Source organism: Mycobacterium sp. PS03-16 (assembly GCF_004570325.1).
In the GTDB taxonomy this organism is placed as follows: Bacteria; Actinomycetota; Actinomycetes; order Mycobacteriales; family Mycobacteriaceae; genus Mycobacterium.
Genome location: NZ_SPQO01000013.1, coordinates 1 through 57,671 on the forward strand (window position 1 = coordinate 1; position 57,671 = coordinate 57,671).

General features: G+C 69.8%; 49 protein-coding genes (1 of these 49 running past the window's edge). 27 read left to right on the forward strand and 22 right to left on the reverse strand.

Features of this window, described 5'->3' with window-relative positions; translation table 11 throughout:
- The 7 genes from E4P42_RS13025 to E4P42_RS13055 all read left to right on the forward strand — a co-directional run.
- Positions 1–2,033 (forward strand): beta-ketoacyl reductase (locus E4P42_RS13025; RefSeq protein WP_135126489.1); only part of this gene is annotated, 2,033 nt, incomplete at its 5' end.
- Complete coding sequence (locus tag E4P42_RS13030) at positions 2,030–6,439, forward strand: type I polyketide synthase (RefSeq protein WP_135126490.1); 4,410 nt, start codon at positions 2,030–2,032, stop codon at positions 6,437–6,439. The genes E4P42_RS13025 and E4P42_RS13030, both read left to right, overlap by 4 nt.
- A 55-nt stretch (positions 6,440–6,494) precedes the next feature.
- On the forward strand, positions 6,495–7,577 hold the full coding sequence (locus tag E4P42_RS13035) for an ATP-binding cassette domain-containing protein (protein WP_167759482.1): 1,083 nt from the start codon (positions 6,495–6,497) through the stop codon (positions 7,575–7,577).
- Positions 7,574–8,383, forward strand: a complete 810-nt coding sequence (locus E4P42_RS13040) for an ABC transporter permease (protein WP_135126492.1) — start codon at positions 7,574–7,576, stop codon at positions 8,381–8,383. The genes E4P42_RS13035 and E4P42_RS13040 overlap by 4 nt, the downstream gene beginning before the upstream one ends.
- Complete coding sequence (locus tag E4P42_RS13045) at positions 8,384–9,247, forward strand: ABC transporter permease (RefSeq protein ID WP_135126493.1); 864 nt, start codon at positions 8,384–8,386, stop codon at positions 9,245–9,247.
- Positions 9,248–9,314: 67 nt separating this feature from the next.
- Complete coding sequence (locus tag E4P42_RS13050; protein WP_135126595.1) at positions 9,315–10,553, forward strand: acyltransferase; 1,239 nt, start codon at positions 9,315–9,317, stop codon at positions 10,551–10,553.
- Positions 10,554–10,555: 2 nt separating this feature from the next.
- Positions 10,556–11,440 carry a class I SAM-dependent methyltransferase gene (locus E4P42_RS13055; RefSeq protein WP_135126494.1) on the forward strand — a complete coding sequence of 295 codons (885 nt, stop codon included), beginning with the start codon at positions 10,556–10,558 and terminating at the stop codon, positions 11,438–11,440.
- A gap of 35 nt (positions 11,441–11,475) precedes the next feature.
- Here E4P42_RS13055 and E4P42_RS13060 read toward each other — a convergent pair whose 3' ends face one another.
- Complete coding sequence (locus E4P42_RS13060) at positions 11,476–12,954, reverse strand: NAD(P)/FAD-dependent oxidoreductase (RefSeq protein WP_135126495.1); 1,479 nt, start codon at positions 12,952–12,954, stop codon at positions 11,476–11,478.
- Positions 12,955–13,521: 567 nt separating this feature from the next.
- On the opposite strand from E4P42_RS13060, the gene E4P42_RS13065 reads away from it, so the two are divergent.
- Both E4P42_RS13065 and E4P42_RS13070 read left to right on the forward strand, forming a co-directional pair.
- Positions 13,522–15,147, forward strand: coding sequence for a PE-PPE domain-containing protein (locus E4P42_RS13065; protein ID WP_245234006.1), 1,626 nt, complete (start codon positions 13,522–13,524; stop codon positions 15,145–15,147).
- Positions 15,148–15,260: 113 nt separating this feature from the next.
- On the forward strand, positions 15,261–15,677 hold the full coding sequence (locus tag E4P42_RS13070; protein ID WP_135126496.1) for a DoxX family protein: 417 nt from the start codon (positions 15,261–15,263) through the stop codon (positions 15,675–15,677).
- Here E4P42_RS13070 and E4P42_RS13075 read toward each other — a convergent pair.
- Positions 15,622–16,053, reverse strand: coding sequence for an SRPBCC family protein (locus E4P42_RS13075; RefSeq protein ID WP_135126497.1), 432 nt, complete (start codon positions 16,051–16,053; stop codon positions 15,622–15,624). The two genes, E4P42_RS13070 and E4P42_RS13075, sit on opposite strands and share 56 nt — an antisense overlap.
- An 89-nt stretch (positions 16,054–16,142) precedes the next feature.
- On the opposite strand from E4P42_RS13075, the gene E4P42_RS13080 reads away from it, so the two are divergent.
- A complete protein-coding gene (locus E4P42_RS13080) occupies positions 16,143–16,649 on the forward strand; it encodes a DUF2505 domain-containing protein (protein ID WP_135126498.1) in 507 nt (168 codons plus the stop codon).
- Here the strand turns inward: E4P42_RS13080 and E4P42_RS13085 are convergent, their stop codons facing one another.
- A complete protein-coding gene (locus tag E4P42_RS13085) occupies positions 16,650–18,491 on the reverse strand; it encodes a CocE/NonD family hydrolase (protein ID WP_135126499.1) in 1,842 nt (613 codons plus the stop codon).
- 224 nt (positions 18,492–18,715) lie between these two features.
- Here E4P42_RS13085 and E4P42_RS13090 point away from each other — a divergent pair, with 224 nt between their 5' ends.
- A complete protein-coding gene (locus E4P42_RS13090) occupies positions 18,716–19,522 on the forward strand; it encodes an SDR family NAD(P)-dependent oxidoreductase (RefSeq protein WP_135126500.1) in 807 nt (268 codons plus the stop codon).
- On the opposite strand, the gene E4P42_RS13095 is transcribed toward E4P42_RS13090, so the two are convergent.
- The 10 genes from E4P42_RS13095 to E4P42_RS13140 all read right to left on the reverse strand — a co-directional run bounded on the left by E4P42_RS13095 (position 19,507) and on the right by E4P42_RS13140 (position 33,452).
- Positions 19,507–20,826 (reverse strand): hypothetical protein, encoded by a 1,320-nt coding sequence (locus E4P42_RS13095; RefSeq protein ID WP_135126501.1) that lies wholly within the window; start codon positions 20,824–20,826, stop codon positions 19,507–19,509. The genes E4P42_RS13090 and E4P42_RS13095 overlap by 16 nt on opposite strands.
- A gap of 124 nt (positions 20,827–20,950) precedes the next feature.
- Positions 20,951–23,086: a substrate-binding domain-containing protein gene (locus E4P42_RS13100; protein ID WP_135126502.1), complete on the reverse strand. Its 2,136-nt coding sequence runs from the start codon at positions 23,084–23,086 to the stop codon at positions 20,951–20,953.
- A gap of 95 nt (positions 23,087–23,181) precedes the next feature.
- Positions 23,182–25,374 (reverse strand): malate synthase G, encoded by a 2,193-nt coding sequence (locus tag E4P42_RS13105; RefSeq protein ID WP_135126503.1) that lies wholly within the window; start codon positions 25,372–25,374, stop codon positions 23,182–23,184.
- 59 nt (positions 25,375–25,433) lie between these two features.
- The gene (locus tag E4P42_RS13110; protein WP_209305766.1) at positions 25,434–26,357 is read right to left on the reverse strand and encodes a 3-methyladenine DNA glycosylase; all 924 of its coding nucleotides are present in this window, start codon (positions 26,355–26,357) and stop codon (positions 25,434–25,436) included.
- A complete protein-coding gene (locus tag E4P42_RS13115) occupies positions 26,354–27,406 on the reverse strand; it encodes a hemolysin family protein (RefSeq protein WP_135126504.1) in 1,053 nt (350 codons plus the stop codon). The genes E4P42_RS13110 and E4P42_RS13115 overlap by 4 nt, the downstream gene beginning before the upstream one ends.
- Positions 27,403–28,779, reverse strand: coding sequence for a hemolysin family protein (locus tag E4P42_RS13120; protein WP_135126505.1), 1,377 nt, complete (start codon positions 28,777–28,779; stop codon positions 27,403–27,405). Before E4P42_RS13120 ends, E4P42_RS13115 begins: the two co-directional genes overlap by 4 nt.
- Before the next feature lie 226 nt (positions 28,780–29,005).
- Complete coding sequence (locus E4P42_RS13125; RefSeq protein ID WP_135126506.1) at positions 29,006–30,442, reverse strand: GuaB1 family IMP dehydrogenase-related protein; 1,437 nt, start codon at positions 30,440–30,442, stop codon at positions 29,006–29,008.
- A gap of 110 nt (positions 30,443–30,552) precedes the next feature.
- Positions 30,553–32,013: an NADP-dependent phosphogluconate dehydrogenase gene (gndA, locus tag E4P42_RS13130; RefSeq protein ID WP_135126507.1), complete on the reverse strand. Its 1,461-nt coding sequence runs from the start codon at positions 32,011–32,013 to the stop codon at positions 30,553–30,555.
- Between the two features lie 51 nt (positions 32,014–32,064).
- Positions 32,065–33,021 carry a M56 family metallopeptidase gene (locus E4P42_RS13135; RefSeq protein ID WP_135126508.1) on the reverse strand — a complete coding sequence of 319 codons (957 nt, stop codon included), beginning with the start codon at positions 33,019–33,021 and terminating at the stop codon, positions 32,065–32,067.
- A 14-nt stretch (positions 33,022–33,035) separates the two neighbouring features.
- Positions 33,036–33,452 (reverse strand): BlaI/MecI/CopY family transcriptional regulator, encoded by a 417-nt coding sequence (locus E4P42_RS13140; RefSeq protein ID WP_135126509.1) that lies wholly within the window; start codon positions 33,450–33,452, stop codon positions 33,036–33,038.
- Between the two features lie 205 nt (positions 33,453–33,657).
- Between E4P42_RS13140 and E4P42_RS13145 the strand changes: the two genes are divergently transcribed.
- The 8 genes from E4P42_RS13145 (at position 33,658) to E4P42_RS13180 (ending at position 39,440) form a co-directional block, all read left to right on the forward strand.
- Positions 33,658–34,419 carry an iron reductase gene (locus E4P42_RS13145; RefSeq protein WP_135126510.1) on the forward strand — a complete coding sequence of 254 codons (762 nt, stop codon included), beginning with the start codon at positions 33,658–33,660 and terminating at the stop codon, positions 34,417–34,419.
- Positions 34,420–34,652: 233 nt separating this feature from the next.
- The gene (locus E4P42_RS13150) at positions 34,653–35,045 is read left to right on the forward strand and encodes a PaaI family thioesterase (protein WP_135126598.1); all 393 of its coding nucleotides are present in this window, start codon (positions 34,653–34,655) and stop codon (positions 35,043–35,045) included.
- Positions 35,046–35,091: 46 nt separating this feature from the next.
- Positions 35,092–35,394 (forward strand): urease subunit gamma, encoded by a 303-nt coding sequence (locus E4P42_RS13155; RefSeq protein WP_135126511.1) that lies wholly within the window; start codon positions 35,092–35,094, stop codon positions 35,392–35,394.
- A gap of 8 nt (positions 35,395–35,402) precedes the next feature.
- On the forward strand, positions 35,403–35,720 hold the full coding sequence (locus tag E4P42_RS13160; protein ID WP_135126599.1) for an urease subunit beta: 318 nt from the start codon (positions 35,403–35,405) through the stop codon (positions 35,718–35,720).
- Positions 35,721–35,745: 25 nt separating this feature from the next.
- A complete protein-coding gene (locus tag E4P42_RS13165; RefSeq protein WP_135126512.1) occupies positions 35,746–37,467 on the forward strand; it encodes an urease subunit alpha in 1,722 nt (573 codons plus the stop codon).
- A gap of 1 nt (position 37,468) precedes the next feature.
- Positions 37,469–38,104 carry an urease accessory protein UreF gene (locus E4P42_RS13170; protein WP_135126513.1) on the forward strand — a complete coding sequence of 212 codons (636 nt, stop codon included), beginning with the start codon at positions 37,469–37,471 and terminating at the stop codon, positions 38,102–38,104.
- 11 nt (positions 38,105–38,115) lie between these two features.
- A complete protein-coding gene (gene ureG / locus E4P42_RS13175) occupies positions 38,116–38,796 on the forward strand; it encodes an urease accessory protein UreG (RefSeq protein ID WP_135126514.1) in 681 nt (226 codons plus the stop codon).
- The gene (locus tag E4P42_RS13180) at positions 38,796–39,440 is read left to right on the forward strand and encodes an urease accessory protein UreD (RefSeq protein WP_135126515.1); all 645 of its coding nucleotides are present in this window, start codon (positions 38,796–38,798) and stop codon (positions 39,438–39,440) included. Before ureG ends, E4P42_RS13180 begins: the two co-directional genes overlap by 1 nt.
- On the opposite strand, the gene E4P42_RS13185 is transcribed toward E4P42_RS13180, so the two are convergent.
- From E4P42_RS13185 to E4P42_RS13195, 3 genes are all read right to left on the reverse strand, one after another.
- On the reverse strand, positions 39,433–40,818 hold the full coding sequence (locus E4P42_RS13185) for an NAD(P)/FAD-dependent oxidoreductase (RefSeq protein ID WP_135126516.1): 1,386 nt from the start codon (positions 40,816–40,818) through the stop codon (positions 39,433–39,435). The two genes, E4P42_RS13180 and E4P42_RS13185, sit on opposite strands and share 8 nt — an antisense overlap.
- 109 nt (positions 40,819–40,927) lie before the next feature.
- Positions 40,928–41,857: an LLM class F420-dependent oxidoreductase gene (locus E4P42_RS13190; protein WP_135126517.1), complete on the reverse strand. Its 930-nt coding sequence runs from the start codon at positions 41,855–41,857 to the stop codon at positions 40,928–40,930.
- A 21-nt stretch (positions 41,858–41,878) separates the two neighbouring features.
- Positions 41,879–42,550 (reverse strand): SDR family oxidoreductase, encoded by a 672-nt coding sequence (locus E4P42_RS13195; RefSeq protein WP_135126600.1) that lies wholly within the window; start codon positions 42,548–42,550, stop codon positions 41,879–41,881.
- Between the two features lie 142 nt (positions 42,551–42,692).
- On the opposite strand from E4P42_RS13195, the gene E4P42_RS13200 reads away from it, so the two are divergent.
- The 3 genes from E4P42_RS13200 to E4P42_RS13210 all read left to right on the forward strand — a co-directional run bounded on the left by E4P42_RS13200 (position 42,693) and on the right by E4P42_RS13210 (position 45,781).
- The gene (locus tag E4P42_RS13200; RefSeq protein ID WP_135126518.1) at positions 42,693–43,511 is read left to right on the forward strand and encodes an ABC transporter permease; all 819 of its coding nucleotides are present in this window, start codon (positions 42,693–42,695) and stop codon (positions 43,509–43,511) included.
- Positions 43,508–44,614 (forward strand): sulfate/molybdate ABC transporter ATP-binding protein, encoded by a 1,107-nt coding sequence (locus E4P42_RS27700; RefSeq protein ID WP_135126519.1) that lies wholly within the window; start codon positions 43,508–43,510, stop codon positions 44,612–44,614. Before E4P42_RS13200 ends, E4P42_RS27700 begins: the two co-directional genes overlap by 4 nt.
- 198 nt (positions 44,615–44,812) lie before the next feature.
- Positions 44,813–45,781, forward strand: coding sequence for an APA family fibronectin-binding glycoprotein (locus tag E4P42_RS13210; protein ID WP_135126520.1), 969 nt, complete (start codon positions 44,813–44,815; stop codon positions 45,779–45,781).
- 132 nt (positions 45,782–45,913) lie between these two features.
- Here the strand turns inward: E4P42_RS13210 and E4P42_RS13215 are convergent, their stop codons facing one another.
- The gene (locus tag E4P42_RS13215) at positions 45,914–46,207 is read right to left on the reverse strand and encodes a hypothetical protein (protein WP_135126521.1); all 294 of its coding nucleotides are present in this window, start codon (positions 46,205–46,207) and stop codon (positions 45,914–45,916) included.
- Positions 46,208–46,311: 104 nt separating this feature from the next.
- Positions 46,312–46,785 carry a hypothetical protein gene (locus E4P42_RS13220; protein WP_135126522.1) on the reverse strand — a complete coding sequence of 158 codons (474 nt, stop codon included), beginning with the start codon at positions 46,783–46,785 and terminating at the stop codon, positions 46,312–46,314.
- Between the two features lie 108 nt (positions 46,786–46,893).
- Here E4P42_RS13220 and E4P42_RS13225 point away from each other — a divergent pair, with 108 nt between their 5' ends.
- Positions 46,894–47,463 (forward strand): CGNR zinc finger domain-containing protein, encoded by a 570-nt coding sequence (locus E4P42_RS13225; RefSeq protein WP_245234007.1) that lies wholly within the window; start codon positions 46,894–46,896, stop codon positions 47,461–47,463.
- A gap of 14 nt (positions 47,464–47,477) precedes the next feature.
- Here the strand turns inward: E4P42_RS13225 and E4P42_RS13230 are convergent, their stop codons facing one another.
- Entirely contained in the window at positions 47,478–48,209 is a 732-nt protein-coding gene (locus E4P42_RS13230; RefSeq protein ID WP_135126523.1) for a CPBP family intramembrane glutamic endopeptidase, read from the reverse strand.
- Between the two features lie 54 nt (positions 48,210–48,263).
- Positions 48,264–50,723, reverse strand: a complete 2,460-nt coding sequence (locus tag E4P42_RS13235) for a phosphoketolase (protein ID WP_371287031.1) — start codon at positions 50,721–50,723, stop codon at positions 48,264–48,266.
- 119 nt (positions 50,724–50,842) lie between these two features.
- Between E4P42_RS13235 and E4P42_RS13240 the strand changes: the two genes are divergently transcribed.
- Together E4P42_RS13240 and E4P42_RS13245 are read left to right on the forward strand one after the other, a co-directional pair.
- On the forward strand, positions 50,843–53,173 hold the full coding sequence (locus E4P42_RS13240) for a CoA transferase (protein WP_135126524.1): 2,331 nt from the start codon (positions 50,843–50,845) through the stop codon (positions 53,171–53,173).
- Positions 53,174–53,254: 81 nt separating this feature from the next.
- Positions 53,255–54,730 (forward strand): acetyl-CoA acetyltransferase, encoded by a 1,476-nt coding sequence (locus E4P42_RS13245; RefSeq protein ID WP_135126525.1) that lies wholly within the window; start codon positions 53,255–53,257, stop codon positions 54,728–54,730.
- A gap of 9 nt (positions 54,731–54,739) precedes the next feature.
- On the opposite strand, the gene E4P42_RS13250 is transcribed toward E4P42_RS13245, so the two are convergent.
- The gene (locus E4P42_RS13250) at positions 54,740–55,513 is read right to left on the reverse strand and encodes a GolD/DthD family dehydrogenase (RefSeq protein WP_135126526.1); all 774 of its coding nucleotides are present in this window, start codon (positions 55,511–55,513) and stop codon (positions 54,740–54,742) included.
- Positions 55,514–55,560: 47 nt separating this feature from the next.
- Complete coding sequence (locus E4P42_RS13255) at positions 55,561–56,481, reverse strand: sugar-binding transcriptional regulator (RefSeq protein WP_135126527.1); 921 nt, start codon at positions 56,479–56,481, stop codon at positions 55,561–55,563.
- A gap of 137 nt (positions 56,482–56,618) precedes the next feature.
- On the opposite strand from E4P42_RS13255, the gene E4P42_RS13260 reads away from it, so the two are divergent.
- Complete coding sequence (locus E4P42_RS13260; protein WP_245234008.1) at positions 56,619–57,311, forward strand: SIS domain-containing protein; 693 nt, start codon at positions 56,619–56,621, stop codon at positions 57,309–57,311.
- A protein-coding gene (locus tag E4P42_RS13265; RefSeq protein WP_135126528.1) for an FGGY family carbohydrate kinase crosses the window boundary here: on the forward strand, positions 57,308–57,671 show its 5' end (the start). It continues 1,124 nt past the right edge of the window; 364 of the gene's 1,488 nt are visible here — the first part of the coding sequence; the start codon lies at positions 57,308–57,310; the stop codon falls past the right edge of the window. The genes E4P42_RS13260 and E4P42_RS13265 overlap by 4 nt, the downstream gene beginning before the upstream one ends.

Consider the following 57,671-nt stretch of genomic DNA (forward strand, 5'->3'; position numbering starts at 1 on the left):
CGGTGGGCACGTTGGCTCGTGACACCGACGACACCCTGACCTTCCACACCAACCTCAACACCACCCACACCACCCATCCGCCGCAGACGCCGCACCCGCCGGAGCCGCATCCGCAGTTGCCCACCACGCCGTGGCACCACACCCGTCATTGGATCGAGTTTGCGCCGCGGTCTGCGGCGCAGATCGCGACGCATCGTGACTCGGCCGCCCAGGCCGGTGGCGTGATCCCCGCCGAATGGAACTGCGAACTCACCTGGATGCCGTCCACGACGGGCGATCCAGTGGCCGATCTCGACGCCAGCTGGCTGGTCATCGGCGACCGGGCCCTCGGTGACGAGATCGGGCGGCTGATGGCGGCGGGCCACCGGGTGATGGTGATACCGCCGTCGATGCTCCTCGGCGAATCCGGCCGACGGACTCTCGGTGCCGAGATCAGCACCGCGACCCGCGTCATCTACGCCCCCGAGGTGCCATCCGATCCATCCGACCCCGCCGCGGCACGTCACGTCTTCGAGGCGGCACGGACCTTGGTCACACACCTCGCGGCGTCGGCGACCCCGGCGCAGCTCTTCCTGCTGACCCGCAACGCCCAGCCGATCGCGGTGGGGGATCGGGCCAACCCGGCGCATGCGGTGCTGTGGGGGCTGGGCCGCACCCTCGCGCTCGAACACCCGGATATCTGGGGCAAGGTCATCGACATCGACGAGTCGGTCCCCGACCAACGGGCGGCGCGCTACCTCCTGGCCGAGGCTGATCCGTCCGACGACGACGACCAGGTCGTCTACCGCGCCGGGACACGGCACGTGCCGCGACTGCGGCCACCTGCTGACGCACAGACCAAGGCGGCCGGGCGGCTGGATGCCGATGTCGCGCATCTGGTGGTCGGGGCGACCGGCAACATCGGGCCGCATCTGGTGCAGCAGTTGGCCGATATGGGCGCCAGGACCGTGGTCGCGGTGTCCCGTAATCCGGGTGGTCGGCTCGATCGGCTCACCGCGTCATTGGCGGAGCGGGGAGTCACGGTGGTGACCGTTGCCGCCGATGCCGCCGATGAGACCGCTATGGCGGTGCTGTTCGACCGGTTCGGTGCCGATCTGCCGCCGCTGGGTGGAATCTACCTCGCGGCCTTCGGTGGCGGTCCGGTGATGCTGACCGAGATGACCGACGACGACGTCACCACCATGTTCCGGCCCAAGATCGACGCCGCCATTGTCCTGCACCGCCTCTCGGTGCGCCAGCCGGTGCAGCAGTTCGTCCTGTTCACCTCGATCTCCGGGATCATCGGGTCGCGGTGGCTCGCGCACTACACCGCGACCACCACGTTCCTCGACACCCTCGCCTACGCCCGCCGTGCCGCCGGGCTACCGGCCACCGCCATCAACTGGGGGTTCTGGAAGTCGTTGGCCGACAACCAGTCCGAGGAGTACCGGCAGGTCACCCTCGACTCGGGCCTCGAGCCGATGCCCGACGAGGTCGCGATTCAGGCGCTGTGGTCGGTCACCGGCCCCGACGCGCCCACCCGCGCCACCGTCGTCGCCGCCGACTGGACCCGGCTGGGCACCGCCTACCGCACCCGCACCGCCCTGCACATCATCGACGACCTCGTCACCGCCGACGCCGACGACACCGACACCGACGACGACTGGCACGGTATCGCCGGCATCACCGAGATGGATGCCGCCGCGGCGCGGCAGATCGTCTCCGACCGGCTGCTGGCACGGTTGGCCGGCGTCCTCGGCTACACCGACCACTCCGCGCTGAACGTCACCGCGCCACTGATCGAGTTCGGAATGGATTCGCTGATGGCCGTGCGGATCCGGCAGGCGATGAAGAAGGACTTCGGCGTCGAGCCGCCGGTCGGCATGCTGCTGCAGGGCGGCACCCTGACCGACGTCATCGACGACGTGATGACCCAACTCGGTGTCGACGAGCCGGGTCCGACCGTCGTGGACGCCTTCCGCGCGAAGACCAATCAACGTGCGGCGGCACGCCGAGACGCCTCCCTGAGGCGGAGGAAAGGACAACTGCTGTGAGTGACACCGCATTCCCGGAGGAGATCCCGGCCAATGCCGTCGCCGTCGTCGGGATGGCCGCGCGGCTGCCCGGAGCCCGCACCGTCACCGCGTTCTGGGACAACCTGCGCCGCGGTGAGGAGTCGATCGTCGATCTCACCGACAACGACCTGCTCGCCGCCGGAGTGACCGAGGAGACCATCGGCAACCCGCTGTATGTGCGACGGGCGCCGCTGGTCGAGGGCATCGACGAATTCGACGCGGAATTCTTCGGCTTCCCGCCGCAGACGGCGCGCATGATGGATCCTCAGCACCGCATGTTCCTCCAGTGCGCTTGGCACGCCATGGAAGACGCCGGCGTTGACCCGGCCGACCACGACGGATCGATCGGCGTCTTCGCCACCAGCGGCTCGAGCATCTATCTGATGCACAACCTGCTGTCGCATCACGACCCGAACACCATGCTGGGTCAGGGCGCCACATTCGACCTGATCAACCTCTCGCTGCTCAACGACAAGGACTACCTCGCGACGCGGGTCTCCCATCAGTTCAATCTGCGCGGACCCAGCATGACGGTGCAGACGGCGTGCTCGTCGTCGATGGTGGCGATCCACTCGGCCTGCCAGAGCCTGCTCAGCGGCGAATGCGACATGGTGCTGGCCGGTGGCGTCTCGCTACGCGTCCCGCACCGGGTCGGGTACTGGCACGAACCTGGTTCGATGGTGTCGCCGTTCGGACACTGCCGGCCGTTCGACTCCCGCGCCGACGGCACGGTGTTCGGCAGCGGTGCCGCCGTCGTCGTCCTCAAACCGCTGCAGAAGGCGATCGACGACGGCGACCGCATCCACGCCGTGATCCGGGGTTCGGCCATCAACAACGACGGCTCGATGAAGATGACCTATGCCGCTCCCAACGGGGCGGCCCAGGCCGACGTCATCGCCGAAGCCCACGCGGTCGCCGACATCGACGCGTCGACGATCAGCTACGTCGAGGCCCACGGCACGGGCACGCCGCTCGGCGACCCCATCGAGATCGGCGGACTGCGCAAGGCGTTCAGCCTGTCGACGGCGGCCCGCCCCGGCCCCTGTGCGGTCGGTTCGGTCAAATCCAACATCGGTCACCTGGCCGAGGTGTCGGGGATCGCGGGTCTGATCAAGACGATCCTCTGCCTGAAGAACCGCGCCATTCCCGCGACGCTGCATTACGCCGAGCCCAACCCGGCGCTGGATCTCGACCGCGGCCCGTTCTACATCCCCAACGAGTACACGCCGTGGGAGTGGGACGGCGTCCGTCGAGCCGGGGTGAGTTCGTTCGGGGTTGGCGGCACCAACGTCCACCTCGTGGTCGAGGAGGCGCCGCAGGCTCCGGCGGCACCCGGCGCCCCCGGACCTCGGGTGCTGCGGCTGTCCGCCCGCAGTTCCGAGTCGATCAGCATCTACCGCGACACCCTCGCCGAGGAACTCGCGCGACCGGACACCGTCGACCTCGATGACGTCGCCTACACGCTGGATTGCCGTCGCCGCGAACCGGTCCGGTTGGCTGCGCTGGTGCGCGACCAGGCCGACGCCGTGGCCGTGCTGCGGGCCACCGACAGCGACGACGTCGCAGCCGGTGAGCGGGTCGACGGCGCCGATGCCGGTGTGGTGGTGATGTTCCCCGGTCAGGGCGCCCAGCACGCGGACATGGCGCACGGCCTCTACGACAACGAGCCGGTGTTCGCCGCCGCATTCGATGAATGCGTGGCCGGCTTCGACGCCGAACTCGGCATCGACCTGCGCGGCGAGATCTTCGGCGCGCAGCCCGATCTGGAGCGGACCGACCGCGCCCAGCCCGCCCTGTTCACGGTCGAGTACGCGCTCGGCCGGCTGCTCGAGGCCTACGGCGTGCGGGCGGCGGCCTATGCCGGCCACTCCATCGGCGAATACGCGGCGGCGACGCTGGCCGGTGTCTTCGACCTGCCCACCGCGATCGCCGTCGTGGCCCAGCGGGCTCGCCTGATGCACGCCTCGCCTCCCGGATCGATGGTGGCGGTCAGCGGTTCGCCCGCCGACATCGCCGACCTCCTCGGCGGGGGACTCGACGTCGCCGCGATCAACGATGCGGGCGGATTCGTGGTGTCGGGGTCGCAGGAGGACATCAAGAAGCTGCAGAACGACCTGCGGTGGCGCCAGATCCTCACCCGGCGGGTCCGCACCGCGCATGCCTTCCACTCCCGCCTGATGGATGCGGTGGTACCGCAGTTCGCGGATTTCCTGTCACGCGTGGAACTGCGGGCGCCGCGAATCCCGCTGCTGTCCAACGTGACCGGGACCTGGCTGACCGACGCCGAGGCCACCGATCCCCAGTTCTGGGCCAGCCAGATCCGCGCGACGGTCCGGTTCGCCGACGAACTCGGTGAGGTGCTCGCCGGTCCGCACCGGGTACTGGTGGAGGCCGGGCCGGGAGGCACCCTGTCCGGGTCGGCCATCCGCCACCCCCGGTGGACCGACGGGCACCGCGCGATCCGCCTGATGCGCCACCAGGTGCAGAACCGCGCCGACCACGACACCTTCCTGCTCGCCCTCGGCCAGCTGTGGATCGCCGGTGTCGACGTCGACTGGGCGCCGAAGTCGGACCGCCGGCCGCGGCGGCTCACGCTGCCGGGCTACCCGTTCGCCCGTCAGCGGCACTGGATCGAACCCAACCGCGACCTCGGCTGGTCGGCCGGCGGCGCCGCGGCGGACGGTTCGGCACGGCACGACTCACCGACCGCCGACCGCGCCTCCGGTGACGCCGAGCAGTCGATCGAGCAGAAGCTGCAGGCCGTCTGGCGCGAGTGCCTCGGCGTCGGCGCCGTTGATCCGGCCGCGAACTTCTTCGAGATCGGCGGGGACTCGCTCATCGCGATCGGCGTGGCGATGAACGCGACCAACCGTGGCATCGATCTGACCCCACAGGACCTGTACGAGTACCCGACGGTCGCCGCGCTCGCGACCGCGATCACCGCCCGCTACGCCGCGGGCGGACTCACCGACGCGGCGAACCTCGCCGAGGTGGACCCGCCCGTGCCCGCCACGGTCGCCCACGCCGTCGAACACGGCGTGCGCGATGCGGGCCGGTGGCGTATCCCGTTGGTGCTGCGCATCACCCCGGAGGTGACCGTGGCGGATGTGCAGGCGGTGCTGACCGCGGTGACCAACCATCATGACGCGCTCCGCGTCGGCATCGTCGAGCGCGCCGGTGGCACAGAACAGCGCATCGCAGCGCCCGTCGACTCGGTGGAGCTGGCGGAACTGTCGCTGCCCACTCCGACGGAAACCGGGCACGATACGGACCTGACCTCGGTGATCGAGCTGCTGGTCCGCCAACCGTCCGACGGGAGTTCGTCCGCCCCGCCGATTCGGGCGGCCTACCTCCGCGACGGAGAGGGCAACGGCCGGTTCGTGGTCATCGACCTGCTCGCCACGTTGATCGACGCCGCCTCCCGCGACATCGTGCTCGCCGACCTCGCGACAGCCTTCGGGAAGCGCCTGACCGACCAGGAGATCATCCTGACCCCGGTCAGCGCGACCTGGCGGGAATGGTCACACCGCTGCACCGGGCTGGTCACCCACCCGGCCGTACTCGACTCCCGCGACTACTGGCTGGAGACCATCACCAGGACGACCATGCACCTGGCCGACCATCAGGTGACCGACCCACCGCGCACCCACGACATGGTCCGGTTGGGGACGACGCTGTCCGAGGTGGATACCGAGGACCTCGACCGCGCCCGCCGGATGTTCCAGTACACGGTGCAGGAGCTGCTGCTCGCCGCACTCAGCCGCGCGGTGGGCGACACCGTCGGCGAGGGTGTCCTGCAGGTCAGCCTGGAGGGCGACGGCCGATCGGTGCTCAAACCGGAGGTCGATGCCCGCCGGACCGTCGGCGCGTTCACCGCGCTGTACCCGGCCGCGTTGACCTGCGTGCGCTCGGAGACCTCACGTGCGGATCAGCTGCTCGACGAGATCCATCAGCAGGTGCAGTCCGTTCCGCACCAGGGGATCAGCCATGGCTTGCTGCGCTACCTCTACGGGCCCACCGCCCGCGCCTTCAGTGCCGTGCCGCCCCCGGATCTGTACCTCTCGGACGCGGGTGTGGCACCGGAGTTCGACCTCGCGGACAGCCCGGTGCGCCTCGACGCCGATGCCGCGATGCCTCTGCGCGACACCGTATCCGGGACCGGCCATGCGATCGAGCTGCGGCTGTTCCGGTCCGCGGGCCGGCTGCACCTCGACTGGTGGTACGACACCCGCCGGGTGGCGCAGGGCACCGTGGAGGGCCTCGCCGCCCGACTGCCTGTCGCACTGCGCCAACTGATCGCCGAAGCCACGGTGCCTGGCGGCGACAGCACCGAACTGGCCGGACCCATGGAAGAACTCGGCCTGGTCGACATCACCGCGGAATGAACCGGCTCCGACACCCACTCACCGACCGAATGGAACAGCGATGCGAAACACACGAATGACCGCGGCCGACAAGAGCATCGTCGTCAGCGGCATCAGCAAGTCGTTCGGTGAGGTCCACGCCGTACGAGACGTCAGCTTCGACGTGGGCGCCGGTGAGGTCGTCGCCCTGCTGGGACCCAACGGCGCCGGGAAGACCACGACGGTGGACATCCTGTCGACGCTCACCAAGCCGAGCAGCGGTACCGCCACGGTCGCCGGCTTCGACGTGGTCACCGAGGCCTCCAGCGTGCGGCGGTCGATCATGCTGACCGGCCAGCAGGTCGCGCTCGACGACATGCTGACCGGCCGGGAGAACCTCGTGCTGTTCGGCCGGTTGCAGGGCCTGGCGAAGAAGGCCGCACGCGCCCGCGCCGAGGAGCTGCTCGTCGCCTTCGACCTCGTCTACGCCGCCGACCGGCGCCTGGGCACCTACTCCGGTGGCATGCGCCGGCGCATCGACATCGCCTGCGGCCTGGTGGTGCGCCCGGAGGTCGTGTTCCTCGACGAGCCGACGACCGGCCTGGATCCCCGCAGCAGGCAGACCATCTGGGATCTGGTGTCCGGCTTCAAAGACGTCGGTATCGCCACCCTCCTGACGACGCAGTACCTGGAAGAGGCGGATGCGCTCAGCGACCGGATCATCGTGATCGACCACGGCGGGATCGTCGCCGAGGGCACCGCCGATCAGCTCAAGGAGCGGACCGGGGGCAGCTACTGTGAGATCGTCCCCCGAGATCTCAACGACCTGCCCGCCGTCGTCGACGCGCTCGGTTCGCTGCTGCCCGAACAGAATCGGGCGGCGCTCAGCGCCACCGCAGACCGCATCGCGATGCCGGCCCCCGACGGTCCGGCCACGCTCGTCGAGGCGCTGGAACGGCTCAACGTCGCCAAGATCCCGCTGACCGACATCGCGCTGCGGCGGCCGTCCCTCGACGACGTCTTCCTGGCTCTGACGGCCGACAACGCCGCCGCACCTGAGGTGACGCAGGCCGCGGAGCGGGACGATCCGGACATGCTCGTCGGCGCATCGAGTGGCGGCGGGGGACGGCACCGCCGCAACGGCCGCGCCCTGGTGACGAAGCCGGACGTCGCGTCATGACCGCAGCCCTGGCCGCGCCCCGGCCGCATCCGTCACCGGTCGGGCAGTGGTGGGTGCTGACCAACCGCCTGGTGTCGCCCACCCTGCGCAACGGCGAGGTGGCCACCGCGCTGGTCGCCTCCGTCGTGTTCACCGTGGGCTGGTACATCCCGCTCAACAACATCCTCGGACCGCGCTCGGGCATGAGCAGCTACGCGCAATTCCTCATGCCGCTGGTGGCTCTGCAGGGCATATCGTTCGCCGCCATCACCGGCGCGCTGCGGGCGGCGACGGACTCCGTCAAGGGCATCAACCGCCGGTTCGACTCGATGCCGATACCGACGTTCACGCCGGTGGCGGCGCGGATGTCGGCGGGACTGTACCGGTGTGCGGTCGGTACCGCCGCGGCGCTGATCAGCGGTCACCTCATCGGATTCCGATTCCACGCCGGTGTGCTCAACGCGATCGGGTTCTGCGTGCTGCTGCTGATGATCGGTCTGGTCCTGTCGTTCCTGGCCGACCTGCTGGGCAGCAGCTCGAAGAACCCGGAGGCGACGTCGCAGTGGCTGATGTTGCCGCAGTTGATCTTCGGGCTGATCTCCGTCGGCATCCAACCGGCGGAGCACTTCCCGGACTGGATCGAGCCGATCGTCCGCAACCAACCGATATCCCAGTTCATCTACGCACTGCGCGCGCTGGGCGGTGACACCACACCCGGCGCCGGTGAGGTCACCTGGGCGGTCGTCGGGCCGTCGGTGCTGTGGCTCGTCGGAGTGATGGCCGTCATGGTGCCGCTATCCGTGGTCCTGCTCAGGAGGAGGTCTTAGATGACACTCACCCACAACGGGTCCCGGCCCACCGACTCGGCTGTGTTGCGGGAGAGCGACTTTCCCGAGGTCGACCGACTGCGGCGGGAGAATTCGCCGCGATTGCTGGTGCCACACGCCTGGGTGCAGACCAAACGGCTGCTCACCCGGTTCCTGCGGGACCCGATGACGTTCTTCTTCGGCGTCGTCTTTCCGATCTTCATGCTGCTGGTGCTCGACATCGTGCTCGGCGATGCCATCCAGGCCGCCACCGGGAGCAGCGCGGTCTACGGGAGCGTGCCGCTGATGACGGTCATCGGGGCGATGAACGGGGCCTCGGTGGGAGCGGTCGGCATCATCGCCGAGCAGAACGAGGGGATGCTCGCCCGGCTGTGGGTGACGCCGGTGCATCGCGCATCCGGCCTGCTGGCCCGCATCGCCGCCGAAGCGCTTCGGGTCACGGTCAACTCGGCGGTGCTGCTCGGCGTGGGTTTCGCACTGGGGCTGCGGTTCGAGGCCGGCCTGCCGGCGGCCGCGCTGTGGTTGTGCGTACCGGTGCTGTTCGGCGTGGTGTTCGCCATGCTCGTGTTGACGGTGGCCCTGTACTGGCCGAGCCCGACGATGGTCAACGCCATCGTGTTGGTCAACTCGCTGTGCCTCTTCTTCTCCAGCGGATTCGTGCCACTCGACCAGTACCCCAGCTGGATCCAGCCGGTCGTCGAGCATCAGCCGGTCTCGTACGCCATCGAGACGATGCGCGGACTGTCGCTGGGCGGGCCGGTGGCCGAACCCGGCGCGGGAATCCTGCTGTGGTCGGCTGGTCTGCTCCTGGCCTGCCTGATTCCGATGGTGATCGGTTACCGGAAAGCGAGCATGCGGGGATGAGAGTTCAGGCCGGAGTGCGTTCGCATCACCGCATTCGGCGGTGGCCGACCGCCGAGGGGAGATCCTGATGGTGTATCCGACATCGGTCATCCGCAGACTCGCACCGAGCGAGAAGTTCTTCGCCGAGACACAGACGTTCACCTCGATCACCGTGTGCCTGCAGGGCGCGATCGACGTCGATGCGATGGCCGAGGCCTTCGACGCCCTGCTCGAAACGTACCCGGTCTACGCCGGACACCTGGCCCAGGGCGCCGATGGCGGCTATCAACTGGTCGCCGACGATTTGATGCATCCGGGCATCTGGGTGCAATTCGACGGCGGTCCGGCTCCGACCGATCAACTCGACCAGGCCGTCGCGCTGATCTACCTGCTGGTCCGGCCGATTGCCGCGCCCGAGGTGACGCTGTTCATCCACCACAGCCTGGCCGACGGAACGCTGATGGGCGCCCTGCTGTTCGAGTTGTTCTCCCGCTACACCGATGTGGTCACCAGCGGCGACGCCGGACCGGTGAGCGCTCAGCCCGCACCCGAATCGGTCGAGGCTGTGCTGGAGGAGCGAGGCATCCGCAAGCAGCAGCGTTCCGGGCTGGATCGGTTCATCCCGGCCATGTTCGCCTACGACCTGCCGCCCAAACGTCATACCGAGAGCAGCATGCTGGGCCGGCCGGCTATGGTGCCGACGACGCGGTGCCGGTTGAGCAAGGCCGAGACGTCGGAGCTGGTGCGGTTCGGTCGCCGCAATCGGCTGTTCGTCAACAACCTGGTTTCCGCGGCCATCCTGCTCGCCGAGTGGCAGGTGCGGCAGACGCCGCACATCCCGATCCCGTACGTGTACAACGTCAATCTACGGGCGCTGGTGGAACCCCCGGTGAGCGCGACGGGCTGCACGCTCGCCATCGGAGTGGCCACCTACCTGGCGCACATCACTCCCGAGACCACGATGGTCGATCTCGCCCGGGGCATCGCGGACATGTTCCAGGCCGACCTGGCCGACGGTGTGGTGCAGCAGTCGCTCCTGCACTTCAACATGCAGTACGAAGGGGCGATTCCGGGGCTGCCGGATGTGGTGCTGTCGACGAATCTGGGCAATGCGGCGGCGATGCGCACGCCGCCCGGCCTGGACGTGACCGGTGTGCAGTCGCAGTTCTATCGCGCGTCCTCAGCAGTCATCGACGTGTACTCCTTCGGGATCGTCGGAGGTGAGCTGCTTCTCGAACACCACGTCGACGCCGCGGAGAACACCGTCGACCTCATCGGTGCGCTGCTGCGGGCGGCCGCCTCCGAACCCCTACCAGAGAGAAGCTGACCATGACCTCGATGAGTTGGAAGACCCGGCGTCTCAGCGATCAGGTGCCGACCGCGGCGGCCGGGGCCGTGGAGGTCGACCTGACCGGCCCGCCGCAGACCATGCTGGACATGGTGTTCGCCAAGGCGCTCGATGCCGCCTCACCGCATCCGGTGCTCGGTGACACCTACGCGTTGGACCTGATCAGCCGGGTTCACTACGACACGCGCCGCAACCCGATCATCCGGCAGCGCCGGCGTCAGGTGTCGTCGATCACTGTGCGCGCCGCGCAGTTCGACATGTGGGTCCGGGAATTCCTCGCCGCGCATGACAGCGCCGTCGTGCTGCACCTGGGCTGCGGTCTGGACAGCCGGGCGTTTCGCGTCGACCCCGGCCCCGGGGTCGAGTGGTACGACGTCGATTTCCCGGACGTCATCGCACTGCGCGAACGGTTCTACCCGACCCGGGACAATTACCACCTGATCGCCTCCTCGGCCACCGACGCCTCCTGGCTCACCGAAATCCCCGCCGACCGGCCGGTGTTGATGCTCGCCGAGGGTGTGAGCATGTACCTCACTGAAGACGACGGCGTCGCACTTCTGCGCCGAGTGGTCGAACGTTTCCCGGCGGGGGAGTTGCATCTGGACTTCTGGAGCCGGTTCGGCACCAAGGCGCAGCGCAAGAACAACACCGTGGTGCGGTGGTCCGGTTCCGAGCTGGGGTGGTCGGTCGACCACCCCGACGAGATCCTGGCCGCGGTGCCGGGAACGCGGATCCTTGAGGCGATCTCGTTGTTCGACGCGGACACCGTCGAGCGGCTGCCGAAGGGGTTGCGCCGATTCAGCAGGGTGGCGTCACGGACTCCGGTGCTTCGCCGGATCGTGCAGCTGCACCGTTACGCGTTCTGAAGGATCTGAGCCGGCGCGAGCGTTCCCGCGCCGGCTCACCCCAGGGCGTAGTCGCTGATCGGGAACCGCGACGCCTCGCGCAGTGCCCGCCCCCGTGAGCTGGGCCGGACGATGGTGGCGTCCCCGCGGAAGTGGTACGACCGGGATCCGGCGCAGTTGCCGCGGAAGTAGACCATGTCGCCCAGTCGCTTCGACATCCGCTCGAAATAGCGGGTGTTCGCCTCGTCGGTGACTTCGAATGTCGTCGACCCGCGGCGTCGCACCTCGGACAAGAGGCGATCGATGTGCCGCATCTGGCACTCCATCATCGTGAAGAACGATGCCCCGGTGAACGCATACGGGCTGGCCAAGTTGAAGTAATTCGGGAAGAACGGCACCGAAATTCCCTCATAGGTCTGGAACTTGTTCTCGCGCCACCACTTGCCGAGGTTGCGGCCGTCGCGGCCGACCACCTCGATCGCCGGGAAATTCGCCTCCCACAGGTCGAATCCGGTCGCGAGGACCAGCGTGTCGAGCGGAATCTTGCGGCCGTCGGCGGTCACGATGCCGTCCGACTCGATGTGGTCGATGCCCACCGTTTCCAGATCGACGTTGGACCGGCCGAAGACGCGGTAGTAGTCGTTGTTGAAGGTGGTGCGCTTGCAACCGAACTCGTAGGCCGGCGTGAGCTTGCGCCGTACCGAGCGGTCCCGCACCGACGCGAACAGGTGCGCCTTCGACAATGCGGCCGCCGCGACGTTGAGGATCCTGGTCTGGCGGTAATGCACCACCGCGGTGGACACATTCAGCTCGGCGAAGGCGTCGGTGATCAATCGAAGCATCCGCTGGGTGAGCGGGAACCTCGCGAACATGCGCTGCACCGTGGACGGGATCGGGAAGTCGACCTTCGGGATCACCCAGATGGGGGTGCGCTGGAAGACCGTGAGCTGCGCCGCCTGTGCGGCGAGTTCGGGAATCAACTGCGCAGCGGTCACACCGGTTCCGATGATGCCGACTCGGCGATCCGTGACCGGCGTCGACGGATCCCAGCTCGCGGTGTGCATCAGTGATCCGCCGAACGAGCCGACCCCGGGGATATCGGGAAGTCTCGGCTGAGAGAGATATCCGGTCGCCGTGATGAGGATCCGCGCCGACAACGACTCACCGCCGGCGAGCGAGACGTGCCACAGCTGGGTGTCCTCATCCCAGCGGGCGCCTTCGACTGTCGTGTTGAACCGCATGTAGCGGCGCAGGTCGTACTTGTCGGCGACGTATTCCGCGTACTGCTTGAGCTCGGTCCCCGGCGCGTGCAACCGCGACCAGTAGGGGTTCGGCTCGAACCAGTACGAGTACGTGGTGGACGGGATGTCCACGGCCAGACCGGGATAGTGGTTGACCTTCCACGTGCCGCCGAGGTCGTCTTCCCGGTCGAGGATCGCGATGTCGTTGTATCCCAGACGATTGAGCTGGATCGCGGCGCCCATACCGCCGAAACCGGCGCCGACGATGATCACGTCCAGATGGTCCGCACTCATGGTCACACCGTAGCCGGGGACGCCGCGATCCGCGCGTTTTCAGCCGCGAAAAACTGTTTGCTGAGAGAACCAACGCGCCGATATGGGGCGGCGCCGGGGCCACGTGTGCGTCCAGCTACACGGCAAACTTATTCTGCAGTCAACTAAGTGGATCTCCGCACACAGTCTGTGGACTCCTGAGGCGGCGTTGCCGGCATGGGGCGGGTGAGTGGACTCCTCGATAGCTGTGGGTGCGGGTAACAGATTGGGAGGGCCTCGTTTGCAGCGTATTTCGCTCAACCGAGACGAATCGGATGGTCGCGGACATGTCGTCGTGTGAAGTGTATGGCAGCTTGCCGACTTGTCCCAGAAGCAAACATCATCCCGACGCCGGATCAACCAATTTCGGGGAACGGAAAGAACACAGCGAAACACTGACGACGTCGGGCGAAGCATGGGTTACGCTGCTCCGCACGGGGGATAACGAATTAGCCCTCTTCGAGACATCCGGGGTGGAGGACCAGCGTGGGGAACCATCGAGCCAAGGCTCAGAAGAACACGAGAATCGCGTCATACGTGACGACGGGGGTGGCGCTCGAACTCGTCACGTTGTTCGGTATCGCGTACGCGACCGACAGTCACCTTCCGGGCATCAGCCCGATGGCCGCGGTGTCGATCTTCATTGATGGAACGAAGGACATCCTTCCCACGAACGACAGCCAGGCGCCCGATCGGATGAAGGGGGCGCTGAACGGCGACTTCGACCAGGGCAAGCTCTACAAGTCCGAACCGGGTTATGGCGGCAACGTCTTCATCGACTACCCGCGTGAATTCGGGGTCATGACCGGACTGGGCAGTCACACCTACGAAGAGTCCCGAGGCATTGCGGCCGACAAGACCGAGGCCGCGATCAGGGATGCGATCAAGCAGAATCCGAACGACCCGGTGTACGTCGTCGGGTTCTCCCAAGGCGCCAACGCGGCCTCCGATGTGCTCGCCAAGCTCGAAAAGGAGAACATCGACACCTCGAACGTCACCTTCGTCCTGCTGGGTAACGGGGCGCGAAACGACGGCGGTCTGTGGGCCAGGCTCCCCGCGGGTGTGTACGTACCGCTGATCGGCCTGCGGTTCGGCGCCTCCACGAATCCCAGTGCCAAGCCGGCAGATCAGGCCGCGAAGGTCATCCAGATCAGCAAGCAGTACGACGGCGCCTCCGATGTGCCGAAGTACGTGCTCAATCCGCTGGCATGGGCGAACGTCGCACTCGGCTTCATGTCCGTCCACAACGGCTACTACAACGAAGTCGACATGGATCTCAGCGGGCCGAATGATGTGCCCGACGGGAAGATTGACGAGTACGACGTCGAGGCTGCGGAGGCGAATCCGGACAAGTACATCGTCACCAAGAACGGCAACATCACCGATATCGTGATCAAGGCGCCGGTGGGCGAGCTTCCGCTCACCAAGCCACTTCTCGACCTCGGTGTGCCCCGGGCGGTTGTCGAGGCCTTGGATCCGTTGCTACGCGCCATCATCGAGACCTCTTACGACCGCCCGACCGACGGCAAGTACGCGGCAACTCCAGTTCACCTCCGATTGCTGCCCGGTCCGGATCAGTGGATCGAGGACTTCCATGCAATCGCCGAGGGCTGGAAGCAGACCGAGGAGAAACTGGCGGACCTCGAACACGAGGACCTCGCGCCCACGCCGCCGGCGCCTGCGACGACGATGATGGCCGAGCCGGAGGTGGAGGCCGAGCACATCACGCCGCCTGCGCCGGAGGAGTCCAGGTTCCAGAGCAACGGTGCCTCGATCACCTCTGTCAGCGTTCCCGTGACGCAGGCGCCGTTGCCCGCGCCCCTGCCCGCTCCCGCGCCGCCAGTCGCTCCGGCACCGGTTCCTCCTCCTCCGCCGGCCGCGCCGGTGGTGCAGGACGGAGCGCCGAGCGGCGCGGAGATCCTGTTCCCGGAGTCCGGCACGACGAAGCCGCAGATCGGCGTCAACAAGACACTGCAGCAGATCAACAAGGCGATCACCGGGACTGTCAAGACGGTGGTCGGCGCACTGACCCCGAAGCGCAGTACCGGCACCACAACGACATCGGAGCCCGATCCGCCGGCCTCCGATCCCGCGCCCTCGGACCCGTCGCCGTCGACCGACGGTGGCGGCAACGAGACCAGCGGCACCTCAGGCAGCGAGTCACCCGCCGCCTGACCCGCGGAATTCGGTGTCCCGAACGCGGTGCTGGGCCGTCCGCGGCGGCCCAGCATCCCGCGTTGTCAGGCGCCCGGCCGAGCGTACGTCACGTCCAGCACTGAGAGGAACCCATGGAAATCGCAATCATCGTCGTCTCAGTCGGGCTGGCCATCTTCATGGCGGTGGCCGGCTTTCTCAACGTGTTCTTCGTCGGCGATGCGCGGAAGAACCAGGTTCACCTGAAGATTTCGCCCGGCCTGACCCGATTCATCGGGTGGTGTCAGTGGGCGTCGGTGGTGGGTCTCATCGGTGGGCTGTTCTGGCGTCCGTTGGCCATCGCCGCGGCGATCGGCCTGCTGCTGCTCCTCATCGGGGCGGTCCTTGCGCACCGGCGCGTCAACGATCCGCTCAGCGAGATGGTGCTGGCCATAGCGGTATTCGTGCTCACCGCTTTCGTGCTGGCGGGGCACCTCTCGAAGGCCGACGCCCCGCCTACCTTGGCAAGCGTGTCTCTGCAAGGTGACCGATATACCCAGTCACCGCTGTGAATGTCCGCTCGAGCTGACGCCGGAGCACACGGTGCGCCACGCCGGCGAAGGGACCGGTCATCACCACCCGCTCGGTCAGCACGGTGCCGGAGCCCTGCGGTTCGATGGTGTGTTCGTAGGTGAGCGTGAGGCCGGCGAACCTGGTCTCCGACGTCCAGATCGACGGCGCTTCGACCCGAGTGAGAGTGGAGTACGTTTTGACGCCGCCCTTGACCTTTACGCCGACCCGGGCGCCGACCACGAAGTCACCGTCCACACTGCCGAATTCGATGACGTCACCCGGCCAGGACGAGGGATCGGTCCACACCTGCCACACCGCCTCGGCGGACGCCGCACACGGCGAGGAGCCTGCGACGGAACGGATTTTGTTGCCCATCAGCCGATGATCTCACCGGTGTGCCCGCGACGGGGCGCATCGACGAACTCAGACGTGAGAAGTTCTCTGCGCGAACAGGAGTGCTGACCATGCCGCGTACCTTCGAGATATCCGTCGACTCACCGGCCACGGTGGTTCAGATCCTGTCCGCCTTCTCCGACGAACGCTACTGGGCGGACCGCCTCGACGAGTTCACCGGTGGCTCGGCCACCGTGGTCTCCTTGAGCACCGACTCGACCGGCACCGTGAACGTGACCATCGCCCTCGGTCTCCTGCGCGATCGGCTGCCGAAGATGGTCAGCCAATTCCACTCCGGCGACCTCGAGATGATCCGCGAGGAGACATGGTGCTGGATCGCCGACGGGCGCGTGCGCGGAGCCGTCGGCGTGTCGGTGACCGGTGCGCCCGTGTCGGCGGTCGGCCGGGGGCTGCTGCGCACCTCCGACACCGGCTCCCGGATGACCTACGCGGGCAGCGTCGCCGTCAACGTCCCGCTGCTCGGCGGGCGGATCGAGACCTTCATGGGGCGACAGACCGTCGAGGAGATCGTCCGGTTGCAGCGGTTCACCAATGACTGGATCGCCGGACACTATTGATCAGGGGGACGCCGGAACCACCGGTAACTCGATTCGCGAGGCACAGTGGCGGTTCCGGTGCACCGCGAAAGTCGGTGCACACCGTGGGACGATCGCGAAGTGGCTCGCGTCGACGCCCGCCAGGGCCACCCGGATGCGGTGACCACGCCCGAACAGATAGGACGTCGGGATGAGGTCGAAGGTCAGCTCCGCTACCTCGCCCGGCACCAGCGCCCGCGCATCGTCGCGCGCGAACGTTCGGTAGGGGACCGCTTGCCGGTACGGCGCCGGAGCGTCGCTCAGCCGCCGATGCAGGGCACGCAACTGTCCTTCGGTGACGATCGCGACGCGACCCCGGTCGTCGATGTCCTCGAGATAGACGAACAGGGTGGCGTCGCGGCCGGTGGCGGCGAGGTAGACGGTGACGACCGGGTGTCCGGTCACCTCCATCGGCGCATCGAGTGGTGCGGAGGTGTAGGTGAGCAACCGGGCGTCCACGGCGGCGCGGTCCGGGTAACGGACCGCCTCGCCGACCGCCACCTGTGTGCGCCAGCGAGAGTGCTCGCCGGTGCCGACGGTCGGGTCGATTCTGTACTCGTCGGCACCGCTGTCGGTCGAGGGCGGCGACGGGTCCAGCGTGCGCTGCGCGGAGAGGAAGTACGTCGAGGCCACCGCGCGCGGCGGCCACGACGGGGAGGTCTTCCAACGGCCCTCGCCCATCGTGAAATACCGGATGCGGTCGTGCGGGCCGAGTCCGCTGTCCCGCGAACGGAGGTGGTGGTCGAAGAAGCGCAGCAGGTCGCCTTCATGGTCGAACCCGGACTTCACCGGGTCGCGGTGCGGTTCGATCCGCCACTGTCCACCGTGACTCCACGGGCCGAGGATCAATCTGTTGTCCGCACCGCCGAGGGTCAGGAATCGTTTGACTGCGGCGTGCGGATACGCACCGTCGAACCAGCCGCCGTAGCTGTAGACCGCCGCCCCGGACTTCTCGACGTCATGCCAGTAGTTGTGCGGGCTGAAGAGGTTGATGCTGCCGGACTCGTCGATCGGATCCCCGATCAGGTCCAGCTCGGCGCCGCCCTCGCCGTGATAGGGATCCGATGGCGCGACATCATCGCGGTATGTCAATGTCCGTGCCTGGCTGTCGATGTCGTAGTTGGACCGATGGTCGGCCAGTGCCGATCGGCGCAGGCGGCGGTGACGGTCGCCGTCGACGGGCTGAACCCCGGTCACCAGTAACCGAACCCACCAGCCGGCTACCTCGTGAGGGGCGTTCCGGTCGAGTGCGGCGTTGTACCGTCCCCAGGTCTCGGTGAACCACGCGGCGTGAATCCCGCCCGGGAACGCGATGTCGGTGTAGGTGTCGAATGGGGAGAACCGCGGGGCCACCGCCCGGACGGCGGGATGCCCCGCGACGAGCAGCAGCTCGGCCGAGGCACCGCTGTACGAACTCCCGACCGCACCCACGGTCCCGTCGGACCACGGTTGTCCGACGATCCAGTCCACGATCTGAGCGCCGTCGCGCACCTCGTCGGGTGACCACTCGCACAGGCGGTGACCGAACGATGCGCCGGCGCCGCGCACGTCGACATCGACCCAGGCATACCCGTGCGCGAGGAACCGCCGCCGACAGCGTGCGGTCGACGGGATGTGATGAAAGGGTCTGCCGCCCATAGCCGCACGCAGAGGCTGACGAAGCTCCATCGCGCGGTAGTAGCGGGTCTGATTGAGCATCGTGGGACAGCGGGTGCCCCGCGACGCCTCGGCCGGCAGATAGACGTTCACCGCGATCCGCACCCCGTCGCGCATCGGCACGTAGCAGGAGAAGGACCGCACCGTCTCGAGTCGACGCAGGCGCATCGGGGCTGCGGACCGTGCCGCGCCGGAATCAGCGAGCGTCACTGCAAGCCCCCATCTGCCGCGCCGACCCGGCCAGCATACGAGGCGCGCACAGCGGTGCCCAGCATACTTCCCTGCGCAATCAAACGATCTCTGCTGCGACGGCTTTCGGCTCCAACACCGGTCGATCTGTGTAGGGTCGGCGGTGACAGGGGAGGCAGCGCGAAACTCGATCGGAGCGTCCAGTGCGGAACTTCTCGGGAGCGGTGGTGATGGTCACCGGCGGGGGTGGCGGAATCGGTGCGGCACAGGTGAACCTGCTCCGCGCGAAAGGCGCCACCGTGTGCGCGGTCGACATCGACGAGGAGGCCGCCGCACGCACCGGCGCGGAGTTGGCCATCGGTGCTGACGTGGCCGACCGGGAGGCGATGGCGGCGGCCGTGGACCGTGTGCTGACGCGATTCGGCCGTCTCGACGCGGTGTTCTGCACGGCGGGGGTCGCACACCGGCCCGCCACGATGCGTACCCTCAAACCCGGTGAAGCGCAACGCGTCATCGACGTCAACCTGGTCGGCACCCTCAACACCATCCACCCGGCACTCGAGGCGCTGATCGCGGCTCGCGGACACATCGTCGTGGTGTCGTCGATGGGGTGGCCACCCCACACCGAATACGGGACCCTGCTCCCGGCGGTGGGCGGTGTCGCGTACTCGACGAGCAAGACCGCCGTCGAGATGCTCGGGCGTGGATTGCGGATGGAACTCGCTCCGCACGGAGTCGACGTGACCATCACCTACTTCGGGCCGATCGACACCGCGATGCTCGCGCAGTCGCTCACCCCGCCGTCGCAGGCCAAACTGCGTCTGACCATCGGTCCGGAGAAGGCAGCCGCCGCAGTCATCCGGGCGGTGGAGAAGGGCAAGGTCCGGGCCATCATCCCGGCGCGCTGGAACTTCCTCAACGTCGTCCGCCCGCTCGGGGTTCATCTCGACAATTTGTTGCTGCGGAGCAAGACTCAGCGCGAATTCATCGCCACCTACGATTCGGCCTGAGTGTTGCGGCGTCGCCGGCCGCGGGTGACGTAGACGGTGATCAGCAGTGCGCCGGCGGCGATGATCGCCCAGCGCGACATCGCCGACAGCGTGACCACGCCCCACGGCGCGTGGAACGACCACGCCGCCGACGTGGCGACGGCGTACATGACGCACAGCGCCCACGCCGCAGCGCCCGCCGACGCCACCGCCGTGCGCGTGCGCGGCGACACCCGGTCCGCGCCGGGCGGGCCCAGCAGCACCGCGGCCACCCCGGCCGCGATGAGAACCCCGGCAGCCACGGCCCAACCGCGCACGTCGCCGATCGACCGGAACCACCCGGGAACCCACACCAGCCATACCGCGAGGAACAGCGACGCTGCCAGGAGCACCAGACCCACGGCGCGCGCCTTCGCTCCCCGGGCCCGCAGAGTCCCGCCGATCACCAGGCACGCCAGGCCCACGGCCACGAAAACCACGCTCGGCGCAGCGAAATGGTCACCCGGGACCGGTGGCGGCGCGCAGTAGGCCGGCCCCAGCCGACCGCTGTCAATCGCGCAATGGGTCATGAAGATCGCCAGCACCCACGCCAGCACGAACACCGTCAGGCCGGTCAGCAGGACGCCGGTGACGCGGTCGGACAGAGTGTGCCGGGCGGTTCGCACCTCGACAGCCTCGGCGGCGGGGTTCAGCAGCGTCACGGGCGGAAATGGCTCGCGCCGGCGGGCGAACCACACCGCCGCCGCGGCCAGCCCTGCGACGGCCATCGCCGCGACAGACAACCACTTCGCCGAGGACACCGCCATCTGCAGGACGTTCCAGAGCCCGCCGTCGCCGCGGTAGGCGAACTGGCCGTCGGGCCGCTTGTACATCAGCGCCGACAGCAGGAAATACTCGACGAAGTCGAAGGCCAGCGCGATCGTCGGCAGCCACAACACCCACGAGGCGCGCCGCAGCCGGGGCGTCCGAAACCGCCACCAGCCGCCGACGAGGAGGGCGGTGAACATCGTCCAGTAACCCGCCATCACGAGGAAGTCGGGAAGCAAGATCTCCTGCACTGAGGCCGAGACGGTGCAGCCCTGGACGAGCCAATCGAAACGTTCACCGTCGCCGGAGAATTGAGAGGCGAAGTGCAGGATGCCACACTTGCCGGCGATGCCGAACAGCCATGTCGATCCGGCGTTGAACGCCACGAAACCCACGATGGCCGCGGTGATCAGTCGGCGGTCACCGCCCGCCCGCGCATACGCCCGCACCGCAGGATCAGGTGATGCGGCCGCATCCGTCGCCCCCCTGAGAACGGCCTGCTGGCCAATCCGCTCCATGGTCGGTATCTAACACAGCCGACCTGCCGTGGTGCGGCCAAAGCGCAGCCTCGACCCGCGGATCGTTGCGAGGGTCAGTACCCCGGCGTCCGGCGGTGTCGTCCGCCGCAGGTCAAACGGCCGACTACTCGACCAGCGTGGTGATCGCGGTCGCCAACTCCGGTGAGTCCGACGTGGCCAGGTTCTGGTAACTGCCGCCGGTGATCTGCGCGACGGACTCCCAGGTGGCCCGGTCGGCGTCGTCCCCGAAGTCGATGACGTTCACCGCCACCGGCCGGGCGGGATCGAACGCGTCGCGGACGAACGCCTCGAGGCCGGCACCGTTGAGGGTGCGATCGGTGTGCGGCCCCTCGGTGATCACCAGCACCGAGTTCGACTGCCCGGCGCGGAACTTGGCGAGTGCGTCGTTGTAGACCAACCGCAGCGTGGTGAAAGACACGGCGCCACCGGATGTCGACGACAACGCGTCCAGTGTGGACGTGAGCGCCGCCGACCGCGGCTGCCCGGCGACCGGCTCGGCCAGCGGGCCCGTCGGCACCTGCGAGTTGCCCGCGGTGCCGTCGAAGGTCCACAGGCCCACCGCAGTGCTCGGCGGCAGCGCGTCGATGCGCGGGATCAGCGTGTTCACCACGTTGCCCATCCGCGAATTGGTGCCCTCCTGGGCCGGCATCGACAGGTCCAGCATGATCGTCGTCGTCGCACCGCGCGCGGGACTGGTCAGCGCGTCGGCCACGGTGGCGCGCACCGCGGGATCACCGATCGACAGCGGGGTCCCGAGCTGCGGGTAATCGGTGACCTCGCTCGGCGGCGGAGTGCCCTCGGGGGTGCGGAAACCGGCCCTGGCCAGTTCGGCGAGGCGTTCGGGCTCGCGCATGAACCGGGCGAACTCGCTGGCCGCGGTGACCTGCTCACGCGACAACCAGTCACCGGCGAGCAGCGCGGTCGGGTAGTCCGCCACCGCCACGGGTGCCGGCGGCAACCACGAGGTCAGCGTATTCCCGGCATCGGGCCGGTCCGCGGCCTCGGCGACCAGCCGCTGCTCGGTGGTGACCACCGCGTGCACCGGTGCGGTGGCGGCGTCACCCGGGCGGAGCAGTGCATCCATCGCGGCGTCGCCGGTCGTCTCGGGCAGTTCGGGCGCGCCGCCCGCCAGCCGGTTGACCGCTGCGATGCCGTCGGTGGCGGGCGCGCCGGCCGGCGCGGACGCCGCTGCGACCGCCTCGGCGGCCAGGTACGACGCATCGCTGTTACCGCTGCGGGGCAGCGCCAGCCGCAACCCGCCCCAGCCGGGCAGGCCGAGGCCGTCCAGTGCGGCGGGATCGGTCTGCAGCCCCGGCAGCGTCGACCAATTCTGCTGCGCCAGTGCGCGTTCGAGTTCGGGGCGGACGGCGAGCACGACGGGGGAGCTGACCAGGCTGCGGGCGTCGCTGATGGTCTCCGGCCCGGTCGCCGCCTCCAGTCGGGCCGCGGACACACCGCTGGCCGGAATCCACAGCGCCGGGCGGTCACCCAGGTCGCCCGGCCAGTCACCGCCGAACCCGGCGATCACCTGATCGGAGTCGGCGGATTTCACGGCCACCTTCACGCACCGGTCACCGACCGGGGCGGCGGTGTCGTTGTAGGTACCGGCCAGCGTGCCGATGGTGTCGGCGATCGACGGATCGGCCAGCACGGGGACGGTGAGTTCACCGTCGACGCAGCGGGCGGCCGCGACGTCGCCGCGGTCGGACAGGGCGTCACCGAAGAACCGCCACAGGATCACCCCGGCCACCACGACGACGACGGTGACCAGCGCGACGATCACGCCGACGCTGATGCCGCGCCGGCCCGGGGTCACCGCCCGGTGGCTGCCGGTCCACTCACCACCGTCGGAGCTTCCGCCGTGCGCCGGACCGCCGGGCGGCGCCGGCGGCGGGGCCGCCCCCGCGTTGTCCCGGTCGTCGGGGTGGTCGTCGGTCCAGTCCTCGTCGGCCCAGTCGTGATCCGACGCGTCGGCCCAATCCCGATCGGCGTCCGTACCGTCGTAGTCCGCATCGGGAACGTCGGACTCGTCGGGGGCGCCGGGATCGCGCGGAGCAGTCCCACCGAATCCGCCGTCCCCGGTGCCGGAATGGCGGCCGTACGCCGGAGCGGCGTACCCGGATGGGTCGAAGCCCGAGCCGTACCCGTCGTCGGGACGCTCCAGATCGCCCGGGCGGTCGTCGGGGACACCGGCGTCGTCGTCGGAACCCTCGGGATCGGGGATGCTGTGCCTACCCACTCCTGCCCCCGTATTCGCGTCGTCGGTCCGTCTGCTGATGCGTCAGCGGCGCTCCGGGCAGTCTAGTCACGCGCCCAGAGTGCCTGACGGTACCGTCAGCGGCCGGCAACGGCGGCTTTGTACTCGCGACGGCGCCGGTGCAGGATCGGCTCGGTGTAGCCGTTGGGCTGGGCCGCGCCGGACAGGATCAGCTCCTGGGCCGCCTGGAACGCGATGCTGGCATCGGGGTCGGTGGCCATCGGCTTGAAGTCCGGGTCCTTGGCGTTCTGCTCGTCGACGACGGCGGCCATCCGGCGCAGGCTGGTCTTGACGTCGTCCTCGGTGATCACGCCGTGGCGCAGCCAGTTGGCCAGCAGCTGGCTGGAGATCCGCAGGGTGGCGCGGTCCTCCATGAGTGCGATGTCGTGGATGTCGGGCACCTTGGAGCATCCGACGCCGGCATCGATCCAGCGCACCACGTACCCCAGGATCGACTGGCAGTTGTTGTCGACCTCCTCGCGGATCTCCTCGGGCGCCCACGCCAGCTCTTTGGCCAGCGGGATGGTGAGCAGGTCGTCGATGGTGGTCCGCTGCTTGCCGGCCAGTTCGCGCTGCACCTCGAAGACGTCGACCTGGTGGTAGTGCATCGCGTGCAGCGTCGCCGCCGTCGGCGACGGCACCCAAGCGGTGGTGGCGCCGGCCTTGGGCTGGCCGATCTTCTGCTCGACCATGTCGGCCATCAGATCGGTCATCGCCCACATGCCCTTGCCGATCTGCGCCTTGCCGGAGAAGCCGGTGGCCAGGCCGATGTCGACGTTCTGGTCCTCGTAGGCCTTGATCCACGGCTGGCTCTTCATCGCGCCCTTGCGGATCATCGGGCCCGCCTCGATCGAGGTGTGGATCTCGTCGCCGGTGCGGTCCAGGAAGCCGGTGTTGATGAACACCACCCGCTCGGTGGCGGCCTTGATGCAGGCCTTCAGGTTCAGCGTGGTGCGCCGCTCCTCGTCCATGATGCCGACCTTCAGCGTGTTCTGCGGCAGGCCGAGGACGTCCTCGACGCGGCTGAACAGGTCAACGGTGTAGGCCACCTCGTCGGGGCCGTGCATCTTGGGCTTGACGATGTAGACCGACCCGGTGCGGCTGTTGCGCAGCGGTCCGTGGTCGTCGCTCTCCGCCAGCCCGTGCATCGCGATCAGCCCGGTGAACAGCGCGTCCTGGATGCCTTCGAACACCTCGGTGCCGTCCGCGTCGGTGATCGCGTCGTTGGTCATCAGATGCCCGACGTTGCGCACGAACAGCAGGCTGCGGCCGGGCAGCGTGAGCTCGGTCTCGCCGTCCGGCGCGGTGTAGGTCCGGTCTTCGTTGAGCACTCGGGTGAAGGTCTTGTCGCCCTTGGTGACCTCTTCGCGCAGATCGCCGCGGTTGAGGCCCAGCCAGTTGCGGTAGCCCAGCACCTTATCGTCGGCGTCGACGGCGGCCACCGAATCCTCGAAGTCCATGATCGTGGTGATCGCCGACTCGAGGACGACGTCCTTGACGCCGGCCTTGTCGGTGGAGCCGATCGGGGAGTCGGGATCGATCAGGATCTCGATGTGCAGCCCGTTGTTGCGCAGCAGGATCGACGACGGCGTCTCGGCGTCGCCGAGGTAGCCGACGAACTGCTCCGGATCGGCTAGCCCGGCCGAGAGCTCGTCACCGAGCGTCACCAGAACCTGACCGTCATCGACCTTGAACCCGGTGGCCTCGGAGTAGGAGCCCGACGCCAGCGGCACGGCGCCATCGAGGAATTCGCGGGCGTAGGCGATCACCTTGTCGCCACGCACCTTGTTGTAGCCGGTGCCCGGCTCGGCGCCGCCGTCGGTGCTGATGACGTCGGTGCCGTACAGCGCGTCGTAGAGCGAACCCCACCGCGCGTTGGCGGCGTTGAGCGCGAAGCGCGCGTTGAGGACGGGCACCACCAGCTGCGGTCCCGCCGTCGTGGTGATCTCGTCGTCCACGTCGGTGGTGCTGATCGTGACGTCACCGGGATCGGGCAGCAGATAGCCGATCTCGGTGAGGAAGCGCTTGTACTCGTCGGCGTCGTGCGGGCCGATCGCCCGCTGCCGGTGCCACTTGTCGATCTGCGCCTGCAGTTCGTCGCGACGGGCGAGGAGTTCCTGATTGCGCGGAGTGAGGTCGGCGACCACCTTGTCGACACCGGACCAGAAGCTGTCCGGGTCCAGACCCGTGCCCGGCAGCGCCTCGTTGGTGATGAAGTCGTAGAGCACGCGGGCCACGCGCAGGTTTCCCACTGTCACGCGGTCAGTCATCGTCTTCCTCCTCGGCCGTCATCGATGCGTGCCAGCCGGCACGCCGCCGTCGATCCAGCTTACCCATGGGTAATGTGAGCGAACCCAGCGTGCACCGCCGCCGTGTCGTCACGCTCTGCGACACGGTCGAGCTCATCGTTCAGCGCATCACATCGCGCGGTCAGCGCGGCCCGCAGCGGCACCGCCCGCCGCGCGACGTCCTGCTGCTCGCGGACGTATTCCGCACGGCCCGCCGGGGTCTCGATGGCGATCGCGTCGAACCCGTACGCGCTGAGGTCATACGGGCTGGCGCGCATGTCGAGCAGCCGCGCGTCGGCGGCCAGCTCCAGACAGTCCATCACCAGGTCGGAATCGACGAGAGGGACCAGCTTGTAGGCCCACTTGTACAGATCCATCGCGGCATGCAGGCATCCCGGCTGCTCGGTGTCGATCTGCCGCTGCCGGCTCAGCTGCTCGGCGTTGCGTCCCAGTGCGGGTTCGGTGAAGAACCGGAACGCGTCGAAATGGGTGCAGCGCAACGACATCGACTCCACCACGGCGTCGGTTCCCGCGCCGCCCAGGCGCAGCGGCACCGCATCGTGGCGGGCGGAGTCGGTGCGGTACACCATGGCCCACTCGTGCAGCCCGAAACAGTTCAACCGCGGTGCGCGGGCCGCCGTCGCGTGCAGCAGGCCGGCGACGAACCGCACCGTGTCGGCACGCGCCAGCAGGTGGTCCCGGCTGACCGTCACACCGCCGGGACCCTCCGCGTACCCGCTGTGCCCGAGCCGGCTGCGCGCCGCGGCGCCGCCCAGCACGACACCGAACCCGGGATGCCAGCGACGCAGCCGGCTCGGCCGCAGGCTGTAGTAGGTGAACAGGAAGTCCCACACGGGGTGGGTCCGGCCGGTGCGGCGGCGTTCGAGGTGCGGCGCGCAGAACGCGTCGACCCGCTCGAGGTGGGCCCGCTCGCGGCCGGTCCACACCGCCTCGTCGAGCCTCACACCCGGTGGGTCCCGTCGCGCACGGTGCCCACCAGGTCCTCGACGAGATCCTCGAGCGCGACCATCGCGGTGACCGCGCCGTCGGAGGTGACCAGGGCCAGATGGCTGTTGGTGCGTCGGAGCCGGGTCAGCGCCTCGGGCAGCGGCAGTGATGCGGGCAGCTGGGGCAGCGGCCGCACCATCGACCGGTCCAGGACCGCGTCGGGGTCGTCGACGAGCGCGAGCACGTCCTTGATGTGCAGGTAGCCGGTGAACTGGCCGGACGGGGCCGCGACGGGGAACCTGGAGTACCCGGTCTCGGTCAGCGCGCGTTCCACCGCACCCACCGTCGGGCCGGTGTCGGGGTCGGGCACCGGGATGGCATGGATGCTGTCCAGCGGCATGGCCACATCGCGCACGGTCCGGTTGCGGATCTGCAGCGCGCGGGTGAGCCGCGTGTGCTCCTCCCGGTCGAGTAGGCCCTCCGACACCGATTCGGCGATCATCTCGGACAGTTCCACGGTCGAGACGTTGACGTCGAGTTCGTCCTTGGGCTCCACACCGGCGGCCCGCAGGGTGGCGTTGGCGCACCAGTTGTAGAACGCGATGAACGGCCGTGCCGCGCGGATGTAGACGAGGTACACCGGGATCAGCAGCATCGCCGTTGACTCCGGTCCCGCGATCGCGATGTTCTTCGGCACCATCTCGCCGAGCAGCACGTGCAGGGTGACGACCACGCTGAGCGCGACGATGAACGACACCGTGTGCAGGACCGCGTCAGGGATGCCGAACAGCCCGAACGGTTTCTCCAGCAGGTGCGCGACGGCCGGCTCACCGACGCGGCCGAGCAGAATCGAGCAGATCGTGATGCCCAGCTGCGAGCCCGCGAGCATCAGCGACAGATTCTCCCCGGCGCGGATGACCGTCACCGCGCTCTTCTTGCCCTGTTCGGCCAGCGCTTCGAGCCGGTCCCGGCGCGCGGAGATCAGCGCGAACTCCGAACCGACGAAGAATGCGTTCAGGGCCAGCAGCAGCACGGTCAGCAGTACGCCGAACAGATCGCCGCTCATGCGCTGTCCTCCTCCCTCGGTCCGTCGTCATCTCCGCGGCGGCCCAGTTCGGTGAGCTCGAGCTGGTCGATGCGCCGGCCGTCCATCGCCACCACGGTGGCGCGCCAGCGGATCGGGTCCTCGATCGGGCCGTCCGGGTCGAACGCCGTGAGCTCCACTTCGTCGCCGGGGTCGGGGATGTGGCCGAGCTCCTGGAGTACCAGGCCGCCGATCGTCTCGTACTCTCCTTCGGGGGCACGGAACCCGGTCTGGTTGGCGACCTCGTCGATGCGCAGCAGGCCGGAGACCTGCCAGCCGGCGCCGGCCTCGACCACATCGGGGGTCGCGTCGTCGTGTTCGTCGCGGACGTCGCCGACGATCTCTTCGATGAGGTCCTCGACCGTCACCATGCCCGCCGTGCCGCCGTATTCGTCGACGACCAGCGCAGTCTGCAGCCCGTTGGCGCGGATCTGTGTCATCACGGCGTCGCCGTCCAGCGTCGAGGGAACCGTCGCGACCGGGACGGCCAGCGCGGCCAACCGGGTCCGCGCCCGGTCGTCGGGTGGCACCGAGAACACCTGCTTGACGTGTACCACCCCGATCGTCTCGTCCAGGTCGCCCTCGACGATCGGGAAGCGCGAGAAGCCGGTGTCGATCGCGGCGGCGACCAGGTCGGCGACGGTGTCGTCGGCCTGCAGCGCCTCGATCTCGGTGCGCGGCGTCATCAACTCCTCTGCGGTGCGGTCACCGAACTGCAGGGAGCGGTCCACGAGGACGGCGGTCACCGGATCGAGCGAACCACTGCGCGCGGAGTTGCGGACCAGCGAAATGAGTTCCTGCGCGGACCGGGCCGAGCGCAATTCCTCGGCGGGTTCGATGCCGAGCCGGCGCAGGATCGTGTTCGCTGTGCCGTTGGTGAGCCGGATCAACGGTGTGAACAGCGTCGAGAACAGCAGCTGCGGACCGGCCGACCAGCGTGCGGTGGGCACCGGCCGGGCCACGGCCAGGTTCTTGGGCACCAGCTCGCCGAACACCATCGACAACGACGTGGCGATCAGGATCGCCAGCACCAGCGCCACGCCGGAGGCCGCGCTCTCGGGCAGGCCGATCGCGGTCAGCCCGGGGTGCAGGAGTTTCGCCACCACCGGTTCGGCGAGAAAGCCGGTGGCCAGCGTGGTGATCGAGATGCCGACCTGGGCGCCGGACAGCTGGAACGACAGCGTGCGATGGGCCTGCTGCACCATCTGGTCGCGGCGGTGCCCACTGCGGGCGTTGGCGTCCACGGTGCTGCGCTCGAGTGCGGTGAGCGAGAACTCCGCGGCGACGAACACCGCGGTGCCGGCGGTCAGTGCGATGATCGCCAACAGGGACAGCAGGGAGTAGACGACGCTCATCGCGTCCTCACCGGTGCGCCGGGCCGCGAGCCCGGCCGGCTAGTGGAGGGTTCGGCGTCGGAGGGCTCGGGAGACGGGTGCTCGGCCCGGCAGGCCTCCGGTGAACACGTGGCCTCGACGGGTGCCAGTGGCACGGGTTCCCTTTCTCGGATGCTGACGTCACCGGGATCTACCCGGCGGCGTGACGGCTCAATCGTAACCGGCGGCCATTCCCGTCGGGTGGGGGTCACCACCCGGTCGGCAGCGGGTGCCCTTCGGCGAATCCGGCGGCGGACTGCACCCCGAGCACCACGTTGTCGTGTAGTTCGGGCAGCGTGGCGGCGCCGACGTAGGTGCAGGTGCTGCGCACCCCGGACGTGATGTGGTCGAGCAGGTCCTCGACACCGCCGCGCGCGGGGTCCAGGCTCATCCGCGACGTCGAGATGCCCTCCTCGAACAACGCCTTGCGGGCGCGGTCGAACGGGCTGTCGCCGGCCGTGCGCGCGGCGACCGCCCGCTTGGACGCCATCCCGTAGCTCTCCTTGTACGGCCGGTTCTCCCGGTCGCGCATCAGGTCGCCGGGCGATTCGTAGGTGCCTGCGAACCATGACCCGATCATCACGTTGGCCGCGCCGGCGGCCAGCGCCAGTGCGACGTCGCGGGGGTGGCGCACCCCGCCGTCGGCCCAGACATGCGCACCGAGATCGCGGGCGGCGGCCGCGCATTCGACCACCGCGGAGAACTGCGGGCGGCCGACCCCGGTCATCATCCGCGTCGTGCACATCGCGCCGGGACCGACGCCGACCTTGACGATCGATGCGCCCGCCGCCACCAGATCCCTGGTGCCCTCGGCCGACACCACGTTGCCCGCGGCCAGCGGCAGGCCGAGGTCCAGCGACGCCACGGACCGGATGGCCTCGAGCATCTTGGCCTGGTGCCCGTGCGCGGTGTCGATCACCAACAGGTCGGCGCCGGCTTCGGCCAGGGCCCGCGCTTTGGCGCCGACATCGCCGTTGATGCCGACGGCGGCGGCGATGCGCAACCGGCCGCGGGCATCGACGGCGGGGGAGTAGATGCCGGCGCGGATGGCGCCGGTACGGGTGAGCACGCCGGAAAGCGTGCCGTCCGGTTCGGTGAGGACCGCAAGGCCGACGGGCGCGTGCTCGAGCAGGTCGAACACCTTGCGCGGATCGGTACCGACCGGGGCGCTGACGAAGTCGGTGAGGGCGACGTCGCGGACCCGGGCGAAGCGGTCGACGTCGACGCAGGTGGCTTCGGTGACCAGGCCGATCGGCCGGCCCTCGAACACCACGACGGCGGCGCCGTGCGCGCGCTTGTGGATCAGCGCGATGGCATCGGAGACCGAGTCGTCGGGTGCGAGCGTCACCGGGGTGTCGACCACCAGGTCGCGGCTCTTGACGAAGTCGACGGTCTGCTGCACCACCGAGACCGGCAGGTCCTGCGGTAACACCACCAGCCCGCCGCGGCGGGCCACCGTCTCGGCCATGCGGCGCCCGGCGACCGCGGTCATGTTGGCCACCACGACCGGGATCGTGGTGCCCGAACCGTCGACGGTGGACAGGTCGACGTCGAAGCGCGACGCGACGTCGGAGCGACCGGGGACGATGAAGACGTCGTCGTAGGTCAGGTCGTAGGCCGGGCGCTGCCCGTCAAGGAACTTCATCGCCCCTGATTCTAGTGCGTTCTATTGCGTCGCTTTTCCCGCGCGAGCAGACGCAGAAGTGCCTGGAATGAGGCAGAAAAGGGCACTTCACGTCTGCTCGCGCGAAAGTGTCAGGCCTCGACCTCGCTGCGGTCGCCGCTCCACAACGTGTGGAACCGCTTGTCGCGGTCGGCGTCGATGCGCCCGTAGGTGTGCGCGCCGAAGAAGTCGCGCAGTCCCTGGGTGAGCGCGGCGGGCAGCCGCTCGGTGCGCAGCCCGTCGTAGTAGGACAGCGCCGAGGAGAAGCCGGGGATCGGGATGCCGAGCTGGGTCGCCGTGACCACGACGCGGCGCCAGCTGTCGATGGCCGCCTCGATGGCGTCGCGGAAGTAGGGGGCGACGATCAGCGTCGGCAGGTCGGGGTTCTCGTCGAACGCCTCCTTGATGCGGTTGAGGAACTTGGCGCGGATGATGCAGCCGCCACGCCAGATGGTGGCCATGTCCCCGGGCGTGATGTTCCAGTCGTACTCGGCGCTGCCGGCCTGGATCTGGTTGAAGCCCTGTGCGTAGGCGATGATCTTCGACGCGTACAGCGCCTGGCGGATGTCCTCGGTGAACTGTTCTGCGTCCGTCGGCTTTTCGCCGAGGTCACCCGAGGCCAGGCCGGTGGTGGCCTGGCGCTGGGCCACCGAACCCGACAGCGCGCGGGCGAACACCGCCTCGGCGATCCCGGTCACCGGCACACCGAGGTCCAGCGCGGACTTCACGGTCCAGCGGCCGGTGCCCTTCTGTTCGGCCTCGTCGAGGATGAGGTCGACCAGCGGCTTACCTGTTGTGGCGTCGTTCTGCCGCAGCACCTGCGCGGTGATCTCGACCAGGAAGCTGTCCAGGTCGCCTTTGTTCCACTCGTCGAACACGTCGGCGATCTCACCCGCGGTCTTGCCCAGCCCGTCGCGCAGCAGCTGGTAGGCCTCGCCGATCAGCTGCATGTCGGAGTACTCGATGCCGTTGTGCACCATCTTGACGAAGTGCCCGGCGCCGTCGGGGCCGATGTGCGTGCAGCAGGGGACGCCGTCGACGTGGGCGGAGATCTCCTCCAGCAGCGGGCCCAGGCTCTTGTACGACTCGGCCGGGCCGCCGGGCATGATCGACGGCCCGTTGAGCGCACCCTCCTCGCCGCCGGAGATGCCCGCGCCGACGAAGTGCAGGCCGCGCTCCCGGATCGCCTTCTCGCGGCGGATGGTGTCGGTGTAGAGCGCGTTGCCGCCGTCGATGATGATGTCGCCCTCGTCCATCTCGTCGGCGAGTTCGTTGATCACCGCATCGGTGGGATCACCGGCTTTCACCATGATGATCACCCGGCGCGGCTTCTCCAGTGCGTCGAGGAATTCGCGGATGGACTCACTGCGTACGAAGTTGCCCTCGGATCCGTGCTGCTCGAGCAGGGCGTCGGTCTTGGCCACCGACCGGTTGTGCAGCGCGACGGTGTAGCCGTGCCGGGCGAAGTTGCGGGCCAGATTGGAACCCATCACCGCCAGTCCTGTGACGCCGATCTGTGCCGTGCCGACCGTGGACTTCTCCGACGAGCTCATACGCCAGCCTTTCGTTGTGTGGTTGTCGCAGGGTGGGGCGCCCGGACCGGGCTAGAGGGTGAAGAGGCGGTGCAGTTCGGTCAGCCACGGCACGGCGACCGCAACCGTGGGGACCACGAGGATGGCCGCCGCCGCCAGGTAGGCGGTGGCGGCCAGAATCCGGCTGTTGGGCCGGCCGCCGAGGCGGCGCACCCGGATGACCGTGGTGGGACCACCCGCGGCCAGCGCCCCCGACGGGGTGCGGCCGGCCGCGCACGCGACCAGCGCCCGGGCCAGGGGGGTGGGGCCTGCGGTCCGTACGGCGGCGTCGTCGGCGAGCAGCTCCACCAGCAGGCGGACCGCGTCGAGCGCGCTGCCGCTGCGGACGAACCGCGGGAAGGCGGCGTGCACGGCGGTGAACATCTCGAGGACGAGGTCGTGGCGCGCCCGCAGATGGGCCCGCTCGTGGGTGAGGATCGCGGTGATCTCGTTGTCCGCCAAGGTGTGCAGCGCGCCCTCGCTGAGCACGACCCGGCTGCGCACGCCCGGCAGGCAGTACGCCAGTGGTTGAGCGACGTCGAGCACCCGCAACCCCGATCCGCGGGCCTGGCGGCAGACGTCGGCCGGGACGGCGTCGCGGGACAGTCCGAGCAGATCGACCATCATCCGGTGATGGGCGCGCCGACGGCGGGTGGCGACCGCGACTTGCAGCACCGAGACGATCAACCGGGCGCCGATCATCAGGGTGATCGCGAACACCACCACGTACAACGTCCACAGCGGCCACCCGAGGGCGTCGATCTCACTGGTCAGCGTGGCGGTGGGCCGGCCGTCCGGACCGGGCACGAACAGGCGGCTGGCGATGGCCAGGCCGGCCGAGAACGCCGAGAGCACCGCGGCGAGCGCGATCGACTGCCAGAGCACGATCGCCGCACGCGGAGCGCGCATCGGCCAGGACGCGCGGGCCAACAGCGCCGGCACCGGCCCCACGAGGAGCAGCGCGACTACGGAGAAGGCCAGCGCGGACACCCCACAATTGTGGCTCAGGCAGGGCCCGGATCGCCAGCGGACGGGATCGCACCGTCTTTGGTCTCGAGTTCGGCCAGCGCGCGGCGCAGCGCGGCGGCCTCGTCTGCGCCCACCCGCTCGACGAAATGCACCAGGGCGGCCTCCCGGCTGCCGAAGTCGGCGGCCTGATCGAGCGCGTCGACCATGAGGCCGGCGACCAGTTCGTCGCGGCCGTGGGTGGGGGCGTAGCGATGCGCGCGGTCGTCGCGGTGCTGGACCACCAGATTCTTCTTCGCCAGCCGCTGCAGCACGGTCATGATCGTGGTGTAGGCGAGGTCGCGGCGGGCAGCGAGCGCTTCGTGCACCTGGCGCACGGTTTGGGGCTCGCGGGCGGACCACAGGTGGTCCATCACCTCGCGTTCGAGCTCCCCTAGACGCGTCAACTTAGCCATGTCCTTCATCTCCTGAGCAGTAGAACCAGGGTACTACGGTCGTACTACCGTGCGTCGTATCTGATGCGAAGAAGCAACAGTCTTGCCCATCTTCGACATTCCTGCCGGGCCCACCCGGTCTTCTTGTGAAACCAATCACAGCCGCTGGCTGCTTAGGCTTGCCTAGCTATAGTAAGCCTTACCTAACAACCCGTCGGGAGGTGTGGTGACGGTACTGATCGAGGATCCGTTGATCGCGGGCATGGCCATCAAGCAGGCGTTACCGCTGCATGAGTCCAGCCGCCGGCTGCGGGAGCTCTATCCCGAGTGTCCGCGGGTCTACGGCGTGGCGGTCATGGGCGATCTGTCCCGCCGGCGCTGGTGGCCGCTGGCCGATGCGCTGGCCGCCGACCGCCTGCAGGGGATGTTCGACCTGGCCGCCGCGGACACCGACAACCGGGCCGCCGTCGCCCAGCAGTTGGCCGCGACGCTCGCCCACGTGGTGCTCGGCCGGGTCATCCCGCTGCTGGTCCTCGAGGGGCGCGCGTGGGATACCGGGCTGGAAAACCTGTGGGTGCACGTGGACTCCGAGGGCGCGATCGACTGGGTCGGGGTGGTCGACCCGACGCTGCGGGCGCTGCCCGACGATCCGGCCTGCCGTCGCCGTCCGCGCCTCGGGGCGCCGCGGGGCATCGTGGCGCTCCCCAGCGAAGCGGCCCTGACCACCTGGGTCGCCCACCGCAGTCACCGGGCGCTGGCGCCGCTGTTCAACCGGCTGGCCGAGATCAGCGACGGAGCGATGTCGGTGCCCGCGATGTGGCATCTGGTCGGCGGAGCGGTCGTCGGGGCCGCCACGCAGGTGCCACTGCTGGCCGGGTCCAGCGAGTGGACCAGCATGCGTCGCGGTCAGGCGGTGCTCGACGCGCTGGTGGGCTTCGGCCTCCCGGTGCGCGGAGCGGCGCGCGGAGGGAAGGTCTTGCTCAATTAGGCAAGCCTTGCCTATGCTCTACCGCGTACGGCAATGAGAAACCACCGGACCGAGCCGGAGTCCTGAGGGCTGCAGAGACCCCCGGTCCATTCGAAGGGCGGGCCCCGCACGATCTGTGCGGGGCCCGTCCGTCTTTTCAGCGCTGTTTCCTCGCTATCTGTCTGGCGCCTCGCCGAACCCCGCGCGACCGGACTCGACCGCGCGGTGTAGACACGACTGCTGTGAGTGATCAGATGCCCGAGGGGCTCGGCGGCGGCTTCGACAGCGAACTCGGACTGGAGTACCTCGAGGTCACCCCCGACGGAGCCCGTGCGCAGCTCCACATCCACGACAAGCTGCTGCAGCCGTGGGGCATCGTGCACGGCGGCGTGTACTGCTCGATCGTGGAGAGCCTGGCCAGCGTGTCCGGTCACGTCTGGAACACCGCCAACGGCGGCGGCACCGTCGTCGGCGTCAACAACAACACCGACTTCCTGCGGGCGATCTCCGGCGGCACCGTCACCGCCGTGGCCACGCCGATCCACCGCGGCCGCCGCCAGCAGTTGTGGCTCATCACGATCACCGATGAGAACGACAAGCTCGTGGCGCGCGGGCAGGTACGGCTGCAGAACATGCCCGCAGCCTGATCGCCGGCGCTGCCGAGTGCGGCGCTCCGTGGCAGGATCGCCTGCTATGCGTTTGACCCCGCATGAGCAGGAGCGGCTGCTGATCTCGTATGCCGCCGAACTGGCCCGGCGTCGGCGAGCCCGCGGACTGCGGCTCAACCATCCCGAAGCCGTTGCGGTGATCACCGACCATCTGCTCGAAGGGGCCCGCGACGGCCGCACCGTGGCCGAGCTGATGGCCAGCGGCCGCGACGTACTGGGCCGTGACGACGTCATGGCGGGAGTGCCCGAGATGCTGCACGACGTCCAGGTGGAAGCCACCTTCCCCGACGGCACCAAACTCGTCACCGTCCACCACCCGATCCCGTGAGTGATTCCGTGATCCCGGGCGAGCTCCTCTACGGCGAGGGCGACATCGAACTCAACGCCGGCGCGCCGCGGCTGGAGATGGCCGTCGTCAACACCGGTGACCGGCCCGTGCAGGTGGGCAGCCATGTGCACCTGCCCCAGGCCAACGCCGCCCTGGAATTCGACCGCGCCGCCGCGCGCGGACACCGGCTCGACATCCCGGCCGGAACCGCCGTGCGCTTCGAACCCGGAGTCACCCAGCACGTCTCGCTGGTGCCCCTGCGTGGCCGTCGGGAAGTGCACGGGTTGTCGCTGAACCCGCCGGGCCGATTGGGGGACTCCCGATGAGCGCATGTGCGCAGAGGAGAAATCGATGAGCGCGCTGTCCCGCGAGCGCTACGCGGCCCTGTTCGGGCCGACCGCCGGTGACAGGATCAGGCTCGCCGACACCGATCTGGTCATCGAGATCACCGAGGACCGCAGCGGCGGTCCCGGCCTGGCCGGCGAGGAGGCCGTGTTCGGCGGCGGCAAAGTGCTGCGCGAGTCGATGGGGCAGGGCCGCGCCACCCGCGCGGACGGCGCCCCCGACACGGTGATCACCGGTGCGGTCATCCTCGACTACTGGGGAATCATCAAGGCCGACATCGGCATCCGCGACGGGCGCATCGTCGGCATCGGCAAGGCCGGCAACCCCGACATCATGGACGGCGTGCACCCGGCGCTGGTGGTGGGGCCGTCGACCGAGATCATCGCCGGAAACGGGCGCATCGTCACGGCCGGCGGCATCGACTGTCACGTCCACCTGATCTGCCCGCAGATCATGGAGGAAGCGCTCTCCGGAGGGATCACCACGATCATCGCCGGCGGCACCGGTCCGGCCGAGGGCAGCAAGGCCACGACCGTGACGCCCGGCGCGTGGCATCTGGCGCGCATGCTCGAGGCGCTGGACTCCTGGCCGATGAACGTCGCGCTGCTCGGCAAGGGCAACACGGTCAGCGCCGAGGCGATGTGGGAGCAACTGCGCGCGGGCGCTTCGGGGTTCAAACTGCACGAGGACTGGGGCTCCACCCCCGCGGCCATCGATGCCTGCCTGACGGTGGCCGACGCGGCGGGTGTGCAGGTGGCGCTGCACTCCGACACGCTCAACGAGGCCGGGTTCGTGGAGAACACCGTCGGCGCCATCGCCGGCCGGTCGATCCACGCCTACCACACCGAAGGCGCCGGCGGCGGGCACGCACCGGACATCATCACCGTCGCCGCCGAACCCTACGTGCTGCCCAGCTCCACCAACCCGACGCGTCCGCACACCGTCAACACCCTCGACGAGCACCTCGACATGCTGATGGTGTGCCACCACCTCAACCCCAGCATCCCCGAGGATCTCGCCTTCGCCGAGAGCCGCATCCGGCCGTCGACCATCGCCGCCGAGGACCTGCTGCACGACATCGGGGCGATCTCGATGATCGGCAGCGACTCACAGGCGATGGGCCGCATCGGCGAGGTCGTGCTGCGCACCTGGCAGACCGCGCACGTGATGAAGCGCCGCCGCGGTGCGCTCGACGGTGACGGTCGCGCCGACAACCACCGGGCCCGCCGCTACGTCGCCAAGTACACGATCTGCCCGGCCGTCGCCCACGGACTCGATGACGAAGTGGGGTCGGTCGAGGTGGGCAAGCTCGCCGATCTGGTGCTGTGGGAGCCGGCATTCTTCGGTGTGCGCCCGCACGCGGTGGTCAAGGGCGGCATGATCGCCTGGGCCGCGATGGGCGATGCCAACGCCTCGATCCCCACCCCGCAGCCCGTGCTGCCGCGGCCGATGTTCGGCGCCGCGCCGACCGCCGCGGCCGCCACCTCACTGCACTTCGTCGCGCCACAGGCCATCGAGGACGGACTGGCCGAACGGCTCGACGTCCGGCGGCGCGTGGCGGCGGTCAAGGACGTCCGGCGGGTCGGGAAGGCCCAGATGCCGCTCAACGACGCGCTCCCGCGCATCGAGGTGGACCCGGACACGTTCACCGTCCGCATCGACGGCGACGTGTGGCAGGAGCAGCCGGCCACCGAACTGCCGATGGCCCAACGCTATTTCCTGTTCTGAGATGACCAACCTGACCACCCTGCTCGCGCTGGCCGACTCGCGGTTGCCCACCGGCGGGCACGTGCATTCCGGCGGGGTCGAGGAGGCCGTCACCGAGGGCCTCGTCGGCGACGTCCGCACCCTGCGCGCCTACCTGGTGCGGCGGGTGCGCACCCACGGTCTGGTCGCGGCGTCGATCGCCGCGGCGGTGCACGGCGGTGCGCTGACCGTCGATGGCGCCGACCGCGAAACCGACGCGCGCACGCCGGCTCCCGCCGCCCGCGCCGCTTCTCGCGCCCAGGGCAGGGGGCTGGCCCGGCTGGCCCGCCGGGTCTGGCCCGGTCACGACTGGGGCGCGCTGGGGCGTACCCCGCACCTACCCGTCGTCGCCGGGGTGGTCGGCGAGGTCAGCGGCCTGACCGCCGAGCAGACCGCGACCTCGCTGGTGTACACCACGATGACCGGTACGGCCACCGCCGCGCAGCGACTGCTCGCGCTGGACCCCGGTGACGTGGCGGCGCTGACCTTCGAGCTGTCCGCGCTGTGCGACGACGTCGCGCGCGCCGCCGCCAAGGAACTCGCCGACCTGTCCGACCCGCTGCTCGACGTGCTGGCCGAGCGGCACCGCGCCCGCGAGCGCCCGCTGTTCGCGTCCTGAAAGGAGCCGCCATGCCCCCGCATTTCCTCGACGGTCAACCCCACGACCACGCCGACCGCCCGAAACGGGTCCGGACACCGGACGAACCGCTGCGCATCGGGGTCGGCGGACCAGTCGGGTCGGGGAAGACCGCGCTGGTGGCCGCGCTGTGCCGGCAGTTGCGTGACGAGCTGTCGCTGGCCGTGCTGACCAACGACATCTACACCACCGAGGACGCGGACTTCCTGCGCCGCCACGCGGTGCTGCCCGATGACCGGATCGCCGCGGTGCAGACCGGCGGGTGCCCGCACACCGCGATCCGCGACGACATCACCGCCAACCTCGACGCGATCGACGACCTGATCGCCGGGCACGACCACCTGGACCTGATCCTGGTCGAGTCCGGCGGCGACAACCTCACCGCCACGTTCTCCTCGGGCCTGATCGATGTGCAGATCTTCGTCATCGACGTGGCCGGCGGCGATAAGGTGCCCCGTAAGGGCGGTCCCGGTGTCACGTTCTCCGATCTGCTGGTGATCAACAAGACCGACCTGGCCCCGATGGTGGGCGCGGATCTCGACGTGATGCGCCGCGACGCCGCGCAGGTGCGCGGCGAGCGGCCGTTCGTGCTGATCTCGCTGACCGAGGACCCGGCCGCCGGACCGGTCCTGGCCTGGGTGCGCGAACAGTTGCGTGTGCCGGTGCAGGGCTAGTGCGGTCCGACGTCCTCATCGTCGCCTACGCCGACCGGCCACCGCGCCTCGAGCACACCGGCGGTATCGCCGTGCGCCGCACCGCATCCGACACCGTCCATCTCGTGTCGGCCGCGGCCACCCCGCTGGGCGGTGACCTCATCACGGTGCGGGTCGTCGTCGAGGCCGGGGCGCGGCTGACGGTGCGCACCGCGGCCGCGACGCTGGCCCTGCCCGGGGCGTCGACGCCCGAGTCGGCGAGCCGGTGGGACGTCGAATGCGCCGGCGAGCTGGACCTCGACCCGCAGCCCACCGTGGTCGCGGGCGGTTCTGCACATGTGACCACCACGCGGCTGCGCCTGGCGGACGCCGGCCGCATCCGGCTGCGCGAACGCGTGCAGATCGGCCGCGTCGGTGAGCACGACGGGTTCTGGTCGGGGGCGCTGCACGCCGACGTCGACGGGATACCGCTGCTGCGGCACCGGATCGAAGTGGGCGCCGCGGCGGTCGGCGACGACGAACTGCATCGCCCGCGCGCGTGCGTCAGCGAATTGCGTTATCCCGCAGACCATTCGGGATCGGCGCCGGCGGCCGCGGGCACCGTGCTGGCGCTCGCGGCCGGCGGCACGCTGGCCACCTGGCAGGGCGACCGGCTGACTAGCTAGCCGCCTGCTCCCGCTCGCGTTCGGTCTCGGTGACCGCGGCCGCGATCTCCTCGAGTTCCTCTATTCGCGTTCGGGCGTACGCCTGCTGTTCGGTGATCGTGAGTTGTCCGCGCTTGGTCGACAGGAAGGTCACCGTCCACGAGATCAGCGTGACGAGCTTGGTCTTGAAGCCGACCAGGTACACCAGGTGCAGGGCCAGCCACGCCAGCCAGGCGATGAACCCGCCGAACTCCAGCGGGCCGACCTTGGCGACGGCGGAGAACCGCGACACGGTGGCCATCGACCCCTTGTCGAAGTACTCGAACGGCTGCCGGAAGTCGGGGTTGGCGCCCTTGATCTCGTTCTTGATCAGCTTCGCGGCGTAGCGGGCACCCTGGATCGCGCCCTGCGCCATCCCGGGCACGCCCTCGACGGCGGCCATGTCGCCGACCACGAACACGTTCGGGTGGCCGGGGATGGACAGGTCGGGCAGGACCTTGACGCGTCCGGCGCGGTCGACCTCGACCTCGCACTGCGCGGCCAGGTCGCGGCCCAGCGGGCTGGCCGACACACCGGCCGACCACACCTTGCACGCCGACTCGATGCGCCGGTGGGTGCCGTCGGGGTCCTTGACCGTGATGCCGTTGCGGTCGACGTCGGTGACCATGGCGTTGAGCTGGATCTCGACGCCCATCTTCTCCAGCCGGGCGGCGGCCTTCTTGCCGAGCTTCTCGCCCATCGGCGGCAGCACCGCGGGTGCGGCGTCGAGCAGGATCACCCGCGCGCTGGTCGAGTCGATGTGGCGGAACGTGCCCTTGAGCGTGTAATCGGCGAGCTCAGCGATCTGCCCGGCCATCTCCACACCGGTGGGGCCTGCGCCGACCACGACGAAGGTGAGCAGCTTCTCGCGACGCTTCGGATCGCTGGACCGCTCGGCCTGCTCGAACGCGCCGAGGATGCGGCCGCGCAGTTCCAGCGCGTCGTCGATCGACTTCATACCGGGCGCCCACTCCGCGAAGTGGTCGTTGCCGAAGTACGACTGACCGGCGCCGGCCGCGACGATCAGGCTGTCGTAGGGCGTGGCGTAGTCGTGGCCGAGCAGCTCGGAATGCACCAGCCGGTTCTCGAGGTCGATGTGCGTGACGTCGCCGAGCAGCACCTGCACGTTCTGCTGCTTGCGCAGCACCACGCGGGTGGCCGGCGCGATCTCGCCCTCCGAGATGATGCCGGTCGCCACCTGGTAGAGCAACGGCTGGAACAGATGGTGGGTGGTGCGCGCGATCAGCTTGATGTCGACATCAGCGCGCTTGAGGGTCTTGGCGGCGCTGAGGCCGCCGAACCCTGATCCGATGATGACGACTTTGTGCCGATCCGTTGGAGTGGCTCCGGGATGGCTCATCAATGCTCCTCGACGGGCGTGACATGCGGTTCTCGCCCTCTACGGTAGTCGGCTGGGCCCGACGTTGGGCACACGGTCGGTTGTGGCTTATGCCACGCGGCAGGCGGGTTCAAACACCGAGCACCGGCTTGAGCAACGCCGCGACGTCGGTGATGCCGCCGGGGGTGTAGCCGTTGAGGTTGGTGACCGGCGACAGGATCACGCCGTCCACCCCGGCGTCGAGCACCTTGGTCTTGATCTGGTCGACGATCTGCTCGGCGCTGCCGTACACCACCTGCTGCTTGAAGTCGTCGGGGACGAGGTCGGCGGTGACGTTCTCGTCGATGATCGCCATCACCAGCATGCTGGTCTCCAGCGTGGCCGGATCACGCCCGATCTCCTCGCAGCGTTCCCGGATCACCGACAGTTTTCGCGGCAGCTCGTCGAAGCCGGCGATGATGTTGAGGTGGTCGAAGTGTTTGGCCGCCAGCGGGATCGTCTTCTTCTCACCGCTGCCGCCGATCATCAGCGGGATGTGGTCGCGGAACCGCGGCTCGGCCATCGCCTCCTGGACCCGGTAATACGTGCCCTCGAACGTCGGCCGCTCACCGGCGAGCATCGGCAGGATGATCTGCAGCGCCTCACCGAGCTTGTTGAAGCGGTCGGTGAACGTCCCGAATTCGTAGCCCAGCGAATCGTGCTCCAACTCGAACCAGCCGGTGCCGATGCCGAGGATCGCGCGCCCGGCGCTGATCACGTCGAGCGTGGTGATCGCCTTGGCCAGCAGCGTCGGGTTGCGGTAGGTGTTGCCGGTGACCAGCGTGCCGAGCTGTACGCGCTCGGTCGCGGTGGCCAGGGCGCCGAGGGCGGTGTAGGCCTCGAGCATCGGCTGATCGGGGGTGCCAAGACCGGGCAGCTGATAGAAGTGGTCCATCACGAAGACCGAGTCGAAACCGGCCGCCTCGGCCTCCCGGGCCTGAGCGATCACAGTGGGGAACAGTTCGGCGACCCCGGTGCCGTAACTGAAGTTCGGGATCTGCAGTCCGAGTCGAATGCTCACATCTGCAAACCCTATCGGGAGCTACCGGACGGCGCTCAGCGCGCCACGGCTCACGTGCAGCGTCTGCCCGGTGATGTGGCGGGCCGCCGGCGTGGACAGGAACAGCGCGAGGCGGGCGAACTCGTCGGCCACCGCGGGCGGGGCGCCGGTGAGCCCGTCGTAGCCGGCCTGGGCGCTCTTACCGGTGGCGACCACGTTGACGGTGATGCCGCGGGTGCCGAAGTACGCGGCCTGGCCCGCGGTCCAATCGGCCAGCGCGGCCTTGACCGCCGCGTCGGCCGAGCCGTCCCGCGCGGGTTCCGGCACGACGTTGACGATCGATCCACCCGACCGCAGGTGGTCGCCCACGATCTGCACGGTCAGCACGGCCGACAGCACGGTGTCCTCGAGGGCGCGCCGCCACGCGGTGGCGTGGTCGGCGAGCCCGTACGTGCGGGGGTCGCCCGCCGGATGCTGCGGGGCCGGCACGTTGACGAGCGTGTCGAGGTGGTGCGGGAGCTGTCCGCGGACCGCCTCGAGCGCCGCCGGGTCGGTGTTGTCCACGACGATCGCGTCGACATCGAGCTCCTTGGCGGCGATCTCGAGGTCTTCGCGTCGCGCCCCGGTGATCACCACCCGGTGGCCGTCGTCGCGGAAGCCGGCCGCGATCACGCGGCCCAGATCCGTATCGCCCCCGGTGACCAGCACGTCCATCCGCCGAACCTCCTCGTATGGCGTGATCCCCGCGCGCGTGGCGGGCATCGACGGTCGATGTTACTGGACGGTAGCTAGCCCGTGAAATCCGACGCGCGAACGGTGACCGATCCACATCCGGGTCGTGACCTAGGTTTGGCGCATGGGTTCGCGCACCGGGACGCGGCCGGGACTGCGCCCGGCGCTGCCGGGATGGATCTATCTGCCCGCCGCCGCGGGTGCGTTGTTCGTCGCGCTCCCGCTGGTGGCGGTGGCCGCCAAGGTCGACTGGCCGCGCTTCGGGGCGCTGATCACCAGCGACGCGTCGGTGGCCGCGCTGGTCCTGAGCCTCAAGACCGCGGCGGCGAGCACGGTGCTGTGCGTGCTGCTCGGGGTGCCGATGGCGATGGTGCTGGCTCGCAGCACGTCGCGCGCCGTGCGGGCGGTGCGCCCGCTGATCCTGCTGCCGCTGGTGCTGCCTCCGGTGGTCGGCGGTATTGCGCTGCTCTACGCCTTCGGCCGGCTCGGGCTGATCGGGCGCTACCTCGAGGCCGCGGGGGTGCAGATCGCGTTCACCACGGCCGCGGTGGTGCTGGCGCAGACGTTCGTGTCGTTGCCGTTCCTGGTGATCGCACTCGAGGGGGCTGCGCGCACGGCGGGGTCGGACCACGAGGTCGTGGCCGCGACGCTGGGCGCCGGCCCCTCGACGGTGTGGTGGCGGGTGTCGCTCCCGCTGCTGGCGCCCGGCCTGGTGTCGGGGTCGGTGCTGGCGTTCGCCCGGTCGCTCGGGGAGTTCGGCGCGACGCTGACGTTCGCCGGGTCCCGGGAGGGCGTGACCCGCACGTTGCCGCTGGAGATCTACCTGCAGCGCGAGAGCGACCCGGATGCGGCGGTGGCGCTGTCGCTGCTGCTGGTGGTGATCGCGGCCGTGGTGGTGATCGGGCTCGGCAGCCGGCGGCTGCGGACCCAGGGGTGGACATGAGCGGGTTGAGCGTCCGCGCGCGGATCGCCCACCGCGACGTCGACGTCGCGTTCGACGTCGGGCCGGGGGAGGTGCTGGCGGTGCTCGGGCCCAACGGCGCAGGCAAGTCGACGGCACTGCACGTGGTGGCCGGCGTGGTCCGGCCCGACGACGGTGTCGTGCGGGTCGGGCAGCGGGTGCTCACCGACACCGCCGCGGGCGTGCAGGTGCCGACCCACCGCCGCCGCGTCGGGCTGCTGATGCAGGACGCGCTGCTGTTCCCGCATCTTCGGGTCCGCGCGAACGTGGCGTTCGGTCCGCGCAGCCGCGGGCGGCGGTCCGACGCCGGCGCGGTGGCCGGCCGCTGGCTGGCCGAGGTCGACGCCGAGGACCTCGCCGACCGGATGCCGCGCGAACTGTCCGGTGGTCAGGCGCAGCGGGTGGCGTTGGCCCGTGCGCTGGCGGCCGAACCCGACGTCCTGCTGCTCGACGAACCGCTCGCCGGCCTCGATGTGGCGGTGGCCGGCGCGATGCGGCGGCTGTTGCGCCGGGTCCTGACCCGCGACGGCCGGTCGGCCGTGCTGGTCACCCATGACCTCGTGGACGTAGCGACGCTGGCCGACCATGCGGTGGTGATCGACGGCGGCCGCATCGCCGAGGCGGGTACGGCGACCGCGCTGCTCGCGACCCCGCGCAGCCGGTTCGGCGCCCACTTCGCCGGCGTGAACCTGATCGCCGGGGTGGCGGAGGCGGGCGGCGTCCTGCGGACGGCCGGCCTGGTATGGCACGGCGTCCCGGCGGCCGAGGGACTGGTGGCCGGTGAAGCGGTGGTCGGGCTCTTTCGGCCTGCGGCCGTCGCGGTGTATCGGGACCGGCCGCACGGCAGTCCGCGCAACACCGTCGCGGTCACCGTCACCGAGGTCGACAGCAGCGGTCCGGCCGTGCGGGTGCGCGGCGTCACCGAATCGAGCGGCGGGGGGCCCGGCGGCGAGGATGCCGGGAGCGGGTACGGTCTGGCCGCGGACATCACGGTCGAGTCGGCCGCCCGCCTGCGGTTGACTCCCGGCGACCGGGTGTTCATGACGGTCAAGGCGCAGGAGGTGGCGCTGCATCCGGCGCCGTAACGGCGTGTGTGGGGACGGCGATCTACCGGTCGGATGAGATGTTGACGGCCCCGGCGCGGCGGCCGCGCCGCGGGCTGCGTCAGCAACGGTTCGAAAACTCATGATCAGCGGTTTCGTAAGATCAGCAACCGTAATTCTGGCCACATTCACAGCAATTCACACTTGCGTCACGGGCGTAACACGGTAGTTTCTTCACTCATGGATGAGCCGGACGCGATGTCGACACGACGCTGGGGCCTGTCGAAGAAGCTGGCGACCGCTGCGGCGGCCAGCGCCACGGCGGCCATGCTGGCGATGCCGTCGGTGGCGAGTGCGCAGCCCGCACCGCCGCCCCCACCGCCACCCCCGCCGCCCACACCGGCGGTCGTGGCGCCACCTCCACCACCACCCGGCCCGCCCGACCCGCTGGCCCCGCCGCCCCCGCCGGCCGATCCGAACGCCCCGCCGCCCCCGGCCGATCCGAATGCGCCGCCGCCTCCGCCGCCGCCCGAGCCGGGCCGCGTGGACAACGCGGCGGGTGGGTTCAGCTATGTCGTCCCTGCCGGCTGGAAGGTCTCGGACGCCACGAACCTGTCCTACGGTCAGGCGCTGCTGACGAAGGTCCCGCCGGAAGGCACCACCGAACCGCCGAACGACACCAGCGTGCTGCTGGGCCGGCTCGATCTGAAACTGTTCGCCGGTGCCGAGAACGACAACGCCAAGGCCGCGCAGCGGCTCGCCTCGGACATGGGTGAGTTCTTCATGCCGTTCCCGGGGACCCGCGTCAACCAGGAATCGACGCCGCTGGATGCCGCCGGCATGCCGGGCGTCGCGAACTTCTACGAGGTGAAGTTCACCGACACCAACAAGCCCAACGGACAGATCTGGGCGGGTGTGGTCGGACAGCCGACGCCGGCGGGAACCCCGCGCGGGCAGCGCACCCCGGAACGCTGGTTCGTGGTCTGGCTGGGTTCGGCGACCAATCCGGTGGACAAGGGCGCCGCCGTCACGCTGGCCAACTCGATCCGGCCGTGGACGCCGCCGCCCCCGCCGCCACCGGCGCCGCCGGCCGATCCGAACGCACCGGTTCCGCCGCCGGATCCCAACGCCCCGCCGCCGCGGCCGGGTGTGGGTGTGGCCGTGCCGGTCGCCCCGGAGAACGCCCCCGGGATGCTGCCGCCGGCCTGACAGCAGCACGGAGAAGAGCCACGCACCTGATGGTGCGTGGCTCTTCGCCGTTTCCGGGCTTCCGCACTCGCGGCCGCAGTCAGCGCTCAGCAGCGCACGTCGTGTGGGCCACGTGCGCTGTCGGCCGCACTCTCAGATGCCCGCGCAGATCGACGGTGCGAACGGAACTGGAATCGGCACACACGCTCCCACGCTGAAGTAGGGCGTGATATCGCCGTTCCACGCCGGCGGGGGCGGCGGTGGCGGAGGTGGGGGCAGCGGTGGCGGCGGCAGTGGCGCGGCGACGCAGGTGTTCGACGGTGCGTCATAGATTGTGCCGAGACCGCACTCCGTCGCGTTGCCGATCGCCGGGGCGACGACCGCCAGCGAGGCGAGCGGTGCGACCGCGGTCAGCTCGATGACTGCCCAGCGCTGAATCCTCTTCATCGTAGGCCCCCTCCGGTACTTGCCGAGCCCTACGGTAAGGAGTGTATGTCCCGGCAGAACGGGTGCGAACGGATCGGACGAACTAGCTGGCGCCCCGCACGCAGCTACATCGCGGCCAGGGCCGCGCCGAGCCGGCCGGCGAGGTCGCCGCGGCCGAACCGGTACATCGGTCCGGTGCCGTCCTCGAGAATCCGGCACAGCCGTGCGACGCCGCGCGCCTCGACCGCGTCCGGGCCGCGCAGGCGCGCCACCACCGACTCGATGACCGTGCGGGCGGACAGGATGTTGGTGCGGTGCACCGGGACCCGCAGCGTCATCAACGCGGTGGTGTCGCGGGCGTCGCCAACCGCGCGGCACAGCGTGCGGGCCAACGCCTCGCGCTCCCGGCGAGAGGTCAGCCGGGCCGCCCGGACCGCCAGGGCGCTGCCGGGTACGGCCGGCGTCCCCACCGCCAAGGCGACGTCGAGCCGGCGGGCGCACATCCGGGCGGTCCACCGGGCTCGCCACGTCGGGCGTCGGGTAGCGCGGGGCCGGGGCGCGGGCCGGGTCGTCGCGGCGGAAATCATGTTGTCGGTCATCGCCGTCACCTCGTAACGTTGAGTAAGAATCGTGACCACTGTCGACGGTATAGCGGTCACGGTGACCGGTCAACTGATTTCACCGGTCATGTCCAGTAGCCTGGGTGCATGGCGAAGGTGAGTGGCTGGACCGGCGACGACGAGGCCCGGCCGGCGCCGGCACCGCTGGACCGGGTGCAGTCGCTGGTCAACACCGTCGACCTGGAGATCGCCCAGGACCGGTTGGCGCGGCGGGACGACGCGCAGCCGTGGCTGGTCGCGCACGGGTGGCTGGCCGCCGGCGCAACGCTGACCGACGCCGACCTCGACCTGGCGCGTTCGGTGCGGGAGGCGGTGCGCGCGCTGCTCATCGACCCCACCGATGCGGGCGCCGTCGAGATCCTGCGCGCGGTGGCCGCCGCCGCCCCCGTGCGGGCGTCGCTCGACGATCGGGGCACGGTCGACCTGCGCGCGGCGGGCGGGACGCTGGCCGAGCGGCTCGGCGACGTGCTGATCCTCATCCGCGACGCCCAGCGCGACGGGACCTGGTCGCGACTCAAGGCCTGTGCCAACCACGACTGCCGGTGGGTGTTCTACGACCAGTCCCGCAACCGCGGTGGATCGTGGTGCGCGATGTCGTCGTGCGGGAACCGGCTCAAGAACCGCGACTTTCGCGCCCGGCACCGCGCGGCGCGTTAGGCCGGGTCAGGTCGTCAGGTCGACAGGTGCCACACCAGCGCGGCGGCCAGCGCGCCCACCCCGTTGAGCGACCAGTGCAGCGCGATCGGGGCCAGGAGGCTGCCGCTGCGCCGACGCAGCCAGGTGAAGACGAATCCGGCGATCCCGGTGGCCACCACCGCGAGCACCACACCGGCCACGGTGCCCATCACCCCGCCGCCGAACAGCCGGGTGAACCCGACGTTGCTGCTGGTCAGTCCCAGCGAGGTGGCGATGTGCCACAGGCCGAACAGCAGTGAGCCCGCCGCGGCCACGCCGCGGAATCCCCACGCGCGGGTCAAGGCGCCGTGCAGGACGCCGCGAAACGCCAGCTCCTCGGGGATCACCGTCTGCAGCGGGATGATCACCATCGAGGCGATCAGCGCGCCGGAGATGGTCGCGTAGTTGTTGTTCATGAACATCGGCCGGGTCCACGGCAGCAGCGCCCCGATCGCGATGACGGCCACCACGACGCCGACCGCGGCCAGCGCGTAGGCCGCCCCGGAGCGCCAGTGTTCCCGGCCCAGCCCGAGCTCCGCCCAGCCCAGCCCACGCGAGCGGACCAGGACCAGCAGGCCCGCCGCGGCCGCGGGGACGGTCGCGACACTGGCCCACGGCGTGGTGAAGTGCGCGATGACGTTCGTGGCCGCGAGCACCGCGACGACGACGGCGATGTCGACGTACACGCGCAACCGCGGCGTCGACAGCTCAGCTTGACCGGCAGACATCTGTGCCGATGGTACCGGCGCCGCCGCCGTGCCGCGGCCGTCGCGGCGGGCCCGCTACGCGTTGTCGGCGGTGTCCTGGGCCATCGACTGCGTCCCACCGGGCTGGTATCCGGAGTCCCACGTCCAGCCCGAGATGGCCGGATCGTCCTCGCCGTGCTCGCGGGTGTAGGCGCGGGCGGCCAGCCGGGCGTCGGCCATCTCCTGGCGCAGGCCGGCCGCGCTGCTGCCGATGCCGTCGACGCGGTCGATCACGTCCATCACGAGGTGGAACCGGTCGAGGTCGTTGAGCATCACCATGTCGAACGGGGTCGTGGTGGTGCCCCGCTCCTTGAAGCCGCGCACGTGGAGCTGGTCGTGGTTGGCGTGCCGGTAGGCCAGCCGGTGGATCAGCCACGGGTAGCCGTGGTAGGCGAAGATCACCGGCTTGTCCTTGGTGAAGATCGAGTCGAACTCCCGGTCGGAGAGGCCGTGCGGGTGTTCGGACGCCGGTTGCAGGCGCATGATGTCGACGACGTTGACCACCCGCACCTTCACCTGCGGCAGCCGGCGGCGCAGGATGTCGGCCGCGGCCACGGTCTCCAGCGTCGGGATGTCACCGGCGCAGGCGAGCACCACGTCGGGATCGCCCCCGTCGCTCAGCGCGGGACTGCCGGCCCACTCCCAGATGCCCAGCCCGCGGGTGCAGTGGGCGACCGCCTCGTCCATCGACAGGTAGGTCAGCGCGGGCTGCTTCCCGGCGACGATCACGTTGACGTAGTGGCGACTGCGCAGGCAGTGGTCGGTCACCGACAGCAGGGTGTTCGCGTCCGGTGGAAGGTAGACGCGCACCACCTCGGGTCGCTTGTTGGCGACGTGGTCGATGAAGCCCGGGTCCTGGTGGGAGGCGCCGTTGTGGTCCTGACGCCACACGTGTGAGGTGAGCAGGTAGTTGAGCGACGCGATCGGCCGGCGCCACGACAGGTGCGCACTGCTGGTCAGCCACTTCGCGTGCTGGTTGAGCATCGAGTCGACGATGTGGACGAACGCCTCGTAGCAGTTGAACAGCCCGTGCCGTCCGGTCAGCAGGTAGCCCTCGAGCCAGCCCTGGCACAGGTGTTCGGAGAGCACCTCCATGACCCGGCCGGACGGGGCCAGATCGACGTCCTCGGGGCTGGTCTCGGCCAGCCAGGCCTTGTCGGTGGCCTCGAACACCGCCGCGAGCCGGTTCGACGCGGTCTCGTCCGGGCCCATCAGCCGGAAGCGGTCGGAGTTGCGGACGATGACGTCGCGCAGGAACGTGCCCATCACCCGGGTCGCCTCGGCGCTGTCGGCGGCCGGCTGCTCGACAGTGACCGCGTAGTCGCGGAAGTCGGGCAGGTCGAGGTCTCGCAGCAGCAGTCCGCCGTTGGCGTGCGGATTGTCGCTCATCCGACGGGTTCCGGTGGGGGCGAGCTCCTTGAGTTCGGGCACCAGCACGCCGTCGTCGTCGAACAGTTCCTCGGGCCGGTAGCTGCGCAGCCACTCCTCGAGCTGGGCCATGTGCTCGGCGTTGGAGTGGGTCTCCGACAGCGGTACCTGGTGCGAGCGCCAGGTGCCCTCCACCTTCTTGCCGTCCACCTCCCGCGGCCCGGTCCAGCCCTTGGGCGTGCGCATGATGATCATCGGCCACAGCGGGCGGCCCGGTTCGTCGTCGAGCCGCGCGGCGCGCTGGATCGCGGCGATCTGGTCGAAGCACTCGTCCAGTGCGGCGGCCATCTGCTGGTGGACGTTGTCCGGATCGTCCCCGGCGACGGTGATCGGCCGGTAGCCGTAGCCGTAGAACAGCGACTCGAGCTCCTCCTGCGGGATCCGCGCGAGCACGGTCGGATTGGCGATCTTGTAGCTGTTGAGGTGCAGGATCGGCAGCACCGCACCGTCGGTCACCGGGTCGAGGAATTTGTTCGAGTGCCAGCTGGCGGCCAGGGGTCCGGTCTCGGCCTCCCCGTCGCCCACCACGCACGCCACCACCAGGTCGGGGTTGTCGAACGCGGCGCCGTAGGCATGCACCAGCGCGTAACCCAGCTCGCCGCCCTCGTGGATCGAGCCGGGCGTCTCGGCCGCCACGTGGCTGGGGATGCCGCCGGGAAACGAGAACTGGCGGAACAGCTTCCGCAGTCCGTCGGTGTCCTCGCCGATTCCGGAGTACACCTCGCTGTAGGTGCCCTCGAGGTAGGCGTTGGCGACCAGCCCGGGGCCGCCGTGTCCCGGCCCGGTGATGTAGATGACGTTGGCGTCGCGCTCACGGATGATCCGGTTGAGGTGGGCGTAGACCAGGTTGAGTCCCGGGGTGGTGCCCCAGTGGCCCAGCAGGCGGGGTTTGACGTGTTCGGCCCGCAGGTCCTCGCGCAGCAGCGGGTTGTCCAGCAGGTAGATCTGCCCGACGGACAGGTAGTTCGCGGCGCGCCAATAGGCGTCGATGAGCCGCAGTTGCTCGTCGGAGAGGGCGGGGGACAAGGTGGCCTCGCTGATCGGCTCGTCGCTGGTCTGGCTGCTCATCTGCACCATTGTCGTCTCATCGGGTGAACATTGCGTGAGGTCCTGTTCCCCATTCCGTGACTGTTAAGCACTACCCTCGTCGGCGTGCAGGAATCCACGATGCCACGGTGACGGGGTCGGTGAGCGGGGATCGGGCGCTGTTGGCCGGCGTCCGGGTGCTCGATGTGGGAGACCGCGAATCCGACGGTGTGACGCGCGTGCTGGCCGACCTGGGCGCCGATGTGCTGAAGGTCGAACCTCCCGGCGGCAGTGCGATGCGGACGACACGGCCCGCGGTGGCCGGGGTGGGCGTCGAGTTCCTGCTGGGCAACGCCAACAAGCGCAGCGTGGCGCTCGACCCGCGCGACCCCGGCGACGTGAGGCGCTTCGGTGAGCTCGTCGCCGGCGCTGACATCCTCGTGGACGGCCGGGGCGGTGTGGCCGCCTTCGGCACCTCCTGCCGGACCCTCGCCGAGCGGTTCGACCAGCTGATCGCGGTGTCGGTCACCGACTTCGGCACGACAGGTCCCCGCGCGCACTGGCAGGCGACCGATGCGCAGCTGTGCGCGATGTCGACGGCCCTGTCGCGGTCCGGGCCGACCGTCGGCACGCCGGTGCTGCCACCCGTCGGACTGGCCTCGGGCACCGCGCACGTGCAGGCGGCCTGGGCCGCGCTGGTCGCCTATGCCGACCGGACCCGTTGCGGCCGAGGGCAGTTTATCGACTTCTCCCGTTACGAAGCGGTGGTGCAGGCACTGGACCCGCCGTTCGGATCGGAAGGGCAGGCCGCCACCGGCCTCAAGCGGTCGACCGAGCTGTGGCGCGGCCGGCCGCGCAACCAGCAGATCTACCCGACCTTCCGGTGCGCCGACGGCCACGTGCGGCTGTGCCTGCTCTCGGCGCGCCAATGGCGGGGAATGCGGGCGTGGCTGGGGGAGCCCGAACAGTTCGCGGACCCGAAGTTCGAGACGATCGCCGCCCGCTACGGCGCCTCCGAGGAACTCAACGCCGCGATCGCGGAGCTGTTCGCCCCGCACACCATGGCCGATCTGGTGGGCGAGGGGCAGTCGCGCGGTGTGCCGATCGCGGCTGTGCTGACCCCGGCCGAGGCGCTGCGCTCCGAGCACTTCCGCGCTGTGGGAGCGCTGACCACAACCGACGTCGGCGGCGCTGAGCTGACGATCCCGGTGGGACCGTTCGTGGTCGACGGCACACACACCGGCTACCGCCGCCCGCCGGCCTCGCCCGAGCGCGACATCGACTGGGTGGCAGAACCCTTCGCCCCGGCGATGCTGGCGACCGCGGGCGCCGGGCGGCCGCTGGCGGGCCTGCGGATCCTCGACCTCGGCGTCATCGTGGCCGGCGGTGAGCTCGGCCGACTGTTCGGCGACCTCGGCGCCGAGGTCATCAAGGTCGAAAGTGCCACCTATCCGGACGGTTTACGCCAAACCCCGCCCGGCGCGCCGATGAGCCGGTCGTGGGCACTGACCCACCGAAATCAGTACAGCCTCGGACTGGACCTGCGCTCGCGGGCGGGGGCCGACCTGTTCAGGCGGTTGGTCGCGCAGTCCGATGCCGTGTTCGCCAACTTCAAACCCGGCACGCTGGCCGCCCTGGGGTTCTCGTATGACGTTCTGCGCGAACTGAATCCGCGCATCGTGCTGGCCGAGAGCAGCGCCTACGGCGCGAGTGGGCCGTGGAGCGTACGGATGGGGTACGGGCCGCTGGTCCGCGCGGCCACGGGGGTAGCGAGGCTGTGGACGGACGCGTCCGCGCCGGGCGGCTTCTTCGACGCCACGACGATCTTCCCCGACCATGTCGCCGCCCGGCTGACTGCGCTCGGAGCGCTCGCCGCACTCCTGGACCGCGACCGGTCCGGCCGGGGCACCCACATCCACATCTCGCAGGCCGAGGCCGCCGTCAGTCAACTGGCCGCACACTACGTCACCGAAGCCGCACGCGAGGCCGGGCTGGCCGTCGACGAGGGCGTCGTCGCGCATGGCGTGTCTCCGTGCGCCGGAGACGACGAATGGTGCGCGATTTCAGTGCGCGACGACGCCGACCGGGCCGCCCTGGCGACGGCGATGGGCGTGAACGAGCTCCCGTCCGACGCCGCGGCCCGGACCGCGGCGGTGTCGGCGTGGACCACGGCGCACGCCAACACCGACGTGGCCGACGTGCTGCAGCGCGCCGGGGTACCTGCCGCGCCGATGCAGCGGGCCGTCGACGTCCTGGCCGACCCGCAGTTGGTCAATCGCGAGGTGTTCACCGAGATGATCCATCCGTTGTTCGCCGCACCGATGCCGACCGAGACCTCGCCCGCCCGATGTTCGCGCATCCCACCCGCGCCGTTGCGGCCGGCGCCGATGCCCGGTGAGCACACCCGCGAGATCTGCAGCCGGCTGCTCGGCCTGAGCGCCGCCCGCATCGACGAGCTGCTCGTAGAGGGCGTGGTGTTCGACCACCGGTGAGTGCCCCCGTGCCGGCCGGTGTGCCGGATCCGGCACACTGCTCGTTGACACCTGTCAAATCCGAATCGCGAGGAGGCCCGTATGCCGTCGTCCGCCACCACTCCTGTGCTCGTCGGGTACGGACAGGTGAACCAGCGCGACGACCGGCACCCGGACGAACCCGTCGCGCTCATGGAGGCCGCGGCGCGGGAGGCGGCGGATCCGCGGGTGCTCGAGGCGGTCGACGCGGTCCGTGTGGTCAACCTGCTGTCGTGGCGCTACCGGGACCCCGGCCTCGCGCTGGCCCAGCGGATCGGGGCGGGCGGCGCCGCGACCCGCTACACCGGAATCGGCGGCAACGTCCCGCAGAGCCTGGTCAACCAGGCGTGCCTGGACATCCAAGCCGGCCGGGCGAATGTGGTGCTGATCGCCGGCGCCGAAACGTGGCGCAGCAGAATGCGTTTGAAGGCGCGGGGGGAGAAGCCGGACTGGCCGCACCAGGACGAGTCGGTGCCGATGGCCGAGGGCGGCGACGACAACGTGCCGATGGCCGGCGATGCGGAGTTCCGCATCCACCTGGACCGGCCGGCCTACGTCTATCCGATGTTCGAGCAGGCGGTGCGGATCGCCGCGGGGGAGACCTCCGACGAGCACCGTCGCCGCATTGGCGACCTGTGGGCCCAGTTCTCGGCGGTCGCGGCCGACAACCCGCACGCCTGGAGCCGTGACGCGCTGGCCGCCGACGCCGTCTGGCAACCGTCACCGGACAACCGGATGATCAGCTGGCCCTACACCAAACTGATGAACTCCAACAACATGGTGGACCAGGGTGCGGCGCTGATCCTCACCTCCGTCGACACCGCCCGGTATCTGCAGATCCCCTCGGAACGCTGGGTGTTCCCCTACGCCGGCACGGACGCCCACGACACCTACGCGATCGGTGAGCGCGCCGAATTGCACCGCTCCCCGGCGATCCGCATCGCCGGGCAGCGGGCGCTGGAGCTGGCCGGCACCGACGTCGACGGCGTCGACCTGATCGACGTCTACTCCTGCTTCCCGTCGGCGGTTCAGGTGGCGGCCGCCGAGTTGGGCCTGCCGGTCGGCGATCCGGGCCGTCCGCTGACCGTGACCGGCGGGCTGACATTCGCCGGCGGCCCGTGGAACAACTACGTCTCGCATTCCATCGCCACCATGGCCGAACGGCTCACCGCCGAACCGGGCCGGCGCGGCCTGATCACCGCCAACGGCGGGTACCTGACCAAGCACAGTTTCGGCGTCTACGGCACCGAGCCGCCCACCCGCGGGTTCCGTTGGCAGGACGTGCAGTCCGAGGTGGACCGGGAGCCCACCCGCACGCTGGAGGTGGAGTACTCGGGGGTCGGCACGGTGGAGTCGTGGACCACGCCGTTCGACCGGGACGGAGCACCGGAGAAGGCGTTCCTGGCGGTGCGCACCCCGGCCGACACCCGCACACTGGCGGTGATCCGCGACGCCGACGACGCCGCCGCAACGGTCGAGCGCGACATCGCGGGCGCCGAGGTGATCGTGCACCCCGACGGCACCGCGAATCTGCGCTAGCCGCGCGGGCTACTTGATGGTGTAGCCGCCGTCGACCACCAGGTCGGCGCCGGTGATCATGGCCGCCGCATCGCTGGCGAGATACACTGCCGCAGCAGCGATCTCGGCGGGGTAGGCGAACCGGCCGATCGGGATGAGCTTTTTGAGCGCCTCCCCCTTGGGGTTGTCCCACGCCTTGATGCCGAGGTCGGTCAGCACCACGGTGGGGGAGATGGAGTTCACCCGGATGCCCCGGCCGCCCCATTCGGCGGCGAGGACCTTCGTGATCCCCACGACGCCGAACTTCGAGGCGCAGTAGGCGACGTGCTCGTCGATCGCGACGGTCGCGGCCTGCGAGGCCATGTTGATGATGACGCCGCGGCCCGCGGCGAGCATGTGCCTGCCGACCGCCTGGCTCATCTGAAACGTGCCGGTGAGATTGATCGCGATCGTGTCGTCCCAGAACTTCTGCGACAGTTCTTCGGCCGGCGCCAGCCGCGCGACACCGGCCGAGTTGACCAGGATGTCGATCCGGCCGAACGCCTCGACGGCGGCGTCCACGGCCGCGGTGACCGAGGCGGCATCGGCCACGTCGCAACCGAATCCGCGACTGTCGGTGGGCAGGGTCGCGGCGGTCGCGGCGGCGCCGGCTTCGTTGAGGTCGGCCACGGCGACCCGGGCGCCCTTCTCGGCGAACGCGGCGGCGATGGCCGCGCCGATCCCGGAGGCGCCGCCGGTCACCAGCGCGGTCTTGCCCTGCAGGCCGAAGCCGAGATCTACGGTGGGTTCCCCGGGTGCGCTCATGTCGGTCCTACTCCTCGTCGTCGTGTGTTGCGGGTGGTGCGTGGCGGTCAGTCGAGTACGGCCGCGGCGATGTCGATGTCGGTGACGAGCGAGGACACCAGGCCCGACCGCAGCACCGCGCGGGTGGCGGCGATCTTCTGCGCTCCCGTGGCGATCGCGATGCGGGTGGGGATGGCGCGCAGCGTGGTCTCGGCGATGCCCATCCGCCGGTCGTCGAGGCCGGGCAGCCGGTTGCCGTCCTCGTCGAGCAGCAGCCCGCAGGTCTCGGCACACACCCCGGCGTCACCCAGCGCCGCCACCTCGTCGTCGCGCAGGGATTGGTACACCTGCGAGGCGCCCGGGCTCCACGCCCCGACGGACACGATCGCGCAACTGACCTTGCCGTGGTGGGCGATGGTCTCCCGCAGTTGCGGGTCGCCGGTGAGGCTTTCGGCGGTGCGGCCGTCGGGCACCACGAGCGGGACGTACATGGGCCAGGACCGGCCACCGCTGATCTCGCTGATCCGGCGCACCAGATCGGTGCCGTTGGAGGTGAGCGCACCGGCCATCCCGGTGAGCTGGACGACGTCGCAGCTCGGCAGCGTGGTGAGGTGGGCGGCGATGTGGGTGAGCGTGCGGCCGCAGTCGACGCCGACCACGTCGCCGTCGCGCAGGATCGACTGCAGCAGCTCGGCCATCGCCTTGGTCACCGCATGCACCCGGTCCTCGGCGGTTCCGCTCTCGCCGGCGACGGCGTAGGCGTGTTCGAGCCCGTACTGCCGCTGCAGCCGGGTGGACAGGTCGACGTCGATCGCCCCCGGATTGTGGATCTTGATCTCCACCATGCCGGATTCGACCGCCTCGTCGAGCATCCGGGCGACCTTGAAGCGGGACAGGCCGAATTCCTCGGCGATCTGGACGCGGGTACGGCCCTCGAGGTAGTAGCGACGCGCGATCACGGCTCGCTGGAAGAGCTCATCGGGTCCCATGCCGCCTCCTTCCCGACGCTGTCATGCGCGTCCCCCTTCAACTGCCGTGCACATATGTGCAACCGCGTTGACATGTGAGCATAGGCCATAGCATGATCCACGCCACAACCAATCACATGAGTTGTGTAGTCGAGCAGATGAGCACCAGCGCGGAGGCGGAGTTGCACCAGGGCACGGACGACGGGGGGTTGGCCACACTCGCCGGTGAGGTGTTCACCCGCGAAGCCGCCGCGGTCGCGGCGCTGGCCGCCGGTGCCGAGTCCCGTGCCGAACCGAGCGTCGCATCCGGTGTGGTGGCGGTGGCCCGCCGCATGCTCGCGGTCACCGGCAAAGTGGTGACCACCGGCGCGGGTACGTCGGGCATCATGGCCGAGCGGCTGGCCCACCTGCTGTCGGTGTGCGGCACACCCGCGGTGTACCTGCCCGCGGGCGACGCCCTGCACGGCGGCATGGGCGCGATCACCCCTCACGATCTGGTGCTGGCGCTCTCGAAGACCGGACGCTCCGCGGAGCTGACCGGACTGGCCGGCCGGCTGGTCGAGCGCGGCGTGCCCGTGGTCGCCGTCACCGAGGACGCTGGGTCCCCGTTCGCCGCCGCGGCCTCGTGCGTGGTGGCGCTGCCCGCGACCGCCCCCGGCGCGGACCCCGGCGACATGATCGCGATGGGCAGCACCCTGGCCGTCGGAGCCTGGGGTGACGCGCTGGCGGTCGTGGCGATGGCGCTGCGCGGGCACACCCTGCACGACGTCGTGCACAGCCACCCGGCCGGCGGCGTCGGCGCGCGTGGCCACCGGCCCGGTGACGAATCGGCCCCGGTGGTGAGCGCATGACCGAACTCGCTGTGCTGGGCGTGGATTCGTCCACCCAATCGTGCAAGGTCGAGGTGCGCGAGCTGACCACCGGGGCCCTGCTGGGCGCAGGTTGCGCCCCGCACCCGCCGGCGTTCCCGCCGTGCAGCGAACAACATCCGCTGGAGTGGGTGTCGGCGCTCGTGACGGCCGCCCGCGCGGCCCTCGACGCCTGCCGCACCCGGCCGGTCGTCCGTGCCATCTCGGTGGCCGCGCAGTGTCACGGACTGGTGCTGCTCGACGAGCACGGCAACCCGGTGCGCGCCGCCAAGCTGTGGAACGACACCACCGGCGCGCCCCAGTTGGCCGCCCTGCACGACCGGATCGGCGCCCGCGCCTGGA

What these genes read in the sequence shown, in the direction of transcription:
- E4P42_RS13140 (WP_135126509.1), bottom strand. Translation starts at nt 33,452, where the DNA reads ATGGCTAAGTTGACGCGTCTAGGGGAGCTCGAACGCGAGGTGATGGAC.
- E4P42_RS13060 (WP_135126495.1), bottom strand. Translation starts at nt 12,954, where the DNA reads ATGAGTGCGGACCATCTGGACGTGATCATCGTCGGCGCCGGTTTCGGC.
- E4P42_RS13125 (WP_135126506.1), bottom strand. Translation starts at nt 30,442, where the DNA reads ATGAAGTTCCTTGACGGGCAGCGCCCGGCCTACGACCTGACCTACGAC.
- E4P42_RS13050 (WP_135126595.1), top strand. Translation starts at nt 9,315, where the DNA reads ATGGTGTATCCGACATCGGTCATCCGCAGACTCGCACCGAGCGAGAAG.
- E4P42_RS13230 (WP_135126523.1), bottom strand. Translation starts at nt 48,209, where the DNA reads ATGTCTGCCGGTCAAGCTGAGCTGTCGACGCCGCGGTTGCGCGTGTAC.
- E4P42_RS13220 (WP_135126522.1), bottom strand. Translation starts at nt 46,785, where the DNA reads ATGACCGACAACATGATTTCCGCCGCGACGACCCGGCCCGCGCCCCGG.
- E4P42_RS13185 (WP_135126516.1), bottom strand. Translation starts at nt 40,818, where the DNA reads ATGAGCCATCCCGGAGCCACTCCAACGGATCGGCACAAAGTCGTCATC.
- E4P42_RS13105 (WP_135126503.1), bottom strand. Translation starts at nt 25,374, where the DNA reads ATGACTGACCGCGTGACAGTGGGAAACCTGCGCGTGGCCCGCGTGCTC.
- E4P42_RS13055 (WP_135126494.1), top strand. Translation starts at nt 10,556, where the DNA reads ATGACCTCGATGAGTTGGAAGACCCGGCGTCTCAGCGATCAGGTGCCG.
- E4P42_RS13035 (WP_167759482.1), top strand. Translation starts at nt 6,495, where the DNA reads ATGACCGCGGCCGACAAGAGCATCGTCGTCAGCGGCATCAGCAAGTCG.
- E4P42_RS13195 (WP_135126600.1), bottom strand. Translation starts at nt 42,550, where the DNA reads ATGGACGTGCTGGTCACCGGGGGCGATACGGATCTGGGCCGCGTGATC.
- E4P42_RS13075 (WP_135126497.1), bottom strand. Translation starts at nt 16,053, where the DNA reads ATGGGCAACAAAATCCGTTCCGTCGCAGGCTCCTCGCCGTGTGCGGCG.
- E4P42_RS13115 (WP_135126504.1), bottom strand. Translation starts at nt 27,406, where the DNA reads ATGAGCGGCGATCTGTTCGGCGTACTGCTGACCGTGCTGCTGCTGGCC.
- E4P42_RS13170 (WP_135126513.1), top strand. Translation starts at nt 37,469, where the DNA reads ATGACCAACCTGACCACCCTGCTCGCGCTGGCCGACTCGCGGTTGCCC.
- gndA (WP_135126507.1), bottom strand. Translation starts at nt 32,013, where the DNA reads ATGAGCTCGTCGGAGAAGTCCACGGTCGGCACGGCACAGATCGGCGTC.
- E4P42_RS13260 (WP_245234008.1), top strand. Translation starts at nt 56,619, where the DNA reads ATGAGCACCAGCGCGGAGGCGGAGTTGCACCAGGGCACGGACGACGGG.
- E4P42_RS13215 (WP_135126521.1), bottom strand. Translation starts at nt 46,207, where the DNA reads ATGAAGAGGATTCAGCGCTGGGCAGTCATCGAGCTGACCGCGGTCGCA.
- ureG (WP_135126514.1), top strand. Translation starts at nt 38,116, where the DNA reads ATGCCCCCGCATTTCCTCGACGGTCAACCCCACGACCACGCCGACCGC.
- E4P42_RS13045 (WP_135126493.1), top strand. Translation starts at nt 8,384, where the DNA reads ATGACACTCACCCACAACGGGTCCCGGCCCACCGACTCGGCTGTGTTG.
- E4P42_RS13255 (WP_135126527.1), bottom strand. Translation starts at nt 56,481, where the DNA reads ATGGGACCCGATGAGCTCTTCCAGCGAGCCGTGATCGCGCGTCGCTAC.
- E4P42_RS13235 (WP_371287031.1), bottom strand. Translation starts at nt 50,723, where the DNA reads ATGAGCAGCCAGACCAGCGACGAGCCGATCAGCGAGGCCACCTTGTCC.
- E4P42_RS13250 (WP_135126526.1), bottom strand. Translation starts at nt 55,513, where the DNA reads ATGAGCGCACCCGGGGAACCCACCGTAGATCTCGGCTTCGGCCTGCAG.
- E4P42_RS13165 (WP_135126512.1), top strand. Translation starts at nt 35,746, where the DNA reads ATGAGCGCGCTGTCCCGCGAGCGCTACGCGGCCCTGTTCGGGCCGACC.
- E4P42_RS27700 (WP_135126519.1), top strand. Translation starts at nt 43,508, where the DNA reads ATGAGCGGGTTGAGCGTCCGCGCGCGGATCGCCCACCGCGACGTCGAC.
- E4P42_RS13200 (WP_135126518.1), top strand. Translation starts at nt 42,693, where the DNA reads ATGGGTTCGCGCACCGGGACGCGGCCGGGACTGCGCCCGGCGCTGCCG.
- E4P42_RS13210 (WP_135126520.1), top strand. Translation starts at nt 44,813, where the DNA reads ATGGATGAGCCGGACGCGATGTCGACACGACGCTGGGGCCTGTCGAAG.
- E4P42_RS13095 (WP_135126501.1), bottom strand. Translation starts at nt 20,826, where the DNA reads ATGGAGCGGATTGGCCAGCAGGCCGTTCTCAGGGGGGCGACGGATGCG.
- E4P42_RS13120 (WP_135126505.1), bottom strand. Translation starts at nt 28,779, where the DNA reads ATGAGCGTCGTCTACTCCCTGCTGTCCCTGTTGGCGATCATCGCACTG.
- E4P42_RS13150 (WP_135126598.1), top strand. Translation starts at nt 34,653, where the DNA reads ATGCCCGAGGGGCTCGGCGGCGGCTTCGACAGCGAACTCGGACTGGAG.
- E4P42_RS13070 (WP_135126496.1), top strand. Translation starts at nt 15,261, where the DNA reads ATGGAAATCGCAATCATCGTCGTCTCAGTCGGGCTGGCCATCTTCATG.
- E4P42_RS13245 (WP_135126525.1), top strand. Translation starts at nt 53,255, where the DNA reads ATGCCGTCGTCCGCCACCACTCCTGTGCTCGTCGGGTACGGACAGGTG.
- E4P42_RS13225 (WP_245234007.1), top strand. Translation starts at nt 46,894, where the DNA reads ATGGCGAAGGTGAGTGGCTGGACCGGCGACGACGAGGCCCGGCCGGCG.
- E4P42_RS13085 (WP_135126499.1), bottom strand. Translation starts at nt 18,491, where the DNA reads ATGCGCCTGCGTCGACTCGAGACGGTGCGGTCCTTCTCCTGCTACGTG.
- E4P42_RS13155 (WP_135126511.1), top strand. Translation starts at nt 35,092, where the DNA reads ATGCGTTTGACCCCGCATGAGCAGGAGCGGCTGCTGATCTCGTATGCC.
- E4P42_RS13080 (WP_135126498.1), top strand. Translation starts at nt 16,143, where the DNA reads ATGCCGCGTACCTTCGAGATATCCGTCGACTCACCGGCCACGGTGGTT.
- E4P42_RS13040 (WP_135126492.1), top strand. Translation starts at nt 7,574, where the DNA reads ATGACCGCAGCCCTGGCCGCGCCCCGGCCGCATCCGTCACCGGTCGGG.